The organism is Microbacterium alkaliflavum (assembly GCF_044325405.1).
Taxonomy (GTDB): Bacteria; Actinomycetota; Actinomycetes; order Actinomycetales; family Microbacteriaceae; genus Microbacterium; species Microbacterium alkaliflavum.
Genome location: NZ_JBIQWL010000009.1, coordinates 1 through 56,646 on the forward strand (window position 1 = coordinate 1; position 56,646 = coordinate 56,646).

The window sequence follows — 56,646 nt, forward strand, 5'->3', positions numbered from 1 at the left end:
CGCGACGGCCGCCCGTGCGGCTGCGGGCAGAACGGATGCCTCGAGCAGTATGCGTCCGGCCGCGCTCTGCAGCGCGAGGCCGACGACATCGCGGACACGCCCGGCCTCGGCGACGCCCTCGCCCAGGTGCGCGCCGAGAAGGGCAGCATCTCCGGTCCTGCCGTGTCTCGTCTCGTGCTGGCGGGCGACCCGGGCGCGCTGGAGGCGCTGCGCCGTGTGGCGACCGCACTCGGCGAGGCCTGCGGCGGCTTCCAGGCCGTGCTCGACCCGTCGCTGTTCGTCATCGGCGGCGGTGTCGCCGAGCTCGGCGAGGTGCTGCTCGAGCCCGTGCGCCTCGCGTACGAGACCGCGCTGCCCGGCTACGGCGACCGGCCCGTCGCGGAGTTCGCGATCGCCCGCCTCGGAAACGACGCGGGCATCATCGGAGCCGCTGACCTCGCGGGCGGCGAGTAGGGCAGACTCGAAGTCGAGAGGGGCGGCGGCTTGTTCTACTGGCTCATGAAGTACATCGTGATCGGACCGATCACGAAGGCCATCTGGCGCCCGTGGATCGTCGGGCGCCGCAATGTGCCGGCCGACGGCGCCGCGATCCTCGCGAGCAACCACCTGTCGTTCGTCGACTCGATCTTCCTGCCCCTCATGATCGATCGGCCCGTCTCCTTCCTCGCCAAGAGCGATTACTTCACGGGCAAGGGCCTCAAGGGCTGGGCCACCGGCATGTTCTTCAAGATGACCGGACAGATCCCCATCGACCGCTCCGGCGGCAAGGCATCCGAGGCATCCCTCAACACGGGCCTTCAGGTGCTGGGTCGCGGCGATCTGCTCGGCATCTACCCCGAAGGCACGCGCAGCCCCGACGGACGGCTCTACCGCGGGCGCACGGGCCTCGCACGCATGGCCCTCGAGGCGCACGTGCCGGTCGTGCCCGTCGTGATGGTCGACACCGACACCATGCTGCCGATCGGCACGCACTGGCCGCGCATCGTGCGGGTCGGCATCGTCATCGGCGAGCCGCTCGACTTCTCGCGGTTCGAGGGCATGGAGGGCGATCGCTACATCCTGCGCTCCGTGACGGACGAGATCATGGTCGCCCTGCAGCGCCTCGGCGAGCAGGAGTACGACGACGTGTACGCGTCCACCGTCAAGGACCGGCTCAAGGGCCCGCGGGCGCCGCGTAGCACGAAGCCGGTCGTCGCGGCAGCGCCGATAGACTGACCGGATGCTTCAGCAGCTCGACGCCCTGGACCACTGGCGCACCCTGCCCATCAAGCAGCAGCCGCAGTGGACCGACCGTGACGCGGTGGAGGCCGTCTCGGCCGAGATCGCGACCCTCCCGCCGCTCGTCTTCGCCGGCGAGGTCGACATCCTCCGCGAGCGCCTCGGACGCGCCGCCTCGGGGCAGGCCTTCCTGCTCCAGGGCGGCGACTGCGCCGAGACGTTCGCGGGTGCGACGGCGGAGCAGATCCGCAACCGCATCAAGACGGTGCTGCAGATGGCGGTCGTGCTGACCTATGGCGCCTCGATGCCCATCGTGAAGATGGGCCGCATGGCGGGCCAGTTCGCCAAGCCGCGCTCGAGCGACACCGAGACGCGCGGCGACGTGACGCTGCCCGCGTACCGGGGCGACATCGTCAACGGCTACGACTTCACCGAGGGCTCGCGGCAGGCCGACCCGCAGCGTCTGCTCAAGGGCTACCACACGGCCGCGTCGACGATCAATCTGATCCGCGCATTCACGCAGGGTGGCTTCGCCGACCTGCGCGAAGTGCACAGCTGGAACAAGGGCTTCGCGCAGAACCCCGCCAACCAGCAGTACGAGCGCCTCGCGATCGAGATCGACCGCGCCATCAAGTTCATGGAGGCGGCGGGCGCCGACTTCGACGAGCTGCGCCGCGTCGAGTTCTACACGGGCCACGAGGGCCTGCTCATGGACTACGAGCGGCCGATGACGCGCATCGACTCGCGCACGGGCACGCCGTACAACACGTCGGCGCACTTCCTGTGGATCGGCGAGCGCACGCGCGACCTCGACGGCGCGCACGTCGACTACTTCTCGAAGATCCGCAACCCGATCGGTGTGAAGCTCGGCCCCGCGACGTCTCCGGACACGGCGCTCGAGCTCATCGACAAGCTCGACCCCGAGCGCGAGCCCGGCCGCCTGACGTTCATCACGCGCATGGGCGCGGGCAAGATCCGCGACGCCCTGCCGCCGCTGCTGCAGGCCGTCAAGGACTCCGGGGCTGTGCCCCTGTGGGTCACCGACCCCATGCACGGCAACGGCATCACCACGCCGACGGGCTACAAGACGCGTCGCTTCGACGACGTCGTCGACGAGGTGCGCGGCTTCTTCGAGGCGCACCGCGCCGTCGGCACGTTCCCCGGCGGCATCCATGTCGAGCTCACGGGCGACGACGTGACGGAGTGCCTGGGCGGCTCGGAGCAGATCGACGAGCAGACGCTCGCGACGCGCTACGAGAGCCTGTGCGACCCGCGCCTGAACCACATGCAGTCCCTCGAGCTGGCCTTCCTCGTGGCCGAGGAGCTCGAGAAGCTCTGACCCGCCGCGCCGCACGACCGGCCGCGGGTTCGTCGAAACAGGGGATCTCCGTCGAGACCGAGGGCATCGCGCCCAGGTTCGGCAGGGATCCCCTGTTTCGGTGAGGGATGCCGCGGCCCGGCGCGGCGCGGGTCAGTCGGTCGCGCTGAGATCGAGCGAGACGGCCGAGCCCTTCACGCGCTGCGCGTTCGCCTCCGGGTCCTGCGCCACGACGCGGGCGATGACCGCGAACGGCTCCCACAGCGGGTTGTACTTCGCGGCGAAGCCGGCCTTGCTCAGGGCGTCCTTCGCCTCGGCGAGCGTCTTGCCGACGACGTTCGGCACGGGGAAGAGGGGAGGGCCGGACGACACCACGAGCGTGACGGCCTGACCCGGCTGCCAGCTTCCGCCGCCGTCCTTGTCGGCGATGCGGATGACCGAGCCGTCCTTGACCTTGTCGCTCGCCTCCTCGGTCTGCCCCGCGATCTGCAGTCCGACGGCGTTGAGGGCGGCGGTCGCGTCGCCGACGGACTTGCCGCCGACGTCGGGCACGGGCCCGACCGACACCGACAGCACGGCGGAGTCGCCCTCGTGCACGGTGCAGCCGCCGCCGCAGTCGAACGCCGCCTCGCCCGAGCGAGGAGTCACGGACGCGCCGATCGTCGTGTTGTCGGGCTGGTCGGTGAAGAACTTCTGGTCGTCGCCGACGGCGACCCGCGCGCCCTCGAGCGCCGCGCGGGCCTGCTCGGACGGCAGCCCGTTCAGCGCCGAGATGGCGTGGTCCTGGGGTCCCTTCGACACGAGCACCGCGACGGCCGACGCCTTGTCGACACGGGATCCCGCCCCGGGATCGGAGCCGACGGTCGTGCCGGCGGGGATGTCGAAGTCGAACACGTCCTGCTGCGTCGCGGACAGTCCCTGCTTCGTGAGCGTGGTCTGCGCCTGCTCGAACGTCATGTTCGCGACGTCGGGGACCATCACCTGCGATCCCGGCCCCGAGCCGAAGTACCAGCCGATGCCGGCCGCGATCAGCGCGAGCACCATGACGAGCGCGAGCAGCCAGCCGCCTCGGCGCGTGCGGCGCTTCGTCGCGGCACGCAGCTGTGCGGCGTTGTCGACGTCGTCGATCGCGGCCATCGGGCCCGTGATGGCGGCCGGCAGCACCTTGGTGAGCTCGGTCTGCGCGCCGCCCTCGTCGCGGATGACGCTCGTCGGCGCCGTGCGGGCGACCTGAGGCTGGATGCCGAGCTCGCGCTCGATCTCGCGCAGGCGGTCGAGCATCTCGCGGGCGTCGGCGGGACGCTCGTCGGGCGAGCGCTCGGTCGCCCACAGCACGAGCTCGTCGAGCTGTTCGGGCACGCCCGGATTCTTGACGCTCGGACGCGGCACGGAGTCGGTCGCGTGCTGGAAGGCGATCTGCATCGGCTGCTCGCCCTGGTACGGCTGCTCGCCGGCGAGCATCTCGTAGAGCATGATGCCGAGCGAGTAGATGTCGCTGCGCGCGTCGGCGGTGCCGCGCGTGACGAGCTCGGGGGCGAGGTACGCGATCGTTCCGAGCAGCTGCGAGCCCGTCGCGGTGTTGGCGGTCGTGGCGCGGGCGAGGCCGAAGTCGCCGATCTTGATGCGGCCGTCCTCGGCGAGCAGCACGTTCTCGGGCTTCACGTCGCGGTGCACGATGCCGGCTCGATGTGCGGCGGCCAGGCCCGAGAGCACGGCATCCATCACCGTGATGGTCTGCGCGAGCGTCAGCCGCTTCTGCTCGCGCAGCAGCTCGCGCAGCGTGATTCCCGGCAGGTACTCCATGACGAGGTATGCCATGTCGCCGTCCTGGCCCTGGTCGAAGACGTTCACGACGTGCGGGTCGGCGAGACGTGCGGCGGCTCGCGCCTCCTGGATGAACCGGCTCTGGAAGACGGTGTCGTCGCTCAGGTGGCTGTGCATCACCTTGAGCGCGATGCGGCGCTCGAGGCGCAGATCGGTCGCCACGTACACGGTCGCCATGCCGCCGCGCGCGATGCGCGCGCGCACCCGGTATCGGCCGTCGACCAGACGTCCGATCAGCGGGTCGGCCTGCTGACTCGTGCTCACGCTGGAATTCTACGGAGGGCTCGCTGTGAGCCCGGGGAGCGGCTCACCCGCCGCGGACGCCCGGGCGCGGCGTCATCCGTAGATCGCGAGCCACGTGCCGGCCGCGGTCTCCCACTGCGCGTACCGGTCGGGGTACGCCGAGATCTGCACCGCCTGCGCCGCCTGCGTGAACGTGAGGTCCCGCCAGCCCCGGATGTCGAGGAGCCCGCGCGTGACCGGGCCGTCGGCGCCGTCCACGCCCAGGTAGAACGCCCGCGTCGCGTACTCGGCATCCATCACTTGCGCCTCGGTGCCCCAGCCCGCACTGGGCCGCTGCTGGAACAGGCCGAGCGAGTCGCGATCGCCCCAGTCGAGGTTGCGCAGCCAGGACTCCTGCATCGCGGCGCCCAGCGCGATCGCGATGCCGCGGTCGGGCACGCCGAGCTCGCGCCCGATCCGGATGATGAGCTGCGCGTTGCCGATCTGCTCCGCGTCGAGCGTCGGCACGGGCGCCGCGGCCGGAGCCGTCGCCGCCGCGGGGACGATCGCGGCGACCGTGAGCTTCTGGCCGGGGTAGATGATGGACGACCAGCCGAGCCCGTTGAGCGCGAACAGCGTCTGCACCGTGAGGCCGTTGCGCTGGGCGATCGAGGTGAGCGTGTCGCCCTTGCGCACCTCGTAGGTTCCGGATGAGGCGACCGGGGCGGCCGGAGCAGGGGGAGCAGGGGGAGTGGATGCCGCGCCCCCGCTCGCTCCGGGGATGACGACCTTCTGGCCGGGGTAGATGATCGACGACCAGCCGAGCCCGTTGGCGGAGAACAGCGCCTGCACGGTCAGCCCGTTTCGCGCGGCGATCGAGCTGAGGGTGTCGCCGTTCTGCACGGTGTACGTGCCCGATCCCGCGGCCGGCGCCGCGGGGGCCGCCGCAGCAGGCACCGTGCCCGTGAGCCGGAGCACCTGCCCCGGCTTGATGATCGAGCTCGATGTGAGGCCGTTGACCGCGAGCACGTCGGCGGTGCGCAATCCGTACCGCATCGCGATGCCGAAGACGGTGTCACCCTGCTGCACCGTGCAGGTGTCGGGCACCGCGACGGTCGCAGGACGTGGGGCGGCGGTGACGGCGCGCAGCATCCCGATCCCGACGCGCGATGCCGGCGTGAGCCGCGTCTCGCGACTCGGCTCGGCGGCGTTCGCCGCGGCGGGAGCTGCGAGCAGGAGAGCGATGGATCCGGCTACCGCCGGGACTGCGACGGCTTTCGCGGTCGAAACAGGGATGCCGAGATGTCGCACGAGTTTCCCCCCTCTGTGACCCCCACACCGTGTCACGGAAGTGAAACAGTGTCAACAGTTGGGAATTCTGTGATCTGTGTTGCTCGTGTGACAGAAGTCGCCGATGCGAGGCCGCGTCAGGATGAGGACGCGCGACCGCGGCGGGGAATGAGATAGTGAATTCGTGACCGCTGACAGCGCGCCGCGCTTCGAGACCGACTGGCTGACCCTTCCCGACCTCGTGGAGGTGCTCGGCGAACCCCTGGGTCGCGTCCGACGCCTGTTCGACGAGCAGCAGCTCATCGGCTCCCGCCGGGACGGCGCCCTCAAGGTGCCCGCTGCCTTCATCGTCGACGGCCGCCCGCTCGCATCGCTGCGCGGCACGGTGTTCGTGCTGCACGACGCCGGCTTCAGCGACGACGAGGCGATCGAGTGGCTGCTGACCGAGGAGGACTCGATCGGCACGGCGCCCATCGAGGCGCTCCTCGCCGGGCGCAAGAGCGAAGTGCGCCGCGTCGCCCAGGCCCTCGGCTGACCCGACCCGCCGGCCGAAAGGTCAGGTCGTGCGCACCGTCGCGGCCCGCGCGAGGTCGCGCAGCTCGCCGACGGCCGCGTCGCCGAGGCGGGCGCCGGACAGCGCCTCCTCGGCCTCGCGCGAATAGTCGGCGATGAGCGCCTCGACGCGCTCGAGCGCGCCCGTGGAGACGATCGTGCGCTGCAGCGACGCGATCTGCGCGTCATCGAGCGACGGATCGCCCACGAGCCGGTCTACGGTCTGGCGCTCGGAGAGGTCGAGACGCTCCCGCGCGTACGCGATGAGCACCGTGCGCTTCCCCTCGCGGAGGTCGTCGCCCGAGGGCTTGCCCGTCTGCGCCTCGTCGCCGAACACGCCCAGCACATCGTCGCGGAGTTGGAAGGCCATGCCGAGCGGATGCCCGAACGCGGCCAGCGCCGAAAGCTGCGCGGCATCCGCTCCCGCCAGGGCCGCGCCGATCACGAGCGGCTGCTGGATGCTGTAACGCGCCGACTTGAAAGAGGCCACCCGCAGGGCGCGGGCAGCATGCCGCTCGTCGGGCTCGGTGAGGAACGCCGACTCCTCGGCGATGTCGAGGAACTGCCCGATCGTGACGTCGCGGCGCATCGTCGCGTACTCGCCGCGCGCAGCGGAGGCATGCGCGGGGGATGCCGCGGCGAGGCCTTCTTCGAGCAGGTCGTCGCTCCACGCGACGAGCAGGTCGCCGAGGAGGATCGCCCCCGATCGACCGAAGGCGCCCGCGTCGCCGACCCAGCCCGCCGCCCCGTGCGCGGTCTCGAGCGCGCGGTGCGCCGAGGGGCGGCCACGACGGGTGTCGGAGTTGTCGATGACGTCGTCGTGCACGAGCGCCGCGACGTGGAAGACCTCGAGCGCGGCGGCCGCCGAGATGACGTCGTCGGAGAGCTCGGCGAGGCGTCCCTCCGCCTCTGCGACGGCCCGGAATCCGGCGACGCAGAACCGACCGCGCAGGCGCTTCCCGCCGCTCAGCGCGGTGGCTGCGGCGTCGACCAGGAGGGCCGCTTCGGGGCCCAGATCGACCGTCGTGCGCCGCACATCCAAGAGGAACGTGTCGAGTCGCTGAGAAATCGCCGCGACCGGGTCCGAAGGGGGTGACACGGGCCTAGCCTAGTGATCGACGGCACGCGTACAATCGACGCGACTAGGACAGCAAGGGGGATGCATGCCTCTCTCCGAACAGGAGCAGCGTCTGCTCGACGAGATGGAACGCCATCTCATGCGCAACGACGCAGACGTCGTGAGCGCGCCTCGAGACGGTCGCACGCTCAGCTACCGCAACATCGTCTATGGCACTGTCCTCGTCCTTCTCGGCCTCGGCGGTCTCATCATCGGCGTCTCGACCGATCTCATCGTCGTCGGCGTCCTCGGCTTCGTCGTCATGCTCGGCGGCGTCGTGCTCGCCGTCACCCCGACGCGCGGCCCGGGACGCGTCACCGCTGCCGATCCCGACAAGGCCGCCAAGCCCAAATCATCCACCTCGTTCATGGACCGCATGAACGATCGCTGGGACAGGCGGCACGAGGAGCGCTGACCGCTCGCTGACCCCAGCCTTCTGAGCACCGACCTTCGGGTCGGTGCTTTTTTTTGCGCCTGCACACGGGAGCTCGAAGCGCCCGACGACTCCCAGGGAGCCCACAGCTTCGTTCGTGGTGCGCACGGGTGACAAAGTGGAGGGCAGTGGAGTAACGTGGGGCGCACAACCCGTCGGGGGCCGGACGAAGGGGGTGACGCGCCAATGCTTTTGGGCACGCACACTCCGAAGCTGGATGAGAAGGGGCGCGTGATCCTTCCCTCGAAGTTCCGCGACGAGTTGGGCGGCGGCGTCGTCGTCACACGCGGACAGGAGCGCTGCCTGTACGTGTTCAGCACCGAGGAGTTCGAGCGCGTCTACGAGCGCATCCGTGAGGCCCCCCTCACGAACAAGCAGGCTCGCGACTTCCAGCGCATGTTCCTGTCGGGCGCGAGCGCCGAGACGCCCGACGGGCAGAACCGCGTGACGATCCCGCCGCACCTGCGCACGTACGCGGGTCTCGAGCGCGACCTCGTCGTGACGGGCGTGGGCGCGCACGCCGAGATCTGGAACGCGGACGCGTGGAACGCGTACGCGGAGAGCAACGAAGACGGCTACTCGGAGATGGAGCAGGAGGTGATCCCGGGATTGTTCTGAGCCCTCGACCGTGACTCCCAGCCGCTCACACCCTGGCGCACTTCCCCGGTGCCAGGTCGGAGCGGATGGGGATCAGGGCCGAGGGACCACACCCCGCACAGCCCCGCCATCATCATGAACCTTCGCGACATCCACACTCCTGTCCTCCTCGAGCGCTGCGTCGAGCTGCTGGCGCCCGCCCTCCAGCGCGACGGCGCCGTGCTCGTCGACGCGACGCTCGGCATGGGCGGCCACTCCGAGGCCTTCCTCGAGCGGTTCCCCGGCATCCGCCTCATCGGGCTCGACCGCGACCAGGACGCCCTGCGCATCGCGTGGGAGCGGCTCGCGCCGTTCGGAGACCGCGTGACGCTCGTCCACACCGTGTACGACGGCATCGCCGACGCCGTCTCCTCCACTGGCCTCCACTCGGCCGACGGCATCCTGTTCGACCTCGGCGTCTCGTCGCTGCAGCTCGACGAGGCCGATCGCGGCTTCGCCTACGCGCAGGACGCGCCGCTCGACATGCGCATGGACCAGTCGATCGGCACGACGGCCGCCGACGTGCTCGCAACCTACAGCGAGGGCCAGCTGCGCCGGATCTTCGAGCGCTATGGCGAGGAGAAGCTCTCCGGCCGATACGCGCGGGCGATCATCGAAGCGCGCGGGCAGGCGCCCATCCTGCGTTCAGGCCGGCTCGTGGAGATCCTCCAGGCGGCGACTCCGCACGCGGTCAAGGGCGCCGGCCACCCGGCCAAGCGGGTGTTCCAGGCGCTGCGCATCGAGGTCAACAGCGAGCTGTCGGTGCTCGAGCGCGCCATCCCGGCCGCCCTCGGCATCCTGCCCGTCGGCGGTCGCATCGTCGTGATGTCGTACCAGTCGCTGGAGGACCGGCTCGTCAAGCGCGAGCTCGCGGACGCCTCCGCCTCGACCGCGCCGGCAGGCCTGCCGGTCGAGCTGCCCGAGCACGCACCGCGATTCCGGCTGCTCGTCAAGGGCGCCGAGCTCGCCTCGCCGGAAGAGATCGCGCGCAACCCCCGCGCGACCCCCGTGCGGCTGCGCGCCGCCGAGCGGATCAGGGAGGCGGCATGAGCCTCGCAGCACAGAGCACTCTCGCGCCGGCACGGCGGGAGGGGCCTGCGCGGAGGCTGCGGGCGCTCGATGTCCCGGCGCGCCGCCGCCGGCCGAAACTCCTCTACGCGATCGTCGCCGTCGCGGGCGCCGTCGCGATCGGGGCGGCGCAGATGTCGCTGTCGATCCTCACGACGCAGACCTCCTATCAGCTCGCTCAGCTCAGCTCGCAGCAGCGCGAGCTCAATTGGAAGAAGCAGATCCTCTACGACGACGTCGCGGGCCTCAGCTCGCCGCAGTACCTCGCGGCCAACGCGTCGGCGCTCGGCATGGTGATCAACGAGTCGCCGAGCTACCTGCGACTGAGCGACGGCGCGATCCTCGGCACGAGCCAGGTCGCGCTCGGCGCATCGTCGGTCGACGCGCTGGGCCGGGCGGCGGTCGGCAACGCGCTCATCACGGACACGCCGCTCGTGACGGATCCGGATGCCACGATCCAGGGAGCGCCGCAAGAGGCACCGGATGCCACGACCCCGGCCGACGGCGACGGCGTCGTCCCGCCGGCATCGAACACACCGCCACCCCTCACCGACGGACTGCCGACACCGAGCACACACTGAGACCATGACCACGAGAAGCACACGCAGCCCGCGCCGCCGGACCGTGGTCGCACTCGCCGTCGTGCTCGCGATCCTCGCGGGCTTCATCGTGCGGCTCGTCGACATCCAGGTGGTGAGCGCCCGCGAGCACATCGACGACTCGCTCGTCACGGCGCTCGGCGGCTCGCGGCCGCTGTACGGCACGCGCGGATCGATCGTCGACGAGTCGGGGCAGACCCTGGCCGGCAGCATCCTGCTCTACGACGCGCAGCTCGACCCGTCGAACGTCGGCGCCGTCGAGCGGACGAAGGCCGACGGCACGAAGGACGAGGTGCCCTGGACCGAGGTCGCCGCCGAGATCGGCGCGATCACGGGCCAGTCGGCCGAGGAGATCGAGAAGGTCGTCGACGACGCCCGCGCCGCGAACCCCGACTCGCAGTACGCGCCGCTCAAGCGCGGCCTCACGACCGAGCAGTACCGCAGCCTCGCCGCCCTCGGCATCCCGTTCCTTTACTTCGACCCGCACCCCGCCCGCACGTATCCGGACGGCGCCGTCGCGGGCAACCTGGTCGGCTACATGGGACTCGACGGCGAGGCGCTCGGCGGGCTCGAGCAGAGCGAGAACGACTGTCTCACGGCGACGAACGGCTCGATGTCGTACGAGAAGGGCAAGGACGGGGTCATCATCCCGGGCACCGAGCAGCAGAAGGCGGCCGTCAACGGCGGCACGCTGCAGCTCACGATCGACCGCGACCTGCAGTGGTACCTGCAGCAGCTCATCGCGGAGCAGGTGCAGGACATGGGCGCCCAGACAGGCACGATCACGGTCGTCGAGGCCAAGACGGGCAAGATCCGCGCCGCGGCGGAGTTCCCGTCGGTCGACCCCAACAACGTCGAGGCCTCCGACCCCGACGACCGGGGGAGCCGCATCTTCACCAACTGGTTCGAGCCGGGGTCGACCTTCAAGCCCCTGACGGCGGCGACCCTCATCGACACCGGCGCGGCGACTCCGTCGTCCACCGTCGTCGCCTCCGGCAAAGAGACGTTCCCCAACGGCGCGAGGGTCGGCGACTCGTTCCAGCACCCCGCGTACACCTATACGCTCGCGGGCGTGCTCATCGACTCGTCGAACGTCGGCATCTCGAAGTTCGCCGAGAAGGCGCCGGCGCAGACCCGCTACGACTACCTCAAGAAGTTCGGCATCTCGGGGGGCAGCGAGATCGCCTTCAACGGCCAGATCGCAGGCTCCCTGCGCACGCCCGACAAGTGGGACAACCAGAGCTTCTACAACATCGCGTTCGGGCAGGGCGTTGCGACGACGATCCCCGAGCTCATGGGCGCCTACCAGGCGATCGCGAACGACGGACTCAAGATCCCGCTGTCGCTCGTCGAGTCGTGCACGAAGGACGACGGCACGGTCGTGAAGACCCAGCAGGCGCAGGCGACGCAGGTCGTCAAGCCCTCGACCGCCGTCGCGGTGCAGCAGATGATGGAGAACGTGTCGCTGCAGAGCACGCTGGCGCCCCAGATCGCCGTCCCGGGCTACAACGTCGCGGACAAGACCGGCACGGGCGAGATCGAAGACGGCCACGGCGGGTACAAGAGCGGCGTGTACTTCACGACGATGATCGGATTCGCCCCCGCGGAGGACCCGCAGTACATCGTCGCGGTCACGCTCGACGAGCCCACTCGGATAAAGTCGTCGGGTGCCAACGCCTCCGCGTGGCAGAAGGCGATGACGCAGGTGCTGAAGACGTACCGCGTCATGCCCTCCACCGAGGCCCCGACGCTGCTTCCGAAATTCGGATGACCAGCGCCCCACCCGGCACTCACAACATGATCGACCTCACACTCACACAGCTTGCCCGCGCCGTCTTCGGCGAACTCCGGCTCGCCGCAGGCGACACCCCCGAGACCGTCGTCGGAGGTCTCGTCGACACCGACTCGCGCCTCATGGGTCCCGGCGGCGTCTTCGTCGCCAAGCCCGGCGAGACCACCGACGGACACCTGTTCGTCGACGCGGCCGTCGCGAACGGCGCCGCCGTCGCGATCGTGGAGCGTCCCGTGGACGCATCGGTGTCGCAGATCGTCGTGCCCGACGTCGTGGCGGCCCTCGCCGACCTGGCCAGGGAGGTCGTGGCACGCGTGCGCGCGGACGGCGACCTGCGCATCGTCGGAATCACCGGGTCCAACGGCAAGACGACGACCAAGAACCTCCTCGCCCGCATCCTCGAGGGCGAAGGCGAGACCGTCGCCCCGAAGGCATCGTTCAACAACGAGGTCGGGGCGCCCCTCACGATGCTGCGCGTCACCCCGACGACTCAGTTCCTCGTCAGCGAGTTCGGAGCGAGCGGACCGGGCGAGATCGCCCGCCTCGCGGGGCTCGTAGGCCCCGACGTCGGCGTCGTGCTCATGGTCGGCATGGCGCACGCGGGCGGCTTCGGCGGCATCGAGTCGACCCTCTTCGAGAAGTCGCAGCTCATCCGAGCCGTGCGACCGGGCGGGCTCGCGGTGCTCAACGCCGACGACGCGCGCGTGGCCACGATGGCCGCGATCGCCGCCGAGCAGGACGCCTCGGTGCGCTGGTTCGGCCGAGGTCCCCGCGCCGCCGACGTGCGCGCCGACGACGTCGAGGTGACGGCATCCGGAACACGCTCGATCATCACCGCCGACGGCGTGAGCGCTCCGCTCCACCTGCGCGTGCTGGGCGAGCACCATGTCATGAACGCCCTCGCCGCGATCGCCGCCGCGACGGCGCTCGGCGTGCCGCTGCAGGCCTGCATCGATCGACTGGAGCAGGTCGAGCTCGCCGAGCGGTGGCGCATGCAGCCCCTCGGCTCCGACCGTGTGCGCATCATCAACGACGCCTACAACGCGAGCCCCGACTCGATGTCGGCGGCGCTGCGCACGCTCGCGCAGATCGTGCAGCCGGGGGAGCGCACCGTCGCCGTCCTCGGCGCCATGAGCGAGCTCGGCGAGTACTCGGAGGAGGAGCACGACCGCGTCGGACTGCTCGCCGTCCGGCTCGGCATCCAGCGGATCGTCGTCGTGGGCCCCGAAGCCCGGCGGATGTTCCTCGAGGCGATCGCGCAGGGCTCGTGGGACGGCGAGGCCGTCTTCTTCGCGACGCAGGACGAGGCCTACGAGTACCTGCTCACCGAGCTCCGCGACGGCGACCGTGTGCTCGTGAAGTCGTCGAACTCCGCGGGTCTCCGGCACCTCGGCGATCGTCTGGGAGAATCGTTCTCGTGAGATCCCTCCTGACTGCAGCGGCGATCTCGCTGGCCTTCACGCTCTTCCTGACGCCCGTCTTCCTCCGGCTGTTCCGGCGGTGGGGCTGGGGCCAGATCATCCGCACGCCCGAGGACGGCAACATCCCACCGCACGAGGCGAAGCGCGGAACGCCCACGATGGGCGGCGTCATCTTCATCGCCGGCACGCTCATCGGCTACTTCATCGGCACGTACGCGGGCAACTTCCCGCCGACCATCTCGGGCCTGCTGGTCCTGTGGATGATGGTCGGGTTCGGCGTCGTCGGATTCATCGACGACTACATGAAGGTGCATCGCCAGCGGAGCCTCGGCCTGACGGGCTGGCGCAAGATCCTCGGCCAGGTCATCGTGATCGTGCCGTGGGCGATCGTGTCGCTGAGCTTCCCGACCGCGGCCGGCCAGACGCCCGCCTCGCCCTACGTCTCGTTCTTCCGCGACATCCCGGTGCTCTCCTTCATGGCCCTGGGCGTGATCGTCGGCTGGATCCTGTACATCATCTGGGTCACCTTCATCGGCGTCGCGTGGTCCAACAGCACGAACGTGACCGACGGCCTCGACGGTCTCGCGGCCGGCTCGGGCATCTTCACGGTCGCCGCCATGAGCCTCATCACGTTCTGGCAGTTCCAGCAGCGCTGCACCGCGGTCGACCTCGTGCCGAGCTTCCAGACCGCCTGCTACGGCACGCGCGATCCGCTCGACCTCACGATCGTCTCGGCGGCGTTCGTCGGCGCTCTCGTCGGGTTCCTGTGGTGGAACGCGCCCAAGGCGCAGATCTTCATGGGCGACGTCGGCTCGATGGCGATCGGCGGCGTCATCGCCGCGATGTCGATCCTCTCGCGCACCGAGATCCTCGCAGTCATCGTGGCGGGCGTCTTCATCATCGGCCCCGGCTCGGTCATCCTGCAGCGGTGGTACTTCAAGCTCACGAAGGGGAAGCGCCTCTTCCTCATGAGTCCCTTCCACCATCACCTCGAGATGCGCGGCTGGGCCGAGACGACGATCGTCGTGCGCATGTGGATCATCGCGGGGATGCTGGCGGTCACGGGCGTCGGAGCCTTCTACGTCGAGTGGCTCGCACGCACATGACCTCTCGCCTTGATTCCCTCACCAGCCGGCACACTGTGCTGATCGAAGGGACTGCTGCCGCATGACCTCTCGCCTTGATTCCCTGACCAGCTGGCGGGCGGATTGGCGGGGTCTCCGCGTCGCGGTGCTCGGCCTCTCGGTGACGGGCTTCTCCGTCGCCGACACGCTCGCCGAGCTCGGCGCCGACGTGCTCGTCGTGACCGAGAAGGCCGATGAGGAGTACGAGCGGCTTATCCCCGTCATCGGCGCCCGACTGTGGACGGGCTCGCTCGCGACGGTGCCCGCCGAGCTCGCCTCGTTCGACCCCGAGGTCGTCGTCGCGTCGCCCGGGTTCGCGCCGGAGCATCCCGTCATCGCGTGGGCGCGGGTGTCCGGTGTCGCCCTGTGGGGTGACGTCGAGCTCGCGTGGCGCGTGCGCGACAAGGTCGTGCGCGACGACGGGCGCCCGGCCGACTGGATCCTCATCACGGGCACGAACGGCAAGACGACCACGACGCGTCTGACCGCGACGATGCTCGTCGAGGGCGGCCTGCGCGCCGCGCCGGTCGGCAACATCGGTACGCCCGTGCTCGACGCCGTCCGCGATCCCGCCGGCTTCGACGCGCTCGTCGTCGAGCTCTCGAGCCACCAGCTCTGGTACCTCGGGCTGCAGTCCGGCCCCGACCCCGTCTCGCCGCACGCCGCGGTGTGCCTCAACCTCGCCGACGACCACCTCGAGTGGCACGGCTCGTCCGAGGCGTACCGCGAGGCGAAGGCGCATGTGTACGACAACACGCGGGTCGCGTGCGTCTACAACAAGGCCGACGAGGCGACCAGGCACATGGTGGAGGACGCCGACGTGGTCGAGGGCGCCCGCGCGATCGGGTTCGACCTCGGCGTGCCCGGTCCGAGCGACGTCGGCGTCGTCGAGGGCATCCTCGTCGACCGTGCCTTCCTCGAAGACCGCCGCACGAGCGCGCTCGAGCTCACGACGGTCGACGAGCTCGCAGGTCTCGGCCTCTCCGCGCCGCACGTGGTCGCGAACATCCTCGCCGCGAGCGCCCTGGCCCGCTCGCTCGACGTGCGTCCCGCCGCGATCCGACAGGCGCTGCGGGGCTTCCGTCTCGATCCGCACCGGATCGAGGTCGTCGCCGTCGCAGCCGGCGTCACGTGGGTCGACGACTCGAAGGCGACGAATCCGCACGCCGCAGCATCCTCCCTCGCGGCCTTCCCCGGCGCCGTGTGGGTCGTCGGGGGCCTCCTCAAGGGCGTCGACATCTCCGACCTCGTGGCCGTACGCGGCATCCGCTCGAAGGCCGCGATCGTCATCGGAGCGGAGCGGGATGCCGTCGTCGAGGCGTTCGCGCGACACGCGCCCGACGTCCCCGTGTTCGAGGTGGACGCCGATGAGACTGAAGAGGTCATGGCGCAGGTCGTCGAACTGGCGGCCGGGATCGCGCGCGACGGGGACGTGGTGCTCCTCGCTCCCGCCGCAGCATCCTTCGACCAGTTCTCGTCCTACGCCGACAGGGGCCGTCGGTACGCCGCGGCCGTGCGGGAGATGATCGCGAGGGGGGCCGATGGCGAGCACGACGACGCCGACCCGGCCGCCGGCGATACACCCTGACCCCGCACCCGCCAAGCGGGGCCTGTCCGCCCGTGTGAACCTCGGCAAGGTCTTCGCGCCCCTGCCGAGCGAGTTCCTCCTCATCACCTCGACGGCGCTCCTGCTGACGGGCTTCGGGCTCGTCATGATCCTGTCGGCGACGTCGGCGACCGCGACGGCCGCGGGACTGCCTCCCTACGAGGCGGTCCTCAAGCAGGGGATGTTCGCCCTGCTCGGCATCCCGCTCATGTTCATCGCGAGCCGCCTGCCGATCGAGTTCTGGAAGCGCGCCGCGTGGCCCGCCCTCATCCTCGCGATCCTGTTCCAGATGCTCGTGTTCACGCCCCTCGGCGTGACCGCGAACGGAAACCGCAACTGGATCGTCATCGCCGGCATCCAGGCCCAGCCGGCCGAGTTCCTCAAGCTCACGATCGCGCTGTGGATCGGCTACGTGCTCTTCCGCAAGCGCACGCTGCTCGGCTCGTGGGTGCACGTGTTCATCCCGCTCGTCCCCGTGACGGTGCTCGTGCTCGCGGCCGTCATGGCGGGCGACGACATGGGCACGGCGATGGTCATCGCACTGGCGGCCCTGGGCGCGCTCTTCTTCTCGGGCGTGAAGCTGCGGATCTTCATCCTGCCCGCGATCCTCGGTGCGATCGGGGCGGCCGTGTTCGCGGCGATCAGCCCCAACCGCGTCGCGCGCATCATGAGCTTCCTCGACCCCAATTGCCTCGCCGACTACTTCGACTCGTGCTACCAGCCGCTGCACGGCATCTGGGGCCTGGCCGGCGGCGGGATCTTCGGGCTCGGCCTGGGCAACTCGAAGGAGAAGTACTCGTGGCTGCCCGCGGCGGCCAACGACTACATCTTCGCGATCGTCGGCGAAGAGCTCGGCCTCATCGGCTGCATCGTCGTGCTGGGCCTGTTCGCCCTCTTCGCGGTCGGCGCGTTCCACGTCATCCGCAAGACCGACGACCCCTTCGTGCGCATCGTCTCCGGCGCCATCACGGTCTGGATCGTCGGCCAGGCGCTCATCAACATCGGCGTCGTGCTGCGCGTGTTCCCTGTGCTCGGCGTGCCGCTGCCGTTCATGTCGCAGGGCGGCACGTCGCTGCTGTCGGTGCTCCTCGCATGCGGCATCCTGCTCTCCTTCGCGCGGTCGCTGCCGACCCGCGGCCGCACGCGCCCGGTTCGGGCAGCCCGCGCGCCGCGTGCGAAGATTCCAGGGTGACTCAAGCCCCGACGAGACGCACGTACCTCCTCGCCGGAGGCGGGACCGCCGGCCACGTCAATCCGCTCCTCGCGGTCGCCGACGGCCTGCGCGAGCGCGACGCCGACGCCGACGTGCTCGTGCTCGGCACACGGGAGGGCCTCGAGGCGCGCCTCGTGCCGCTGCGCGGCTACGAGCTGCTGTTCGTCGACAAGGTGCCGTTCCCGCGTCGCCCGAACGGCGCCGCCGCGGCCTTCCCCCAGCGGTTCTCGCGCGCCGTGTCGCAGGTCCGCGAGCACATCCGCAGCCACGGCGTCGAGGTCGTCGTGGGCTTCGGCGGCTACGCGTCGGCGCCCGCGTACGTCGCGGCGCGCCGGGAGCGCGTGCCGTTCGTCGTGCATGAGGCGAACGCGCGTCCGGGGCTCGCGAACATCCTCGGCGCGCGGAGCGCCGCAGGGGTCGGCGTCGCCTTCGAGGGCACGCCGCTCAAGCGCAGCCGGGTGGTCGGGATGCCGCTGCGCCGCGAGATCGTGACGCTCGACCGTGCCGCACTCCGGTCCGAGGCCGCCGCGCACTTCGGGCTCGATCCCGAGCGGCCCACGCTCCTCGTCTTCGGCGGATCCCTCGGCGCCAAGCGCCTCAACGACGCGTTCGGCGAAGCGTGGCGCGACGTGCTCGGCGCAGGGTGGCAGCTGCTCCACGTGACGGGGTCGAACTCGGACCTGCCCGATCCCGGTGTCGCCGGCTGCGCCGTCGTGCGCTACGTCGACCGCATGGACCTGGCCTTCGCCCTCGCCGACCTCATCGTGTCGCGCTCGGGCGCGGCGACCGTGAGCGAGATCAGCGCGCTCGGCATCCCCGCCGTGTACGTGCCCTACGCCGTCGGCAACGGCGAGCAGGCGCTCAACGCCGGCTCCGCCGTGCGTGCGGGCGGCGCGGTCCTCATCGCGGACGCCGACTTCACCGCCGATCGCGTACGCGCCGAGGTGCTGCCGCTGCTGCGCGACGACGAGCGGCGCGCCCGCATGGCTTCGGCCGCGGCATCCGTCGGCACGCGCACCGGCACCGAGAACGTCATCGCGATGCTCGACGAGGCGCTCGCCCGCTGACGGCATCCATTTCGGACGATTCCACGAAGATCGGGCGTGTCTTGCCGGCGCGTCCGAATCCGGTGCAATGGTCCGACGGAGCGACCGGCGCGCGGGCGGCCTGCACCGACCCTCGGCGGGCCAACCTAGACTTGTCGGGTCATGATCAGACCCGACTTGAGCCTTCCGATTCCCGAGAACATCGACGCGGCGCACTTCATCGGCATCGGCGGTTCGGGGATGTCGGGCCTGGCCCGCATGTTCCTCGAGCGCGGGATCCGCGTGTCGGGCTCCGACCGCGCCGACAGCCAGGCGCTCCGCGAGCTCGCCGACCTCGGCGCGACGGTGTACGTCGGACATGACGCGGCGAACCTCGCCGACGACGTCGACACCGTCGTGCACACCGGCGCGATCTGGCCCGAGAACCCCGAGTTCGTGCTCGCGAAGGAGCGCGGGCTGCACGTCATCCACCGCTCGCAGGCGCTGTACTGGCTCATCGGCGGCCGGCGCCTGGTCTCCGTCGCGGGGGCCCACGGCAAGACGACCTCGACCGGCATGATCGTCACAGCGCTGCGCGACCTTGGTGTCGCCCCGACGTTCGTCAACGGCGGCGTCATCGCCCAGCTCGGCGTCTCGAGCGGCACGGGCGACGACGACCTCTTCGTCATCGAGGCCGACGAGTCCGACGGCACGTTCCTGCTCTACGACACCTCGATCGCGCTCATCACGAACGTCGATCCCGACCACCTCGACCACTGGGGGACGCGCGACGCCTTCTACGCCGCGTTCGCCCGGTTCGCGAACGAGGCGCGCGAAGCCGTCGTGATCTCGTCCGACGACGCCGGTGCGCGGCGCGTCGCCACGGAGCTCACGCACCCGAACATCGTCACGTTCGGCGAGGCGGCCGACGCGACGGTGCGCCTGACCGACATCGTGACGGACGGCCCCGTGTCGTTCCGCCTCACCCACGACGGTGACACCGTCGAGGCTCAGCTCCCGGTGCCCGGAGCGCACAACGCGATCAACGCCGCCGGCGCGGTCGCCGTGCTGCTCACGCTGGGCCACGAGCTCGAGCCGGCCGTCCGCGCCGTCGAGGGCTTCGCCGGCACGGTCCGGCGCTTCGAGCTGCACGGCGTGCAGCGCGGAGTGAGCGTCTTCGACGACTACGCCCACCACCCGACCGAGGTCGCCGCCGCGCTGAGCGCCGCGCGCACGGTCGTCGGCGACGGTCGCATCATCGCGATCCAGCAGCCGCACACGTACTCGCGCACGCAGGAGATGTATCGCGAGTTCGCCGAGGTGCTCGAGCGGTACGCCGACCACACGGTGATGCTCGACGTCTACGGCGCGCGCGAAGACCCCGTGCCGGGCGTCACGGGCGAACTCGTCAGCGGTGCGTTCGGCGACGCGAGCCACGTCGCCTACGTGCCGGACTGGCAGGCCGCCGCCGACTACACGGCAACCGTCGCGCGCGACGGCGACTACGTCATCACGCTGGGCTGCGGCGACGTCTACCGGATCATTCCGCAGGTGCTCGAGGCGCTCTCGCGCACGACGCCGGGGGAGTAGCCTCCATGCGCCGGCCGACCCCGATCCCACAGGCGCCGCGCCCCGCCGCCGAGAAGCCGGCTGCCAGGAAGAGGGATGCCGTCGAGTCGGCGCCCGTCGAGCAGGCACCCGCCGAGACGGCACCGACCCAGAAGCGCGGCGAGGCCTACGAGGCATCGCCGGGCGTCACGATCTCGCCGGCCGAGCGCGACGAGGTGCTGGCTCCCGTCATCCCGATGACGGCGCCCACCCCGCTCCCCGGAGCGGCACGCCCGGATGCCGCGCCGGCACCCCTGCCCGATATGACGCAGGGCGAGCGCGTGCCGACCGCCGAGGAGGATCAGCCTGTCCGGCTGCGCGACGTCTGGCGGGCGGCGCGAGCGCGCCGCAGGGCGCTGCGCGCCGAGGTGCGGCGCTTCACGGTGCGCCAGCGCCGTCGGCGGATGATCTGGATCGGGGCCGCGGCATCCGTCCTCCTCCTCGTGCTCACGACGCTCGCCGCCGCCTACAGCCCGCTGTTCGGCGTCGAGCGCATCACGGTCGTCGGCACGTCGCTCCTCGACGCAGGCGCCGTGGAGCAGGCGCTGTCGGAGCAGCTCGGCACGCCGCTGCCGCTCGTCGACGAGAGCGCCGTCAAGGCCGACCTCATCGCCTTCCCGCTCGTGCAGAGCTATTCCCTCGAGGCACGGCCGCCGCACGAGCTCGTCGTGCGGATCGTCGAGCGCCTGCCGATCGGCCTCATGAAGACGCGAGCCGGATACACCCTCGTCGACGCAGCGGGCGTCGCGCTCTCGACGACCGAGACACCCGCGGCGGGCACGCCGCTCCTGACGATCACCGGCGGAACGTCGTCGGATGCGTTCGAGGCCGTCGGGCAGGTCATGCGCACGCTGCCCGCCTCGATCCGCGATCAGGTGACGGCGGTGTCGGCGTCGACGCCCGACGACGTGACGCTGACCCTCGGCGACACGAACACGCAGGTGATCTGGGGGAGCGCCGACCAGTCCGCGCTCAAGGCTCTCGTGCTCGAGACGACCATGAAGTCCCGGCCGCCGGCCGACGTGAGCGTGTACGACGTCTCGTCTCCGGCAGCCATCGTCGTGCGCTGACACGAATCCGCGCCGCGATGTCGCGACACGCCCACGCGCGTGCGCGCCCCGTGGATGCACCCGCCTACCTTCGAACTCAGGAATTGCATACCGGGCAATTCTTTATACCTCAACTTGAGGTTGAAGGTTCGGGGAACACGGAGGCCGGCATGAGCCAGAACCAGAACTACCTCGCCGTGATCAAGGTCGTCGGCGTCGGCGGCGGCGGCGTCAACGCGGTCAACCGCATGATCGAACTCGGTCTGCGCGGCGTGGAGTTCATCGCGATCAACACCGACGCGCAGGCGCTGCTCATGAGCGACGCCGACGTCAAGCTCGACGTCGGGCGCGAGCTCACGCGCGGACTCGGCGCCGGCGCCGACCCGGAAGTGGGTCGTCGTGCGGCGGAGGACCACGCGGAGGAGATCGAAGAGGCCCTGCGCGGCGCCGACATGGTCTTCGTCACCGCTGGGGAGGGCGGCGGCACGGGCACCGGGGGCGCACCCGTCGTGGCCAAGATCGCGAAGTCGATCGGCGCTCTCACGATCGGTGTCGTGACCAAGCCCTTCTCGTTCGAGGGCCGTCGCCGGCAGAGTCAGGCCGAGGCCGGCGTCGCCAAGCTCAAGGAAGAGGTCGACACCCTCATCGTCGTGCCGAACGATCGACTCCTGGAGATCAGCGATCGCGGCATCTCGATGATCGAGGCCTTCGCGACGGCCGACCAGGTGCTGCTGGCCGGTGTCCAGGGCATCACGGACCTCATCACGACCCCCGGTCTCATCAACCTCGACTTCGCCGACGTCAAGTCGGTCATGCAGGGTGCAGGCTCGGCCCTCATGGGCATCGGCTCGGCACGTGGAGCCGACCGCGCCATCAAGGCGGCCGAGCTGGCAGTCGAATCGCCGCTGCTCGAGGCGTCGATCGAAGGCGCGCACGGCGTGCTCCTGTCGATCCAGGGCGGGTCGAACCTCGGCATCTTCGAGATCAACGATGCGGCCCAGCTCGTCAAGGAGGCCGCGCACCCCGAGGCCAACATCATCTTCGGAACCGTCATCGACGACACCCTCGGCGACGAGGTGCGCGTCACGGTGATCGCGGCGGGCTTCGACGGCGGCGAGCCGCAGGCGCGCATCGAGCCCATCGTGGCGGCCCGCGTCGCGCCCGCGACCCCTGCGCTGCCGAGCACTCCCGCCGACGAGGTCGCCAAGGACTTCGAGCGGGAGCCCGTGTCGGTGAGCGTGTCGGCCGACACGACCTACGACTCGGCGTTCGGCGACGACGACCTCGACATCCCCGATTTCCTGAAGTAGTCCTTCGGCGTCGCTCAGGAACCGGGGTGAACTCTGATATAGCCGACCGGCTCGCGGAGGTCGACGCCCGGATCGCGGACGCCGCACATACGGCGGGCCGCGATCCGAGCGCGCTGACGCGCATCGTCGTGACGAAGTTCCACCCCGCGTCGCTCGTCGACGAGCTGTACGGGCTGGGCGTACGCGACGTCGGCGAGAACCGGCAGCAGGAGCTCACCGAGAAGGAGCGCGAGCTCGGGCCCCGCGAGGGCCTGCGCTGGCACTTCATCGGGCAGGCGCAGACCAACAAGGCGCGCGCGATCCGGGCCGCGGCATCCGTCGTGCACTCGGTCGACCGGGCGCGCCTCGCCGACGCGCTCGACACGGCAGGCGAGGGGATGCCTCTCCTCGACGTGCTGCTGCAGGTCAACCTCACCCACGATCCGGGGCGCGGCGGCGTCGCGCCCGGCGATCTCGAACAGCTCGCCGAGCACACCGCAGCGCGCGCCACGCTGCGCGTGCGCGGGGTCATGGGCGTCGCCCCGCTCGACGAGCCCCCTGCGCCCGCGTTCGCGCGGCTCGCGGAGTGCAGCGCCCGCGTACGCACCGTCATCCCCGATGCCGACTGGATCTCGGCGGGCATGACGGGAGATTTCCCCGAGGCGATCGCGGCGGGTGCGACACACCTGCGGATCGGCTCCGCAATCACTGGACCCAGGCCGGAGCGCCGTTAGCCTCGAATGGACGAGGACACGGCGAGCACACACGGAGGATGCGATGTCGAACCCGCTCAAGAAGACGATGGTCTACCTCGGACTCGCCGATGAGGAAGAGGTCTACGAGGAGCCCGCGCCTCAGCCGACTAATCGAAAGGCGGTCCAGCCGGTGGAGAAGCCCGCTGCCCCCATCACTCCTCTGCATCGACCCGCCGTCGTGCGTCAGCCGGCGCCGTCCGCGATCAGCGAGATCCTCACGGTGCATCCCAAGCAGTACCGCGACGCGCAGGTCATCGCCGAGAACTTCCGTGACGGCATCCCCGTCATCATCAACCTCTCGCAGATGAGCGACGCCGACGCGCGGCGCCTGATCGACTTCGCCAGCGGGCTCTCGCTCGGCCTGTACGGCCGCATCGAGCGGGTCACGAGCAAGGTGTTCCTGCTCTCGCCCGAGAGCGTCAACGTTTCCGGCGACGGGGCGGTCGCGCAGGCCGATCCCGAGTCGGTCCCTTTCGCTCCGTAGACTCGAGTCGTGGATGTCATCCGCGTCATCGCCGCAGTCCTCAACACCCTGCTGCTGATCTACGTCCTCATCCTGCTCATCCGGCTCGTCCTCGACTGGATCCCCTTCTTCAACCGCGAGTGGCGCCCGAAGGGGGCGGGACTCGTCGTGGCCGAGGTCGTGTACACCGTGACCGATCCGCCGCTCAAGCTCTTCCGGCGCTTCATCCCTCCGCTGCGCGTCGGTCAGGTCGCACTCGACTTCGGCTTCGCCCTCACGATGCTCCTGTGCTTCGTGCTGCTTTCGATCACCCGTTCGATCGCGGGCTGACTCAGCGCGTCGGAACACCCGCAATCCGCGTCGTACGGCGACACGCGTCCTGCACCCTCCCAAGTGCGGCGACTATGCTTTGCTGGGACGGTCCGCCCGCCCCGGGGCGGAACCGCTCCGCAACGCCGGCGACCTGAGCGCTCGAAAGAGGAATCACAATGGCTTTGACCCCCGATGACGTCGTCACCAAGCAATTCCAGCACGTCCGGTTCAAGGAGGGCTTCGACCCGGACGAGGTGGACGACTTCCTCGATGAGATCGTCGTCGAGTGGCGCAAGACCATCGCCGAGAACGAAGAGCTGAAGGCCAAGCTCGCGGCCTACGAGTCCGGCTCGGCGCCCGCCGCCGCGGCCCCCGCTCCGGCTCCGGCACCGACACCCGCGCCCGCGCCGGCTCCCGTCTCCGAGGGCGCGCCGCCCGCCGCCGCCAGCGCCGGCATCATCGAGCTCGCCCAGCGCCTCCACGACGAGCACGTCGCCGAGGGCCAGGCCAAGCGCGACCAGCTCATCTCGGACGCGCAGGCGCAGGCCGCCGCGATCGTCTCCGAGGCCGAGACCAAGGGCCGCGAAGAGCTCGCCCGCCTCGACCGCGAGCGTGCGACGCTCGAGGGCCGCATCACCGAGCTTCGTCAGTTCGAGCGCGACTATCGCCAGCAGCTGCGTTCGTACATCGAGAGCCACCTGCGCGACCTCGAGACGACGGCGAACTCGTCGGGACCGACCCCGGTCTCGGCCGTCGGCCTCTAGGACCGGTCTTTGACAGGCCGAGCCCCCCTTCGACAGGCGGCGGCCGGCATCATCATCGCGATTCTCGCGGGGGTGGTGCTGGCCGCCGACCAGTTCACGAAGTACCTCGCGATCGAGAACCTGCCCCCTGAGGAGCCGGTTCACGTCATCGGCGACTTCCTGATCTTCTATCTCATCCGCAACTCCGGCGCGGCGTTCTCGATGGGCGAGGGCATCACGTGGGTGTTCACGATCGCACTCGCCGTGGTCGCCGTCGTCATCGTCTGGCTCGCCGCGACGCGCGTGCGCTCACGCCTGTGGGCCGTCGCTCTCGGGCTGCTTCTCGGCGGCGTGCTGGGCAACCTCACCGACCGGCTCTTCCGCGAACCGGGCTTCGCCGTCGGACACGTCGTCGACTTCATCAACACGCCGTGGCTCATGCCCGCGATCTACAACGTCGCCGACATCTTCATCGTGTCGATGATGATCGGGATCGCGCTTCTCGTGCTGGCCGGTCCCCACCTCGACGGCACGCGGCACCGCAAGGAATCCGCCGAGGAGGCCGACGGCACCGCGCGCGACGAGGTCGCCGGTCGGCAGGACGGCGACGGAACGGATGCCACGGCCGAGGCATCCGGATCCCAGGACTGACGTGGATTCGCGGAGTCTGCCCGTACCCGACGGGCTCGACGGCGTGAGGGTCGACGCCGCACTGGCGAAGATGCTCGGCTTCTCGCGCACGTTCGCGGCAGAGGTCGCCGAGGCAGGTGGCGTGCGGCTCGACGGCCGCGCTCTGGCGAAGTCCGACAAGCTCCGCGGCGGCGCGTGGCTCGAGGTCGAGTGGGAGGCGCGCCGCGAGCCCGAGGTCGTGCCCGTCGAGGTGCCCGATCTCGGCATCGTCTACGACGACGACGACATCGTCGTGGTCGACAAGCCGGCAGGCGTCGCGGCGCATCCGTCGCTGGGCTGGGACGGTCCCACCGTGCTCGGCGCCCTGGCGGCGGGCGGCTTCCGCATCGCGACGACCGGCGCCGCGGAGCGCCAGGGCGTCGTGCACCGGCTCGACGTCGGCACGAGCGGGCTCATGGTCGTCGCCAAGACGGAGCGTGCCTACACGGCGCTCAAGCGGGCATTCAAGGAGCGCGAGGTCGAGAAGATCTATCACGCCGTCGTGCAGGGCCACCCCGATCCGCTGGCCGGGACGATCGACGCGCCGATCGGACGGCATCCCACCCACTCGTGGAAGTTCGCCGTGACCCCGGCGGGCAAGGACTCCGTGACGCACTACGAGACGCTCGAGGCGTTCCCCGGTGCGTCACTCCTGGAGATCCACCTCGAGACGGGCCGCACGCACCAGATCCGCGTGCACATGGCCGCGCACCGGCATCCGTGCGTGGGAGACCCCCTCTACGGCGCCGATCCGACGCTGTCGGCCCGACTGGGACTCACCCGCCAGTGGCTGCACGCGCACGAGCTCTCGTTCGCGCACCCGCTCACGGGGGACTGGGTGACGTTCCGGTCGGACTACCCGGCGGATCTGGCGCACGCGCTCGGCGTCCTGCGCGGCGACTGACCGCTGTCGGGGGCCCGTGGCAGGCTTCCGGCATGTCCATCGACGTACGGCCCGCGACGGAATTCGACGACGTCGCGACGCTCGTGGGGCCGAAGAAGCCGACGTCGAACGTCTGCTGGTGCCTGAGCTACCGAATCCCCTCGAAGGAGAACCTCGCGCTGCACGGCCCCGAGCGCGGGCAGAAGGTGCGCGATCTCATGGCGGAGGGTCCGCCCGGAGTGCTCGCCTACGAGGGTGCGGAGGTCGTCGGGTGGGCGGCCGTGCACCGGCGCGCCGACACGTCGTTCGCGACGAACAGCAGAATCCCGCATGTCGACGACCTCGACGTGTGGTCGGTGTGGTGCATCCGGGTGCGGCCCGGCCACCGCGGCCAAGGGATCTCGCACGCCCTCCTGGCAGGCGCCGTCGAGTATGCCCGCGCGGAGGGTGCGCCGGCGATCGAGGGCTACCCCGTCGACAACGAGGGCGCGAAGGTCGACCTGACGATGGCGTACGTCGGCACGAGGAGGCTGTTCGAAAAGGCCGGCTTCCGGAAGGCCGCCCAGACGGAATCGGTGGCGGGCGGCTTTCCCCGCGTGCTGATGCGCCTCGATCTCGCGTGACACGGAGTTAGGCTGAGCCGACCGCATCCCGCGGTGCGTTGACTTGGGGGTCGACGTGGAGGAGTCGTCGCTCGGACGTCGGGCGCTGCTCATCGCTGCCGTCGCAGCGGGGGCCGCGCTCCTCTCGGCGTGCGCGCCGGTCGAGCCGACGACGTCGGGACCGTCCGGTCCGCCGCAGTCGGAGCATCCCTCGCCCTCCGGTCACGACCGTACGCCGGCGCCGTCGCACGCCTCGACGGCGACAGCCGAGCCGAGGCGGGCCTCCGCCGCTCCTGCCGAGCCCGCAACGCCGACTCCCGCATCCACGCCGACTGCGACTCCGACGCCGACCTCGACGGAGAACGCCCAGCCCGATCGCGCGGCGGTCGCGGCCCGCTTCGCCGGCGCCGTTCCCACGCAGTGGGGGACGGATGTCGCGGGCGTCCGCTCCACGCTGCTCGCGCCGACCGGTCCGTCCGGCGCCCCGCGCGTCGCCCTCACCTTCGACGCGTGCGGCGGTGGAGGCGGCTCGGGCTTCGACGCAGAGCTCATCGCGGGGCTGCGCGCGGCCGCGATCCCGGCGACGCTCTTCCTCAACAGCCGGTGGATCCAGGCGAATCCGCAGCTCGCGGCCGACCTCGCGGCCGATCCGCTCTTCGTGCTCGGCAACCACGGCACGGCGCACGTGCCGCTGTCGGTCGCGGGCCGTGGGGCCTACGGCATCCCCGGCACCCGGTCGCCGCAGGAGGCCGTCGACGAGGTGTGGGGCAACCACGAGGTGCTCACGGGCCTGACCGGCGCGCCCCCGCGCTTCTTCCGGGCCGGCACGGCGCACTACGACGAGATCGCGGCGCAGATCGTGCACGACCTCGGGGAGACGCCGATCGGCTTCTCCGTCAACGGCGACGGCGGCGCGACGTTCGGTCCGGGCACGGTGCGACAGGAGTTCGGCCGCGCGCAGGCCGGGGGCATCGTGCTCGCCCACATGAACCATCCCGAGGGCGGCACGAGCCCGGGAGCGCTGGATGCCGTGGCCGACCTGCTCGCGAGGGGCTTCGAGTTCGTGCACGTCGACGGCTGAGCCGGCCGCCGACGATGGCGCTCCCGGTCAGCGGCCCCCGAGGAAGTGCGCTTCGCCCGTCACCGCGAGCGCCTGCTCGATGCGCCGCAGCATGTCGGGACGCACCTCGTCGAGTCCGTCGAGCGGGTACCAGCCGACCTCGGTCAGCTCGCCGTCGGCAGGGAAGGGGTCGCCCGAGATCCAATCGCACCGGAACGTCACGTCGAGATAGTCGGCCTGGTCGCCGTTCTCGTAGGTGACGCGGTCGACCTGATGGATGCCGGCGAGCCGGGTCGCGCGGATGACGACGTCCGCCTCCTCGAGGGCCTCCCGCACAGCGGCGTCGGCGGGCTCCTCGCCCGGATCGACGATGCCCGTGATGGGTGTCAGCCGGCCGTTGTCGCTGCGGCGGCCGAGCAGCACCTGGCCCTCGCGGATGACGACGGCGGTGACGCCGACGAACGAGAGGGGCCTGGTGCCGACGAGGCGGCGCAGCTCGAGGACGAATTCGGGGGTCGCCATGACCCCACGCTACAGGCGGAGCACACCACCTCCTGCGGTGGAGCCGTCGCTGCGTCACACTGAATACGTGAACCACTGAGCCCGAATCAGGCAATACCTAATGTGAGCACAGACAGCGAGATCATCCTCCGCTCCGTGGAGGAGCCGGCGGTGTTCGCCGAGCTCTTCGAGCAGCATGCCAGGATGGTCGGCCGCTTCGCGGCCCGCCGGGTCGGCGTCGTTGCGGCGGAGGATATCCTGAGCGAGACGTTCCTGGTCGCCTTCCGTCGGCGCAAAGACTTCGACGCGGCCTGGCAGTCGGCCACGCCGTGGCTGCTCGGGATCGCCTCTCGCGTACTCAAGAAGCATCGGGCGGTCGAGGCCGCGCATTGGCGCTCCCTGGTCATGCTCGCGGGACGAGAGATCGGGGAGGGCGACGGAGCGCTCGAGGAGGCCGCCGATCGCGCCGACGCCGAAGCATCCCTGCGGTCTCTGGCGCCCAGCATCGCGAAGCTCCCGGCGAGGGACCGCGACACGCTCCTGCTCTATGCCTGGGGCGATCTCACCTACACCGAGGTGGCGCACGCGCTGGGGGTTCCGACCGGCACGGTGCGATCGAGGTTGAACAGAGTGCGCCGCCGGCTGGCGGCGGGAGCACCGGCCGCAGCTGCGGCGGATCTCGAGGGAGGAGCGGTCGATGGACCTGTTGGATCGCGTGCGTGACTGGGGCTCGGAGATCGAGCTTCCCGAGGAACGCCTCGCCGCGGCACGGCAGAGGCTCGCAGCCGCCGTTTCCGCCGAGCCGGCCCGACGGCGACGGTGGAAGTGGACGATCGGGGTCGGCGGCGGGATGGGCGGGCTGGCCATCGCAGCTGCCGCGACCGTCACGACGATCGTGATCGCGGGAGCCCCCGATCCCATCCCGACGACGCACATCGCCGCGACACCCACCCCCGATGTCACACCGACACCGACTCCTGATGTCAGCGTCGCACCGCCTCCTCAGCCGACCGCCCCGACTGTCCCGGCCTCCCCGACCGTCCCGACGGCGACGGATGTGCTCGAGCGGGCGGCAGTGCTCGCCGTCACGTCGGTGACTCCCCTCACTCAGGGCCAGTATCTCCGCGTGCGCAACCAGACCGAGCAGCTCGTGCTCTTCGCGCAGGGCGTCAACGAGAACTCTCCGTACGACGTCTCACGGCAGGCGGCGACAGCGGCCTGGATCTCGAGGAGCGGATACAGCACCTACATCCCCGCCGAGCGCTCCGGGGAATGGGTTCGCGAGTTCGAGACGGATCCCCGAATCGCCGTTGTGTACGGTGCTGAGGGGCAGTTCCGAGCTGACGAGTGGCGCGGGCTGTTCAGCCTCCAGCCGATGATCGAGCACTTCCAGGGCGGACTCGACTTCGTGGGCGATGGCGGGGCGACCGGGCCGATCTACGCCTCGGACGAGTACTTCGCCCAGCTGCCGCGCAACCCGGCCGCGCTGTTCGAATGGCACCGGAACCGGCTCGCAGCGGGAAACGTGGTGGACCCCGACGCGCAGGCGGTGCAGGTGCTGATCCAGGATCTCGAGCTCAATGCGGCCCCCGCGGATCTCCGCCAGGCGATGTTCCGGGCGCTCGCGATCATCGAGGGCACGACGATCGAATCCGTCGACGGCTCGGTCACGACACTGGGGTTCACCTTCCCCGTGTCACAGGGAGTGCGCTCCTCCACGCTCTCGATCGACACCGACACGGGGCTCGTCGTGGCGAGCACGAGCACGTTCCGCGAGCTCGGCGGCTCGATCGTCCCCGACTCCGTGCCGGACTTCCGCGTGACCACGACCGTCTCCGTGGTCGACTCGGCTCCGTGACCTCCCCGCCCCTCAGGCCGACAGTCGGGCGGCACTCGCGGGCGAGCATCCGCCGGGTTGTCGGCACCTCTTCGTAGACTCGATGCGTGGCATCCGATTCCTTCGTCCATCTGCACGTGCACAGCGAATACTCGATGCTCGACGGGGCCGCGAAGATCGGCGCGATGACCCAGGCGGCGGCCGAGTACGGCATGCCGGCCATCGCGGTGACCGATCACGGCAACACCTTCGCCGCGTTCGAGTTCTACAACGCGGCCAGGAATGCGGGCGTCAAGCCGATCATCGGGCTCGAGGCGTACGTCACGCCCGGCACGCACCGCAGCGACAAGTCGCGCGTCGCGTGGGGCTCGCCCGAGCAGAAGAGCGACGACGTCTCGGGCTCCGGCGCCTACACCCACATGACGATGTGGAGCCGCACCACGGAGGGGATGCACAATCTCTTCCGGCTCAGCTCGCTGTCGAGCATGGAGGGCTATTACTTCAAGCCCCGCATGGACCGGGAGCTGCTCGAGACCTACGGCAAGGGCCTCATCGCGACGACGGGCTGCCCGTCGGGCGAGGTGCAGACCCGTCTCCGCCTCGGCCAGTACGACGCGGCACGCGCGGCGGCGGCCGAGTTCCAGGACATCTTCGGCAAGGAGAACTACTTCGCCGAGATCATGGACCACGGGCTGTCGATCGAGCGCCGGGTCATGACCGACCTCATCCGCCTCTCGAAAGACCTCGACATCCCGCTGGTCGCGACGAACGACTCCCACTACACGCACCAGCACGAGGCCGACGCCCACGCCGCCCTGCTGTGCGTGCAGTCCGGTTCGACCCTCGACGACCCGAACCGCTTCAAGTTCGACGGCGACGGCTACTACATCAAGACCGCGCAGGAGATGCGGCAGATCTTCCGCGACCACCCCGAGGCCTGCGACAACACGCTCCTCATCGCCGAGCGCTGCGAGATCGAGTTCAACACGAGCGCGAACTACATGCCGCGCTTCCCCGTCCCCGACGGCGAGACCGAAGACAGCTGGCTGATCAAAGAGGTCGAGACGGGGCTCCACTACCGCTACCCCGCCGGCATCCCCGACAAGGTCCGCAAGCAGGCCGAGTACGAGACCGGCATCATCCTGCAGATGGGGTTCCCCGGCTACTTCCTCGTCGTCGCCGACTTCATCAACTGGGCGAAGGACAACGGCATCCGCGTCGGGCCGGGCCGCGGCTCGGGCGCCGGTTCGATGGTCGCCTACGCGATGCGCATCACCGACCTCGATCCCCTCGAGCACGGGCTCATCTTCGAGCGCTTCCTCAACCCCGACCGCGTCTCGATGCCCGACTTCGACGTCGACTTCGACGACCGCCGCCGCGGCGAGGTGATCGACTACGTGACGGAGAAGTACGGCTCCGAGCGCGTGGCCCAGATCGTCACGTACGGCACGATCAAGTCGAAGCAGGCCCTGAAAGACGCCGGGCGCGTGCTCGGCTTCCCGTTCAGCATGGGCGAGCGGCTCACGAAGGCGATGCCGCCCGCCGTCATGGGCAAGGACATGCCGTTGAGCGGCATGTACGACTCGCAGCATCCCCGGTTCAAAGAGGCGAGCGAGTTCCGCGCGCTGATCGACACCGATCCCGAGGCCAAGACGGTCTTCGATCGCGCACTGGGGCTCGAGGGGCTGAAGCGCCAGTGGGGCGTGCACGCGGCGGGCGTCATCATGTCGTCCGAGCCGCTGCTCGACATCATCCCGATCATGCGCCGCGAGCAGGACGGCCAGATCGTCACGCAGTTCGACTACCCGTCGTGCGAGACGCTCGGCCTCATCAAGATGGACTTCCTGGGGCTGCGCAACCTCACGATCATCTCCGACGCCCTCGACAACATCCGCATGAACCGCGGCGAGGAGCTCGACCTCGAGCACCTCGCTCTCGACGACCGCGAGGCCTACGAACTGCTCACGAGGGGCGACACGCTCGGCGTGTTCCAGCTCGACGGCGGGCCGATGCGCTCGCTCCTGCGCCTGATGAAGCCCGACAACTTCGAAGACGTCTCGGCCGTCATCGCGCTGTACCGCCCGGGCCCGATGGGTGCCAACTCGCACATCAACTACGCGCTGCGCAAGAACGGCCAGCAGGAGGTCACGCCGATCCATCCCGAGCTCGAGGAGTCGCTGAAAGACATCCTCGACATCAGCTACGGCCTGATCATCTATCAGGAGCAGGTCATGGCGATCGCGCAGAAGGTCGCGGGCTTCTCGCTCGGTCAAGCGGACATCCTCCGCCGTGCGATGGGCAAGAAGAAGAAGTCCGAGCTCGACAAGCAGTACGAGGGCTTCTCCGGCGGCATGAAGGAGCGCGGGTTCGGCGACGGCGCCGTGAAGGCGCTGTGGGACATCCTGCTGCCCTTCTCCGACTACGCGTTCAACAAGGCGCACTCGGCCGCGTACGGCCTCGTGTCGTACTGGACGGCCTACCTGAAGGCCCATTACCCGGCCGAGTACATGGCAGCGCTGCTGACGAGCGTCGGCGACTCCAAGGACAAGATGGCGGTCTACCTCAACGAGTGCCGCCGCATGGGAATCAGGGTGCTGCCGCCCGACGTGGGGGAGTCGATCCGGTACTTCGCCGCCGTCGGGGAGGACATCCGCTTCGGCCTCGGCGCCGTCCGCAACGTGGGCGCCAACGTCGTCGACGGAATCGTCGCTGCCCGCAAGGAGGCCTCGTACGTCGGCTTCCACGACTTCCTGACGAAGGTGCCGGCCCACGTCGCGAACAAGCGCACGATCGAGTCGCTCATCAAGGCGGGCGCGTTCGACTCGCTCGGCTCGACGCGCCGCGCTCTCATGGAGATCCACGAGGACGCGACCGAGCAGGCGGTGCTCGACAAGCGCCGCGAGGCCAACGGCGAGGTCGGATTCGACTTCGACAGCCTGTGGGGCGACGACGAGCCGCAGCAGACACAGAAGGTGCCCGAGCGTCCGGAGTGGACGAAGAAGGACAAGCTCGCGTTCGAGCGCGAGATGCTCGGCCTCTACGTGTCCGACCACCCGCTGGCGGGCCTGGAGATCCCGCTCGCGAAGCACGCGTCGCTCAGCATCCACGACCTCCTCTCCTCCGAGACGATCGAAGACGGCGAGCAGGTCACGGTCGCCGGCCTCGTCACGAGTGTGCAGCACCGCGTCGCGAAATCGAGCGGCAACCCGTACGGCATGATCACGGTCGAGGACTTCAACGGCGAGGTGACCGTCATGTTCATGGGCAAGACGTACACCGAGTTCGCGTCGATGCTGCAGGCCGACTCGATCCTCGTCGTGCGCGGACGCGTGTCGCGGCGCGACGACGGGCTCAATCTGCACGCGCAGTCGGCGTTCGCCCCCGATCTGGGAGCGGTGGATGCCTCGGGCCCCCTCATCCTCGTCGTGCCCGAGCATCGGGCCACGGAGAGCCTCGTGAACGAGCTCGCCGCCGTGCTGGGCCGCCACAGCGGCGACACCGAGGTGACGCTGCGACTGCACAAGGGGTCGATCGCTAAGGTGTTCGAGGTTCCCATGCCCGTGCAGGTGACGGCCGACCTCTACGGCGAGCTCAAGGGCCTCCTCGGTCCGCAGTGCCTGGGCTGAGCGACCCGGCAGAAGTGACGGCCCGATGAATCGGCGCAGCGCCGCTGCGTCCTCATCGTGGTCTCACGGGTGATGAGTAGGATCGGGACGTTGCGCCGTGGCTCGGCGCAGGGAGAGGGAACATCGTGGCCGACGAGCAACTGGACGACAAACGAGCCTTCGACGGAGCAGGCGACGCCGGCGCCATCGAGGCCGAAGCGGCAGAGCCCGGCGCGGTTGAGCCCGGCGTGGCAGCGCCCGGCATGGCAGAGGCCGCCGAGAGCTCCGAGGTGCCTCCGCAGTACGGCGTGGGTCCGTTCTCGGTGCGCGAGGTGGCGCTGGGCGGCGTGTGGCTCGTCGCGTTCGTCGTGTCGTTCTTCTCCCTCAACCCCGTCCGCTTCGACTCCGTGTGGACGTCGGGTCTCGGCTGGATCCTCACGATCGGCGTGCCGACCATCGCCGTCTTCCTCATCGCTCTGCGCCGGCTCTCGCCCGACGGCATCCGCCGCGTCGGGTCGCTCGGCGTCGACCAGTTCGCATCGGTCGCCTTCTCGGTGTCCACCGTGGTCTGGATCACCTACATCTGGGAAACCGTCGCCTTCGCCATCGACAACGGCATCTGGGCCCGCTCGTGGGTCATGTGGGTCGAGGCCGTGCTCATGCTGGCGGGCGTCATCCTCACGGTGTTCGCGCCGTTGATCCCCGCGCTGTGCGAAGACTTCCGCTATCGTCCCGAGGTTCCCGCGCACCGCAACGCGAGCCCGACGCGCCCCGTCGCGCCGCGCCCCGCGCCTGCGCCGCGCCCCGAGCCGTCTCCCGCGGAGGCCGCAGAGGCCGCAGCCGTCGCCGCCCCGGTCGCCACGGCCGATCAGCCCGCCCAGGAGCCTTACGGCTCGCCCTACGCCGCGCAGCCCACAGACAGCTCATGGGCCGAGCCGGCCGCGTACACGGCCCCGTACCAGACGGCGCACACCGAGCCCACGGTTGAGCAGCATGCGCCCGTGCGGCATCAGGCGTTCTGGGCGCTCGTGCCCGAGGAGCGCGACGTCACCGATGAGCAGGGCCGCCCGCTGTGGCGCATCGGTCCCGGTGCGTGGGCGCTCGTCATCGAGGATCGCGGCGACGTCTTCGTCATGCGCCACGAGGACGGCCGCATCGGCTACCTCCACGACACGACGGGCGTCACGCGCGGCTGAGCCGGCAGGAGCGGCATCGCGCGGCGCGATAGCCTGAACGGATGCTCCGCACGATCGACCTCCGCGGCCGCGCCCTCACCTCAGCCGAACTGCTTGCGACCGTCCCCCGTGCGACGGCCGCCCGCGAAGAGGCGCTGACGACCGCCGCGGCGATCGTCCACGACGTCTCCGAGCAGGGCGAGGCGGCGCTGCGCGCGCAGGCGGCCCGCTTCGACGGCGTCGAGGGACACGACATCCGCGTGCCCGCGGCGCACCTCGACGAGGCCCTCCAGACGCTCGACCCCGCCGTGCGAACGGCGCTCGAGCACGCGATCGAGCGCGTTCGCACGGCCTCGGCGGCGCAGATCCCGGCGCCGTCGGTGACCGAGCTCGCTCCCGGCGCCCGCGTCGTGCAGCGCTGGCAGCCCGTCCGCCGCGTGGGCGTGTACGTCCCCGGCGGCAAGGCCGTCTACCCCTCGAGCGTCGTCATGAACGTCGTGCCCGCACAGGTCGCCGGCGTGACCGAGGTCGCACTCGCGTCGCCGCCGCAGCGCGAGAACGGCGGTCGCGTGCACCCCGTGATCCTCGCCGCCGCGAAGCTCCTCGGCGTCGAAGAGGTCTACGCGATGGGCGGGGCCGGCGCCATCGGTGCCTTCGCGCACGGCGTCGCGTCGCTCGGCCTCGAGCCCGTCGACGTCGTCACCGGCCCCGGGAACAACTTCGTCGCCGCCGCCAAGCGCGCCGTCGCGGGCCTCGTGGGAACCGACGCGGAGGCGGGCGCCACCGAGATCCTCATCGTCGCCGACGACACCGCCGACCCCGGGCTCGTCGCGGCCGACCTCATCAGCCAGGCAGAGCACGACGAGCAGGCTGCCGCCGTGCTCGTGACAGACTCGGCTGCCCTCGCCTATGCCGTCGCGGCACAGACCGCGGGGCGCGCGGCCCGCACGCTGCACGCCGAGCGCGTCGCGGCGGCACTCCGCGGCCCGCAGTCCGCCATCGTGCTCGTCGACGACCTCGCCGTCGCGACCGCGTTCAGCAACGCCTACGCCCCCGAGCACCTCGAACTCCACCTGGCCGACCCCAAGGCCGACGAGTTCGTGCACGCGGGGGCGGTCTTCGTGGGCGCGGACTCGCCCGTGAGCCTCGGCGACTACCTCGCCGGCAGCAACCACGTGCTGCCCACCGGGGGACAGGCGCGCTACTCGGCCGGCCTGTCGGCCGCGACGTTCCTGCGGCCGCAGCAGCTCATCGAGTACGACCGCGCGGCGCTGGAGGCCGTGCGCGACGACATCGTCGCGCTGGCGAACGCCGAGCACCTCCCGGCCCACGGCGAGGCCGTCGAGGCGCGGTTCGAGCCGTCCGACGAGCACAGCGGCCGCGCCGGCGACTGAGTCGCGTAGTCTGTCGGTGCCATGCACTGCCCCTTCTGCCGTCATCCGGATTCGCGCGTCATCGACTCGCGCACGAGCGACGACGGGCTCAGCATCCGTCGCCGTCGTCAGTGTCCGGAGTGCGGCGGGCGCTTCTCGACGATCGAGACCGCGAGCCTGAACGTCATCAAGCGCTCGGGGGTCATCGAACCGTTCAGCCGCGAGAAGGTCATGTCCGGTGTGCGCAAGGCATGCCAGGGCCGGCCGGTGACGGAGGGCGACCTCGCCGTGCTCGCCCAGACGGTGGAGGAGGCCGTCCGGCAGACGGGCGCCTCGCAGGTCGACACGAACGAGATCGGCCTCGCGATCCTCGGCCCGCTGCGCACGCTCGACGAGGTCGCCTACCTGCGCTTCGCGAGCGTGTACCAGGCGTTCGACTCGCTGGAGGACTTCGAGAGCGCGATCGCCCAGCTGCGTTCCGACCACGCACCGGCCCGGGGCTCCGCCGAGTCCTGAGCCTGCCCGGCGGGTCGGTAGCCTGGAGAGGATGTATCCCCTCCTGTTCCGGACCGTCCTGTCGCGCATGGACCCCGAGTCGGCGCACCACGCCGCGATGCTCGTGATCCGCGTCCTCGGCGTCCCGCCGTTCTCCTGGGCCGCCCGAGCCGTCACCAAGCCCGATCCGGCGCTGCGGACGCGCGCCCTCGGCCTCGACTTCGACTCGCCCTTCGGCGTCGCGGCGGGTTTCGACAAGGACGTGCGCGGGGCGGCGGGACTCGGCGCGCTCGGATTCGGGCACGTGGAGGTCGGCACGCTCACCGCCATCCCGCAGGAGGGCAACCCCAGGCCGCGCCTGTTCCGGCTCATTCCCGACCGCGCCGTCGTCAACCGCATGGGGTTCAACAACCGGGGCGCCGAGGCTGCGGCAGCACGCCTGCGCCGTCTGCGCCGGCGTCGCCGGCGGCCCGTGCTCGGCGTCAACATCGGCAAGAGCCGCGTCGTCGACGTCGCGAACGCCACCGCCGACTACGTCACGAGCGCGCGTCTGCTCGCGCCGCTGGCCGACTACCTCGTCGTCAACGTCTCGTCGCCCAACACGCCCGGCTTGCGCGGTCTGCAGGCCGTCGAGACCCTGCGTCCTCTCCTGCAGGCGGTTCGGGATGCCGCCGGTGCGACGCCGCTGCTGGTCAAGATCGCGCCCGATCTCCCCGACGACGAGATCGAGGCGATCGCGACCCTGGCCGTCGACACGCACCTCGCGGGCATCATCGCGACGAACACCACGATCTCGCGCGAAGGACTCGCCACCGATCCGGCCGTCGTCGCCGCGGCGGGGGACGGCGGGCTCTCCGGGGCCCCGCTGAAGGCGCGCGCGCTCGAGGTGCTGCGGATCCTGCGACGCGCCGTGCCCGAGAACTTCTGCGTCGTGAGTGTGGGCGGCGTGGAGACGGCCGCCGACGTGCAGGAGCGACGGGATGCCGGCGCCGACCTCGTGCAGGGCTACACGGCATTCCTCTATCGCGGCCCGCTGTGGGCGCGTCAGATCAACCGCGGGCTCGCGCCGCGCGGCTGACGCAGAAGCCCCGCCGGTCGGCGGGGCTTCTCGGGCTTACTTCGGGTGCTCGCCGCGCTTGACCTGCGGCTTGGGCAGACGCAGGAACTTCATCTGGATCGAGCGCATGGCGGCGTACCAGCCGAGGCCCTTCTCGACCTTGTCTCCCCACTTCGCCTTCGCGGCGCGCTTGACGCGGATCGACGTCCACACCATGTCGCCGATGACGAGGAAGATGAACAGCCACAGGCCCATGAACGAGTAGTACTGCAGGGCCGTGATCGGCACGAACGTCATGATGATGACGAGCACCATGGCGGGCATGACGGCCTCGCCGAGGTGCCAGCCGGCGTCGACGTAGTCGCGCACCCAGCGGCGCTGCGGACCCTTGTCGCGTGCCGTCAGGTAGCGGTCGTCGCCCGCGGCCATTCCGGCGCGGGCCTTGTCGCGCTGCTGCGCGAGGTCGGCCTTGGCGCGAGCCTTGGCCTCCTTGGTGTCGGGGACGAGCGGACGCTTGCGGGCGGCCTCCTGCTCGGCCCGCGAGGGGGTCGGGCGACCCTTGCTCGATCCGGAGGAAGGCGCCTCCGACGGCGCGTCGTTGGGGGCGGAGGGTGTCTGTGCCACGGGAGTTCCTCGGGAGGCGGTGTCAAGGGGTGCCCTTAAGATTACCCGCATGACCTCTGACCTCACCCGTGCAGAGGCTGTGCGCGACGCCGCGCTCGCCGGCGTCCCCGCAGCCCTCGCCGATCTCGGCAACCTCGTGCGCATCCCCTCTGTCGCGTTCCCCGGGTTCGACCCCGCACCCGTGCGGCGCAGCGCCGAGGCGGTCAAGGCGCTCGTCGAGGCGACCGGCCTGTTCGAGACGGTCGCGATCGCCGATGCGGCGATCCCCGAGACGGGCGGACGGGGGATGCCGGCGGTGCTCGCGTCGCGCCCCGCGCGCAACGGACGGCCGACGATCCTCCTCTACGCGCACCACGACGTGCAGCCGGTCGGTGACGAGAGCCTGTGGGAGTCGCCGCCCTTCGAGCCCACCGTGCGCGGCGGTCGGCTCTACGGCCGCGGCGCCGCCGACGACAAGGCGGGCATCATGGCCCACGTCGGCGCGCTCCGCGCCCTCAAGGAGGCGCTCGGCGACGACTTCGACCTCGGGGTCGCACTGTTCTTCGAGGGGGAGGAGGAGGCCGGCTCGCTCTCCTTCGCGCAGTTCCTCTCGGACCACGCCGACGCCCTGCGCGCCGACGTCATCGTCGTCGCCGACTCCGGCAACTGGGATTCCCGGACCCCTGCCCTCACCGTCTCGCTGCGTGGGAATGCCAAGTTCCGGCTCCGGGTGCGCACGCTCGAGCACGCCTCCCACTCCGGCATGTTCGGGGGAGCCGTGCCTGACGCCATGATGGCGACCGTCCAGCTCCTCGCGACGCTGTGGGACGACGACGGCGCGGCGGCCGTCGAGGGGCTCACGGAGCGCGACACGCCGACGCCCGACTACACCGAGGAGACGCTCCGCGACGAGGCGGGCCTGCCCTCCGGCGTCAGCCCGATCGGACGCGGCACGATCCTGAGCCGCATCTGGAACAAGCCGTCGATCACGGTGACCGGCATCGACGCCCCGAGCGTCGTCAACGCCTCGAACACGCTGTCGCCCGAGATCACGGTCGTGATCAGCGCGCGCGTCGCACCCGGCCAGGAGGCGAAGAGCGCCTACCAGGCGATCGAGGCGCATCTGCGCGCGCACGCTCCCTTCGGCGCGGAGCTCGAGTTCACGGGACACGAGTTCGGCAACCCGTTCCTCGTGGACACGAGCGGCTGGGCCGTCACCGACGCGCGCGCGGCGCTCGGCGACGCGTACGGCGTCGATCCCGTCGACATGGGCGTGGGCGGCTCGATCCCGTTCATCGCCGACCTCGTGCGGGAGTTCGAAGGCGCCCAGATCCTCGTGACGGGCGTGGAGGATCCGCACGCCCGTGCCCACAGCCCCAACGAGTCGCTGCACCTCGACACGTTCCGCAACGCCCTCGTCGCCGAGGCGCTCCTGCTCGAGAAGCTGGACGCCCGCACGCTCTGACGACGGCGGCGTACGGCATCCTTCGAGCCTCGGCCCCGCCGGGCGTCGTAGAATCGAGTCAACCGCTGCGATCGCGCCACCGGCGCGGCCACGACCTGCGCGAGGAGAGTCATGACCGACACCGCACTGTCGACCGACCAGACCACGGCCGCCCACGGCGTGCTGCTCACCGACGCGGCCGCCGCGAAAGTGAAGAGCCTGCTCGAGCAGGAGGGTCGCGACGACCTGCGTCTGCGCGTCGCCGTCCAGCCGGGCGGATGCAGCGGCCTGATCTATCAGCTGTACTTCGACGAGCGCTTCCTGGACGGCGACAAGGCCGTGGACTTCGACGGCGTCGAGGTCATCGTCGACGACATGAGCGTCCCGTACCTCGACGGTGCCTCGATCGACTTCAAGGACACGATCTCGGAGCAGGGCTTCACGATCGACAACCCCAACGCGGCGGGCAGCTGCGCCTGCGGCGACAGCTTCCACTGACCCTTCCGCACTGTTTCGAAACGCCCCTTCCGCCGATGCGGAACGGGGCGTTTCGGCGTGCCCGGATGGCTCGTCGAAATGCCGCTCGAGGCGGGCGCGCGCTGGGCGCTTGGCCTGAATCCGGTGAGAGGTTGCCCTAGACTGGCGACAGTCCTGTTCGCGACCCGGAAAGGTGCACCGTGCCCCCGAAACGTCGTCTCCGCTGGGCCCTCCTTCCCCTTGGGATCGCAGCGGCAGCCGTTCTGGCGGGGTGCACCCCCACTGAGCTCCACGGATTCCTCCCGGGCTTCACGGAAGACGGCCAGCCCGCCACGAACCACACCGACATGGTCGCGGGCCTCTGGGTCAACTCGTGGATCGTCCTGCTCGTCGTCGGCATCGTCACGTGGGGCCTCATGGGCTGGGCGGCGATCGTCTACCGCCGCCGTCGCGGCCAGAGCGGCCTGCCCGTGCAGCTGCGCTACAACATGCCGATCGAGATCTTCTACACGATCGTGCCGCTGATCCTCGTGGTCGGGTTCTTCGCCTTCACGGCGCGCGACCAGGCGACGCTCGAGACGCAGACCGAGAACCCCGACGTGTCGATCGTCGCGATCGGCAAGCAGTGGGCGTGGGACTTCCAGTACAACGGCGAGAAGGCCGACGGCGCGGACGCCGTCTGGTCGATGGGCGTGCAGGCCGAGCCCGACGCGCAGGGCAACGTCGACCAGGCGAAGCTGCCGACGCTGTACCTGCCGGTCGACAAGTCGGTCAAGATCACGCTCCAGTCGCGTGACGTCATCCACTCCTTCTGGATCGTCGACTTCCTCTACAAGAAGGACATGTACATCGGGCGTGACAACTACTGGTCGTTCACCCCGACCCGTGAGGGCACCTACGAGGGCAAGTGCGCAGAACTCTGCGGCGAGTACCACTCGGCGATGCTCTTCAACGTGAAGGTCGTCAGCGAGGGGGAGTACGAGCAGTACCTCGCCTCACTGCGCGACAAGGGCCAGACCGGCAGCATCACCGACGAATACGACCGTCTGACGAACCTGCCCGGCACCGGTGAGACCACCACTGACGAGGAAAAGAACGACTGATCATGGCAACGACGCTTCCGCTTCAGGAGACGGGTCAGAGCCGTCCCACCACGATGCCGCCTCGTCAGGCAGCCCTGCTCAGCGCCACGCGCGTGGAGCAGAAGGGCAACATCATCGTCAAGTGGATCACCTCCACCGACCACAAGACGATCGGCTACATGTACCTGATCGCCTCGGTGATCTTCTTCCTGCTCGGCGGTGTGATGGCGCTCATCATCCGCGCCGAGCTGTTCGAGCCCGGCATGCAGATCGTGCCCACGAAAGAGCAGTACAACCAGCTCTTCACGATGCACGGCACGATCATGCTGCTCATGTTCGCGACGCCCCTGTTCGCGGGCTTCGCGAACGCGATCCTGCCACTGCAGATCGGCGCGCCCGACGTCGCCTTCCCGCGTCTGAACGCGTTCGCGTTCTGGCTGTTCCTGTTCGGCTCGACGATCGCCGTCGCCGGCTTCCTCACCCCGCAGGGTGCGGCCGCCTTCGGATGGTTCGCCTATCAGCCGCTCGCGAGCGCCAGCTTCTCGCCGGGTGTCGGCGGCAACCTCTGGATGCTCGGCCTCGGCATGAGCGGTTTCGGGACGATCCTCGGCGCCGTGAACTTCATCACGACGGTCATCACGATGCGTGCGCCGGGCATGACGATGTGGCGCATGCCGATCTTCTCGTGGAACACCCTCATCACGAGCATCCTCATCCTGATGGCGTTCCCCGTGCTCGCCGCCGCGATCCTCGCCGCCGCCGCCGACCGTGTGCTCGGCGCCCACATCTACGACCCCGCCAACGGCGGCGTCCTGCTGTGGCAGCACCTCTTCTGGTTCTTCGGCCACCCCGAGGTGTACATCATCGCGCTGCCGTTCTTCGGCATCATCTCCGAGGTCCTGCCGGTCTTCAGCCGCAAGCCGATCTTCGGGTACAAGACCCTCGTGTACGCGACGATCGCGATCGCGGCCCTCTCGGTCGCGGTGTGGGCCCACCACATGTACGTGACGGGCGCCGTGCTCCTGCCGTTCTTCGCCCTCATGACGATGCTCATCGCGGTGCCGACGGGTGTGAAGATCTTCAACTGGATCGGCACGATGTGGCGAGGGTCGGTGACCTTCGAGACACCGATGGTCTTCGCGCTCGGCTTCCTCGTGTCGTTCGTGTTCGGCGGCCTGACCGGAGTCATCCTGGCGTCGCCCCCGCTCGACTTCCACCTCTCCGACTCGTACTTCGTCGTCGCGCACTTCCACTACGTCGTCTTCGGCACCGTCGTGTTCGCGATGTTCTCGGGCTTCTACTTCTGGTGGCCCAAGTGGACCGGCCGCATGCTCAACGAGCGCCTCGGCTACGTGCACTTCTGGATGCTGTTCATCGGCTTCCACATGACCTTCCTCATCCAGCACTGGCTGGGTGTCGACGGCATGGCCCGCCGCTACGCCGACTACTCGGAGGCCGACGGCTGGACGTGGGAGAACCAGGTCTCGACCATCGGCGCGGTCATCCTGGGCGCCTCGATGATCCCGTTCCTGTTCAACGTCTGGATCACCGCGCGCAAGGCGCCCAGGGTCACGGTCAACGACCCGTGGGGCTACGGCGCATCGCTCGAGTGGGCGACCAGCTGCCCGCCGCCGCGTCACAACTTCACGTCGATCCCGCGCATCCGCAGCGAGCGTCCCGCGTTCGATCTGAACCACCCCGAGGCGGGCATCCCCGTCGGCGTGGGTGCGGGCAAGGACGCTCCCGACGCCCCGGTCGTCGACGCCGAGACGGAAGAGGTCAAGTAAAGTGCGCACGAACACCGGACTCTGGTGGCTGCTGTCCGCCTTCTTCCTGCTGATGGCGGTCGTCTACAGCATCTGGAACGTCGTCGCGCACACCGACATCCCCGAGTGGTACCACCGCATCGAATGGGTCGGCTCCGTCGCCCTGCTCTTCACGGCCTTCATGTCGGCGCTCATCGCGTTCTACATGAGCCGCGTGCACCGCGCCCAGCGCGGTGAGCTGCCGGAAGACATGCTGACGGCCGACATCGACGACGGCGACCCCGAGCTCGGCGAGTTCAGCCCGTGGTCGTGGTGGCCCATCGTGCTCGCGGCTGCGGCGGCCTTCGGCATCCTCGGCCTCGCGGTCGGTGTATGGCTGTTCCCGATCGGTCTCGCCATCTTCGTCGTCGCGATCGTCGGCTGGGTGTACGAGTACTACCGCGGTCACTTCGCGCGCTGAGCGGCCATGATCTGACCCTCCCGGGTCTGCGCGCGGCCGCCGTCACCGACGTCGGCCCGCACCGGGCTGTCAACCAGGACGCCGCCTTCACGGCGTCCTGGGGCGCTGCCGTGGCCGACGGTGTCGGAGGAGGCCCGGCGGGAGAGGTCGCGTCAGCAGCGCTCCTGCGGCGTCTCGTGGCCGAGGCCGACGGTGCGCTCGACCTCGACGAGCTCGCGATCTCGCTCCGCATCGCCAACTGGGAGCTCCGCGCCCGCGCCGAGCGTGATCCGGCGCTCGAGGGCATGGCGACGACGTTCACGGGACTGCTCGTGACGCCGGCGGGCGGACTCGTCCTCGCCCACACGGGCGACTCCCGTGCCTATCTGCTGCGCAGGAGCGCGATGTCGCGTGAGACGAGGGACGACTCGTTCGTGCAGCTGCTCGTCGACAGCGGCGTCGTCAGAGCGGCGGATGCGGCATCCCATCCCCATCGCAACGTCATCACCGCGTCGCTCCACGGCGCGGACGACGACCTCGTCGTGCTGGCCGAGCGTGAGGCGCGCCCCGGCGACCGCTGGCTGCTGTGCAGCGACGGCGTGACCGACTACCTGCCTGACCACGCGATCGCGACGCTGCTCGACGACGGGGATCCGCTCACGGCGGCCCAGGCGATCGTCGACTATGCCCTGTCGGCGGGATCGCGCGACAACGTGACGGCGGTCGTGTGCGACGTCGTGACCGACGCCGTGCGGCACTCGTCGGCGCACTTCCACGGAGCCGCCGCGGAGGTCGATCTCACGCCGCTCGACGAGGACGATCTCGACGACGACCTCGAGTCGGCGTGAGGCCGATCAGGAGCTGACGGGCGTGCGCACGACCATCACCTGCGCGTCGAACGTGCGGGGGAGCGGGCCCTCGTCGTTCTCGACGGGCTGTCCTTCGCGCACCCAGTACTCGTACCCGCCGATCATCTCGCGCACGGCGTAGCCGAGCTTGGCGAACTCGAGCGCGCCCTTCGCTCCGGCGTTGCAGCCGGGGCTCCAGCAGTAGACCACGACCGGCACGTCGCGCGAGAGCTCTCGGGGCGCCCGCTCGGCGATCTCGCGATACGGCATGTGGAGGGCGCCCACGACGCGTCCCTGAGCCCACGCCTCGTCGCCCCGGACATCGACGAGCACGAACTCCTCACCGGCCTTCTGTGCGGCGTAGACGTCCGAGGAGTCGGTCTCCAGGCGGAGCTTGGCGGAGAAGTAGTCGATGGCTTCGGTCATGTCACCAGGCTAGGCGAGCGCGATGCGGCATCCGGTCGTCGGAGACGCCATCGATGAGCGGATTCCTGCCGGAAGGGCGTCGGCGGCGCCAGGGTGGCGTCCCGCCGGAAAAGTCCGATGCCCCGGCCGGGTCCCCATCGGGGACGCCGTGCCGGGGCATCGAGTCTGCGTGAGCGGGGTCGCTACTGACCCTTCTCCTTCTCACGGTTGCGCGGGGGCTTGCCCTCCTGCTCGGGAACGATCACGTTCGAGGGGCGCACCGGCACCTCTCCGTGGCGACCGTCGTCGATCGGGGTGTGCGGGGCGTCGGGGACGCCTGCGCGCTCGTGGGCTCCCTGGATCTCGGCGTCTTCCTCGACCGAGATGTGCTCCAGCTCGTGGTGCTGGTGCGCGTACGCGGCTTCGAGCTCGGACTGCGTGAGCGGAGTGAGGCGGTCCTCGAAGAACCAGCGCGAGAGCGACGCGCGGAAGTTCTCGTGCCACGGGATGCGGCCGCGCGAGTTGGGGCGCACGACGAGCGGCCCATAGCCCTCGGACTCGACGAGCTTCCAGCGGTCGTACTCGTCGACGGGCTGGTGCACCTCGATGTACTCGCCACCGGGGAGGCGGACGATGCGGCCCGACTCGTAGCCGTGGAGGAGGATCTCGCGGTCCTTCTTCTGGAGCGCGATGCACATGCGCTTCGTGACGAAGTAGGCGATGATCGGGCCGACGATCAGCAGCGCCTGCAGCGTGTGGATGACGCCTTCCATCGTGAGCTTGAAGTGCGTCGCGATGATGTCGGACGACGCCGCCGCCCACATGACCGCGTAGAACACCACGCCGGCCGCACCGATGGCCGTGCGCGTCGCGGCGTTGCGCGGGCGCTGGGCGATGTGGTGCTCGCGCTTGTCACCCGTGACCCACGCCTCGATGAAGGGGTAGATCACGACGAGCACGATGAAGATGCCGATGACGACGAGCGGAACGATGATGTTGAACGACCACGTGTGGTCGAGGAACACGATCTCCCAGCCCGGCGGGATGAGACGCAGCATGCCGTCGGCGAAGCCGATGTACCAGTCGGGCTGCGTACCCGCGGACACGGGGGACGGGTCGTACGGACCGTAGTTCCAGATCGGGTTGATCGTGAACAGCGACGCGATCAGCACGATGACGCCGAAGGTGAGGAAGAAGAAGCCGCCCATCTTCGACATGTAGATCGGCATCATCGGGTAGCCCACGACGTTGCTGTTCGAACGGGCGGGGCCCGAGAACTGCGTGTGCTTGTTGATGACCATCAGCATGAGGTGCACGACGAGCAGGCCGACGAGGATCGCGGGCAGCAGCAGGATGTGCAGCGTGTACAGGCGGCCCACGATCTGGTTGCCCGGGAACTCGCCGCCGAACAGGAGGAACGAGGTCCACGTGCCGATGAGCGGGATGCCCTTGATCAGACCGTCGATGATGCGAAGGCCGTTGCCCGAGAGCAGGTCGTCGGGCAGCGAGTAGCCCGTGAAGCCCTCGCCCATCGCGAGGATGAACAGGATGAAGCCGATGACCCAGTTGAGCTCGCGGGGCTTGCGGAACGCACCGGTGAAGAAGACGCGGAGCATGTGCACGCCGATGCCGGCCACGAACGTCAGCGCCGCCCAGTGGTGGATCTGACGGACGAGGAGGCCGCCGCGGATGTCGAACGAGATCCGCAGCGTCGAGTCGAGCGCGGCCGACATCTCGACGCCGCGCATCGGGAGGTAGGCGCCGGTGTAGTGCGTCGGCACCATCGAGGCTTGGAAGAAGAACGTGAGGAACGTGCCCGAGAGGAGCACGACGACGAAGCTCCACAGCGCGATCTCGCCGAGCATGAACGACCAGTGGTCGGGGAAGATCTTGCGGCCGAGCTCCTTGACGAAGCCGGAGAGGCTCGTTCGCTCGTCGATGTAGCTCGCAGCCCCGTTGAGGAACCGCCCGCCGAGCGGCTTCTCACGGATCTCGGGCTCCTCGTGGACGGCTGTCGACAGCGTCACGTCCTCGTTGGGGTGAGTCGAGGTACTCAATGGCGCTCCCAGAAGCTCGGGCCGACGGGTTCGGTGAAGTCGCTCTGCGCGACGAGGTAGCCCTCGTCGTCGACGGTGATCGGCAGCTGAGGCAGCGGACGTGCGGCCGGGCCGAAGATCACCGCGGCGCCGCGCGACACGTCGAACTGCGACTGGTGGCAGGGGCAGAGCAGGTGGTGGGTCTGCTGCTCGTACAGCGCGACGGGGCAGCCGACGTGCGTGCAGACCTTGGAGTAGGCGACGATGCCGTCGTAGGTCCACTCCATCTTGTTCTCGCCCGGCACGAGCTGGTCGGGCAGGAGGCGCATGAGCAGGACGATGGCCTTGGCCTTCTCCTCGAGGTAGCCCTCGGAGTGGTCGAGGTCGGCGAGCGCCTCGGGGATGACGTGGAACGCCGAGCCCAGCGTGACCTCGGACGCACGGATCGGCACGCCCTCGGGGTCGCGCGCCAGGCGCATGCCCTTCTTCCACATCGTGTGGCTGAGCGCTTCGACGGGGTCGACGTCCTGGGGCGCGAGGCCGCGGAACAGCGTGAGGCCCGGGAGCACGGATGCCACGAGCGCGGCGATGAGCGAGTTGCGGACCATCGCCCGACGGCCGAAGCCCGACTCCTCGTTCGCGTCCTCGAAGGCGTGGAGCGCCGCCATGCGCGTCGTGTCGCGGCCGCGAGTGGCGTGACGGGGCTCGATGAACTCCTTGTCGGACATGATCGCCTTGGACCAGTGGATCGCGCCGATGCCGATCGCAAGGAGGGCGAGGGCGATGCCGAGGCCGACGAAGAGGTTGTTCTGGCGGACGCTGAGCAGCGAGCCGTCCTCGATGGGGAACAGCATGTACGCCGCGATCGCCCAGATGCTGGCGGCGACCGAAAGGTAGAAGAGCGTGTAGACCGTGCGGACGGCGCGCTTCATGGCGGCCGGGTCCTCGTCGGTCACACGGTGCCGGTGCGGCGGAAGCCCAGGGTTCTGCACCGGGTCGCGGACCTCGACCGCGAGCCCGGACGAGGGCTGCCAAGTAGCCCTCTCGTGCTCGAGCGGGTCGTCCTCGTGTGCCATGCTGCTCCTCTTTGCGTGCTTTCGTCAGTGAAACGTCAGTTGGACTTCGCGGTGATCCACACGGTGATCGCGATCAGCGTGCCGATTCCGAAGATCCAGATGAACAGGCCCTCGGAGACCGGGCCAAGCGACCCCAGCGTGAATCCGCCGACGGACACCTCCTGCTGCTGGAAGAGGAGCGACGAGATGATGTCGCGCTTGTCCTCCGTGGACAGGTTCATGTCGCTGAAGACCGGCATGTTCTGCGGGCCGGTGACCATCGCGGCGTACATGTGCAGCGCGCTCGTGGTGGTCAGGGCGGGGGCGTACTTGCCCTCGGTGAGCGCACCGCCGGCACCGGCGACGTTGTGGCACATGGCGCAGTTGATGCGGAACAGCTCCGCGCCGCGCGCCACGTCGCCCTGACCGTCGATGATCTTGTCTTCGGGGTACGTGGGGCCGGGCGAGGTCTCCTGCACGAAGGACGCGATCGCGCGGACCTGGTCCTCCGTGAACTGGACGGGCTTCTGCGGGGCCTGCGGCGCCTGCGCCTGCAGCGGCATGCGACCGGTCGAGACCTGGAACTCGACGGCGAGTTCGCCGACGCCGTACAGCGACGGGCCCGACTCGGTGCCCTGCAGGTCGAGGCCGTGGCAGGTGGCGCAGTTCGCCTGGAACAGCTTCTTGCCGTCCTCGGCCGTCAGTGCGCTCTTGACCTGCGTGTCGGTGGTGGAGGCCATCGCGGCAGAGGCGCCTGCGTAGGCGCCTCCGGTCAGAAGAAGACCGATGCCGATGAGGGCTGCTGCGGCCCACGGGCTGCGACGTCCGTTGGAGCGGCGCTTGTTCTCTCGTGCCATGTCGGGATACAGCTCCGCTTCTATTTCAGGAAGTAGATGACGAGGAACAGCGCGATCCAGACGACATCCACGAAGTGCCAGTAGTACGAGACGACGATCGAGGTCGTCATCTCCTTGCGACCGAAGTTCTTGACGGCGTAGGCGCGCCCGATCACGAGGAGGAAGGCGATGAGACCACCCGTCACGTGAAGGGCGTGGAAGCCGGTCGTGAGGTAGAACGCCGACGCGTACGAGTTGGAGTCGATCGGCAGGCCCTCGGCGACGAGCTGGGAGTACTCCCACACCTGACCGGACACGAAGACCGCGCCCATGATGAAGGTGAGGTAGAACCACTCGACCATGCCCCACTTGCGGAAGGCCCAGAAGCCGCCCGTTCGATAGGACTGGAAGCGCTCGGCTGCGAACACGCCCATCTGGCAGGTCACGGAGGACAGCACCAGGATGATGGTGTTCACCGTCGCATAGGGGATGTTGAGCTTCGCGGTCTCCGCTGCCCAGAGTTCGGGGGAAGTGCTGCGCAGAGTGAAGTAGATCGCGAACAGGCCCGCGAAGAACATCACCTCGCTGCCCAGCCACACGATGGTTCCGACGGCGACCGGATCCGGCCGCTTGACGGACCGCATGGCCTGAGAGTAGGTCGCTGGCGTGGTCGTCGTCACGTTCCCCATTATGGCTGAACTCGGCGCGTGATTTTCGCACCGGGAGGCATCGATTTGGCCTCGACTGAACTTAGGCGTACCTAAGAGAACGCCGACAATCAGGTGAGAGGCCGGATGCCGCGCGGGCGCCCTCGCCGCGCGGTCGCCCCGGCGCCGCCCCGGCTAGGCTCTTGGCTTATGGCGGAGCTCTACTCATGGCCCGAGATCCTCACGGCGCTGCTCGACGATCGCGATCTGAGCGTGTCGGAGTCCACATGGGCGATGCGCAAGATCATGGCGGGTGAAGCGACTCCGTCGCAGCTCGCGGGCTTCCTCGTGGCCCTCTCCGCCAAGGGTGAGACGGTCGACGAGATCGTCGGCTTCCGCGATGCGATCCTCGAGGCGGCCCTGCCCCTCCCCGTGAAGGCGGATGTGCTCGACATCGTGGGCACGGGCGGCGACCGGTTCGGCACCGTCAACATCTCGACGATGTCCGCGGTCGTGGCCGCGGCATCCGGTGTCCCCGTCGTCAAGCACGGCAACAAGGCCGCCAGCTCCAAGTCCGGCTCGAGCGACGTGCTCGCCGCGCTCGGCATCGATCTGACCCTCTCACCGGACGCGGTCGCGCAGACCCTCGACCGAGCCGGCATCACCTTCGCGTTCGCATCCGCCTTCCACCCCGGGTTCCGCCACGCCGGGCCGACGCGCGCCGAGCTCGGCGTGCCGACGGTCTTCAACTTCCTGGGGCCGCTGTGCAACCCGGCTCGTGCGGAGGCGAACGCCGTCGGCGTCGCGCACCTCGACCGCGTGCCGCTCATCACGGGCGTGTTCCAGACCCGCGGCGCGACGGCGCTCGTCTTCCGCGGCGACGACGGGCTCGACGAGCTCACCACGACGGGCCACTCGCGTCTGTGGGAGGTCAGCCGCGGCGACGTGCACGAGCACGACCTCGATCCGCGCGATCTCGGCATCCCGCTCGCCGACATCGGCGATCTGCTGGGCGGCGACCCCGCGCACAACGCGAGCATCGTGCGGCGCGTGCTCGACGGCGAGAAGGGCGCGGTGCGCGACATCGTGCTGCTCAACACCGCTGCGGGGCTCGTGTCGTACCGGCTCTTCCGCGACGCCGCGCAGGTGCAGCGCCCCATCCTCGAGCGCCTCGCCGAGGCGCGCGACGAAGCGGCCGCCGCGATCGACGACGGGCGGGCCGCGGCGAAGCTCGACGAGTGGGTCGAGGTGACGCGCTCGCTCGCGTCCTGAGCCGAACCGTCATGACGCGCGGGTGAACCGTGCGCGTGGTGTCTTTCGCGCGTCCGCGGCCGCCGCTAGCGTGTGGACCGTTAGCACCCCGCTCTTGCCGAGGAGGATGTCATGACAGATGCAGTCACGACCGCGGACACGATCGAGCCACCGGCCAAGAAAGTCGGCCTGGTGAAGGCGGTGGGCATCATCGGCATCATCGGCGGCGCCCTCCTGATCATCGTCGCGATCATCGCCTGGGTGGCGGTCACGACCCAGCTGGCCGACGAGAAGATCACCGTCTCCGACGACGCCGTCGCCTTCCAGGGGCAGCCCGTCGCGGGGCCGTTCACCGCGTACGTGCAGGCCGACGTGATCGAGAAGCACGCCCTCGAGGCGACCGGCGGCAAGACGTACGCCGAGCTCGGCAAGGACGACCCCGCGCGGACGACGGCCATGCAGGCGTCGTTCCTGCGGACCTCGCTGTTCACCTCGGTCGTTTCGTACGGCGTCGCACTCTTCGCCGCCGGCATGGGCGTCCTGTCGATCCTGTTCGGCTGGGCGATCCATCGGCTCGCGAGCGTGCCCGTCGTCGTGAAGCGCTCGGCCCTCGCCGGCGCCGAGTGACGCGGGCGGCGGCCGCCCCGCGCGACCGGGCATGAATCCGCACGAGGCCCTCGAGGAGATCGCGACGCTGCTCGAACGCGAGCGCGCGTCGAGGTACAAGTCGAAGGCCTTCCGTGCGGCGGCCGACGCGATCGCCGGGCTCTCCCACGAGGAGCTGCGGGATGCCGCATCCCTCCGTCGTCGGAAGGGCATCGGCGACTCGACGTTCGCCGTCATCGAGGAGGCGCTCGCCGGCGGCGTGCCGTCGTACCTCTCAGACCTGCGCGAACGGGCGGGCGGGGAGCGGGCCTCGGCGCTGCGCAAGCTGCTGCGCGGCGACCTGCACAGCCACAGCGAGTGGTCGGACGGGCTGACCTCGATCGAGCTCATGGCCGCCGCGGGCCGAGCTCTCGGTCACGAGTACCAGGCACTCACCGACCACTCGCCGCGGCTGCGCGTCGCGAACGGGCTGTCCCCGGAGCGCCTCCGGGCGCAGCGCGAGCTCGTCGCGGCCGAGAGCGGCGACGGCTTCACTCTGCTGTGGGGGATCGAGGTCGACATCCTCGAGGACGGTGGGCTCGACCAGGAGCCCGAGCTGCTCGACGAGCTCGACATCGTCGTGGCATCCGCTCATTCCAAACTGCGCATGGAGCGGCGGCCCATGACGCGGCGACTGGTCGCGGCCGTGTCGGATCCGCGGGTCGATGTGCTGGGGCACGTGACGGGACGGCTCGTGGAGGGGTCGCGCGGCACGCGTCCCCCGTCGACGTTCGACGCGAAGCCCGTCTTCGAGGCGTGTGCGGCGCACGGCGTCGCCGTGGAGATCAACTCGCGACCCGAGCGGCAGGACCCGCCCGACGAGCTCATGACTCTCGCGCTCGAGCTCGGCTGCCTCTTCTCGATCGACTCCGACGCGCACGCGCCGGGCCAGCTGTCGCTCATCGACTACGGCGCCGAGCGCGCCGAGCGACTCGGGGTGCCGGCCGAGCGCATCGTCACCACATGGTCGCTCGCGCGGCTGCGGGAATGGACCGCGACCCGCCGCGTCGGGTGACCAGACGGCTCACGGGCCGATCAGGTCGGTGATGTCGAACGGCAGCTCCTTGATGATGCCGGGATCGATGTCGATCTTGAGGCAGCCCGGGGGCAGATTGCCTGCCGTGATCGCGACGGCGGAGCCGACCGGCACGACCTGTCCCGGGTTCGGGTTCTGATCCGTGACCCGCGCGGTGCACGTCGCGGCGGTGCCGGCGCGGGTGACCAGCGCCTGGAGGCCGACGGCCGCGAGGGCGTCCTGCGCGGCGCTGAGCGGCTGGTCGTCCAGATCGGGCACGGTCGCCGTCTGGGGCGGAGCGGGCGGGACGACGTCGCTGAGGCTGGATGCGGCGGAGGCTCGCGGAAGGCTGTCGAGCTTGTCCGCCGGGGTGTCGGAGAACTTCTGCTGGTCGACGTTGAATGCGACCTCCACGACCCGCAACCGGAGCCCTTCCTGCTCCGATCCCACGACGAACGTCTGCCCGACCGCGGTCGCCGAATCGCTTCCGTTCGCGACGGTGATGTCCTGGCAGCCTGCGGGGTTGTCGGGATCCGCGTCGGCGGGGCACTCCTGCCAGACGCGCACGCGCACGACGTCCGCGGGATCCCACGTCGCGTCGACGGCGGTCAGCGTCTGGCCGATCTCGGCCGTGCCGTCGATCTGCGGAGCCGTCTTGAGCACGGGATCCTTGGGCGCCGTGAGGAAGAGGATGAGCGCGATGCCGCCGCCGATGAGCACGAGTGCCCCGACGACGACGGCGACGATCCACCAGGGGAAGCGGCGCTTCTTCGGCGCGGGGACGGAGAAGACCGCGTTCGGTCCCGAGGCGACGCGGTCGGGAGAGTCCTCGACGGCGACGTCGAGCCGGATGCCGTGCTCACCCGCGGGCGCCTTCTCGGGCACCGCGATCTTCACATTCGCACTGAGCGTGGCGGCGACCGCCATCGGGCGGTCGATGGGTCCGTCCAGCGTGAACCAGGAGGCATCCGCTCCGTCCACGGGCTGCACGAGCAGCCGTGCCGTGACCGGACGGCCCGTCGTGTTGGCGACGACGAACGACGTGACGCCTTGCCGCGTGGCATCCAGCGAGACGACGGAAGGACCGGACACGGAGAAGGGCGCGGCCGAAGGCGATACCGGTACCGCGGGGCCGAACTCGGAGCCCCCCTCCTCGTCCATGCCACAGAGTGTACGAGCCTGAGTCGTCCGCGGAAAGGTGCATGCGTGCGGGGTGCATGCCCGAAGGGGAACGGATGCCGGGCGGCTGGGGGTGCGCCAGCGTATCGTGATCTCGGGGGTCCGCGAAGCGGCGGTTCCGGGGCACGAAAGGCGGCTTCATCGATGGCGACCGACCACAGGGACGAGCTCGTCCGGCGCAACGACGACGAGTACGCGCAGCTCAAGACGCTCGTGGCGGGCATCCGCGACGGCGGCCGGATCGACGAGGTCTTCGCGGGGGAGGCGCGCGACCGCAACGTGCGCGACGTGCTCGCGCATCTGCTCGCGTGGCACCTGCTCCTGGAAGGCTGGTACGAGGAGGGAATGATCGGCGGCTCGCCCGCAATCCCCGCCGACGGCTACACGTGGCGGCAGCTGGACGCGTTGAACGTCGTGCTGCGCGACCAGTGGCAGGAGGCCGCGATCGAAGACGTCGAGCGCCGTCTCGACGCCTCGCACGCAGGACTCCAGCGGCTGCTCGTCGCGCATTCCGACGAGGAGCTCTTCGACGCGTCGGTGTATCCCTGGACCCGAGGCCTCAAGCTGGGTGAGTTCTGCCTCGAGTGCGGCGGCAACCACTACCTCTGGGCGCGCGACACCATCACGGCGGGATTGCCGGATTCGGGGCATCCCTAGACTCGAACGGTGACCGCGCATCCCGGATCGTCCTCGGCGCGCGGCATCCCCTGGCTCGTCGTCTCGGGCGTGCTCGTCGCCGCCCTGAGCCTGCGCGGGCCCATCGTCGCCCCGACGCCGGTCATGCGCGACATCGAGCAGGATCTCGACATCGGAGCTGCCGCGGCGGGCCTGCTCACGACCGTGCCCGTGCTCATGTTCGCGCTGCTGACGCCGCTCGCGGCGCTCGTCATCCGCCGTGCAGGGGCCGAGCTCGCACTCCTTCTCTCGCTGAGCGGAGTGCTGCTCGGAACTTTCGTACGGGCGCTGCCCGGATTCGGATGGATGCTCGCGGGCATGCTCGTGATCGGAGCATCCATCACGATCGGCAACGTCGTCGTGCCCGTCGTCATCCGCCGCGACGTGCCGCCCGCTCGCGTCGGCTTCGTCACCGCCGCGTACGCCGCGACGCTCAACGCGGGCTCGCTCATCACATCGCTGCTGACGGCGCCGCTCGCGGCGGTCATCGGGTGGGAGGCGGCGCTGCTCGTCTGGTCGTCGATCACGATCGTCGGCATCGTGCTGTGGGGCGCGCAGCTGCGCCGCACGCGGGCGGGCGGGGATCGGTACTCGGGCGAGGCTGCGCACCGCGGGGCGTCGGTCGACTTCGACCCTGCGACCGTGACGGGGCCGCTGCCCGTCGTCACCGGCAGATCGCAGCGGTCGATCTTCGCGCGCCCCGTGACGTGGCTGCTGGTCGGCGCGTTCGCGGGGCAGACGACGATCTACTACGCGCTGTCGACGTGGCTCCCCACGATCGCCGCCGACGAGCTGGGCACGGATGCGTCGGCGTCGGGCGCGCTCGCGTCGCTGTACCAGGGCGTCGGGATCTTCGGCGCACTGCTGATCCCTGTGCTGACGCGCTTCACGCCGCGGGTCGTGCCCGCCCTCGTCATCTGCGGATCCTGGCTCGTGCTGACCTTCGGGCTGCTGCTGGCACCCCAGCTGCTGTGGCTGTGGGTGTCGATCGGCGCGATCGGCCACTCCGGCGGCTTCGTCGTGATCTTCACGGCGCTCGTCGCGGTCGCCCGCAACGATGCCGAGGCCGCCGGCATGTCCGCGCTCGTGCAGGGCGGCGGCTACGCCGTCGGCGCGCTCGGGCCGCCGTTCCTCGGGGCGCTGCACGAGGCGACCGGCGGGTGGACGCTCGGGCTCATGATCATCGCGGGTCTGTCGGTCGTCTACTGCGTCGTGCTGCTCGCCGCGATCGCGGCGTCGCGGCGGGCGGGGGCCTGAGGACGGGCTCGGGCCCGCTCTGCCCTCGGTGTCCATAGCCCGTGCTCTCGCCGAGAGCACCCGCTGCGCACTGCGCGAAACACGGGCGCTGGGCGACAGCACGGGCTATGGATGCGGGGTGCGCGGATCAGAGGTCGGCGTTCGCGCGGATCACTTCGAGCCGCGCGCGGTACTCGACCTCGTCGATGTCGCCGTTGGCGAAGCGCTCGGCGAGCGTCGCCTCGGCCTGGCGCGCGGGGTTGCGACGACCGTACGGGCCGTACCCGTTCTCGGCGGCGGCGCGGCGCCACCGGCGGCCGAAGATCGCGAACAGGAGCACGAACAAGAGGATCCAGAACAGCGGGATGAGCAGGAACCACCATCCGAAGGCCCACGGGCCGACGAAGTGGGTGGCCACTGCGAGGGTGGCAAGCGAAGCGGACATGGGAGACCTCTCGGTTCGGGATGCCGGCGGACGTCAGCGATCGGACGTACCGAGTCAAGCCGCGCCGGCTCTTCCGCGAATCCGCCTGCCGGAGTGAATCGGTCTGCTCCGTGGGGAGTAGCGCGATCCGCGAGACTTCGCGTATGTCATGCCGCAACGGCCTCGCCGTGGCATACGTGAAGTCCCGCGGGTCCGGCGCGCTCTCAGCCCGCGTTCCAGCCGGGCCGCACGAGCCCGTTCTCGTACGCGAGCACGACGAGCTGCACCCGATCGCGGGCGTGGAGCTTCTGCATGATGCGGGAGACGTGCGTCTTCGCCGTGAGCGGCGAGATGTAGAGGCGCTCGGCGATCTCCTCGTTGGTGAGGCCCTGTCCCACGAGCCGGAGCACCTCGGACTCCCGCTCGGTCAGGTCGGCGAGCACGGCCGGGTCTGCGGCATCCCGCAGTCCGTCAGCCGCACGCTCGAGGAGGCGCCGGGTGACTCCCGGCGAGAGCAGCGCGTCGCCCGCCGCGACCACACGGACGGCGCGGATGAGGTCGACGGGCTCGGTGTCCTTGACGAGGAAGCCGCTCGCGCCGGCGCGGATCGCGCGCGCGACATACTCGTCGAGCTCGAACGTCGTGACAA

Annotated in this window: 56 protein-coding genes (1 of these 56 only partly in view); 43 read left to right on the forward strand and 13 right to left on the reverse strand. The window is 70.0% G+C overall.

Translation table 11 applies throughout. The annotated features are described in order from the left end of the window. The 3 genes from ACH3VR_RS18315 to ACH3VR_RS18325 all read left to right on the forward strand — a co-directional run. The coding region (locus ACH3VR_RS18315; RefSeq protein ID WP_397557760.1) for an ROK family protein at nt 1–453 on the forward strand (453 nt) is incomplete at its 5' end. A gap of 30 nt (nt 454–483) precedes the next feature. Then, nucleotides 484–1,215, forward strand: a complete 732-nt coding sequence (locus tag ACH3VR_RS18320; protein ID WP_397557761.1) for a lysophospholipid acyltransferase family protein — start codon at nt 484–486, stop codon at nt 1,213–1,215. A 4-nt stretch (nt 1,216–1,219) separates the two neighbouring features. After that, nucleotides 1,220–2,557 carry a class II 3-deoxy-7-phosphoheptulonate synthase gene (locus ACH3VR_RS18325; protein WP_397557762.1) on the forward strand — a complete coding sequence of 446 codons (1,338 nt, stop codon included), beginning with the start codon at nt 1,220–1,222 and terminating at the stop codon, nt 2,555–2,557. Between the two features lie 132 nt (nt 2,558–2,689). Here the strand turns inward: ACH3VR_RS18325 and pknB are convergent, their stop codons facing one another. Together pknB and ACH3VR_RS18335 are read right to left on the reverse strand one after the other, a co-directional pair. Next, the gene (gene pknB, locus ACH3VR_RS18330) at nt 2,690–4,624 is read right to left on the reverse strand and encodes a Stk1 family PASTA domain-containing Ser/Thr kinase (protein WP_397557763.1); all 1,935 of its coding nucleotides are present in this window, start codon (nt 4,622–4,624) and stop codon (nt 2,690–2,692) included. A gap of 72 nt (nt 4,625–4,696) precedes the next feature. Continuing rightward, nucleotides 4,697–5,893, reverse strand: a complete 1,197-nt coding sequence (locus tag ACH3VR_RS18335; protein WP_397557764.1) for a LysM peptidoglycan-binding domain-containing protein — start codon at nt 5,891–5,893, stop codon at nt 4,697–4,699. A 163-nt stretch (nt 5,894–6,056) separates the two neighbouring features. Between ACH3VR_RS18335 and ACH3VR_RS18340 the strand changes: the two genes are divergently transcribed. Then, complete coding sequence (locus ACH3VR_RS18340; RefSeq protein ID WP_397557765.1) at nt 6,057–6,407, forward strand: Rv2175c family DNA-binding protein; 351 nt, start codon at nt 6,057–6,059, stop codon at nt 6,405–6,407. A 21-nt stretch (nt 6,408–6,428) separates the two neighbouring features. Here ACH3VR_RS18340 and ACH3VR_RS18345 read toward each other — a convergent pair whose 3' ends face one another. Further along, nucleotides 6,429–7,523, reverse strand: coding sequence for a polyprenyl synthetase family protein (locus ACH3VR_RS18345; RefSeq protein ID WP_397557766.1), 1,095 nt, complete (start codon nt 7,521–7,523; stop codon nt 6,429–6,431). A gap of 64 nt (nt 7,524–7,587) precedes the next feature. On the opposite strand from ACH3VR_RS18345, the gene ACH3VR_RS18350 reads away from it, so the two are divergent. The 21 genes from ACH3VR_RS18350 to ACH3VR_RS18450 all read left to right on the forward strand — a co-directional run bounded on the left by ACH3VR_RS18350 (nt 7,588) and on the right by ACH3VR_RS18450 (nt 27,912). Beyond that, a complete protein-coding gene (locus ACH3VR_RS18350; protein ID WP_397557767.1) occupies nt 7,588–7,956 on the forward strand; it encodes a DUF3040 domain-containing protein in 369 nt (122 codons plus the stop codon). A gap of 204 nt (nt 7,957–8,160) precedes the next feature. After that, complete coding sequence (gene mraZ, locus ACH3VR_RS18355; RefSeq protein WP_397557768.1) at nt 8,161–8,592, forward strand: division/cell wall cluster transcriptional repressor MraZ; 432 nt, start codon at nt 8,161–8,163, stop codon at nt 8,590–8,592. A gap of 114 nt (nt 8,593–8,706) precedes the next feature. Continuing rightward, on the forward strand, nt 8,707–9,660 hold the full coding sequence (gene rsmH / locus ACH3VR_RS18360; protein WP_397557769.1) for a 16S rRNA (cytosine(1402)-N(4))-methyltransferase RsmH: 954 nt from the start codon (nt 8,707–8,709) through the stop codon (nt 9,658–9,660). Then, on the forward strand, nt 9,657–10,259 hold the full coding sequence (locus ACH3VR_RS18365; protein WP_397557770.1) for a hypothetical protein: 603 nt from the start codon (nt 9,657–9,659) through the stop codon (nt 10,257–10,259). Before rsmH ends, ACH3VR_RS18365 begins: the two co-directional genes overlap by 4 nt. A 4-nt stretch (nt 10,260–10,263) precedes the next feature. Continuing rightward, nucleotides 10,264–12,048: a peptidoglycan D,D-transpeptidase FtsI family protein gene (locus ACH3VR_RS18370; RefSeq protein WP_397557771.1), complete on the forward strand. Its 1,785-nt coding sequence runs from the start codon at nt 10,264–10,266 to the stop codon at nt 12,046–12,048. A gap of 26 nt (nt 12,049–12,074) precedes the next feature. After that, on the forward strand, nt 12,075–13,490 hold the full coding sequence (locus ACH3VR_RS18375) for a UDP-N-acetylmuramoyl-tripeptide--D-alanyl-D-alanine ligase (RefSeq protein ID WP_397557907.1): 1,416 nt from the start codon (nt 12,075–12,077) through the stop codon (nt 13,488–13,490). Next, on the forward strand, nt 13,487–14,596 hold the full coding sequence (mraY, locus tag ACH3VR_RS18380) for a phospho-N-acetylmuramoyl-pentapeptide-transferase (RefSeq protein ID WP_397557772.1): 1,110 nt from the start codon (nt 13,487–13,489) through the stop codon (nt 14,594–14,596). The genes ACH3VR_RS18375 and mraY overlap by 4 nt, the downstream gene beginning before the upstream one ends. A gap of 61 nt (nt 14,597–14,657) precedes the next feature. Beyond that, nucleotides 14,658–16,202 (forward strand): UDP-N-acetylmuramoyl-L-alanine--D-glutamate ligase, encoded by a 1,545-nt coding sequence (murD, locus tag ACH3VR_RS18385; protein WP_397557773.1) that lies wholly within the window; start codon nt 14,658–14,660, stop codon nt 16,200–16,202. After that, nucleotides 16,156–17,412, forward strand: a complete 1,257-nt coding sequence (gene ftsW, locus ACH3VR_RS18390; protein ID WP_397557774.1) for a putative lipid II flippase FtsW — start codon at nt 16,156–16,158, stop codon at nt 17,410–17,412. Before murD ends, ftsW begins: the two co-directional genes overlap by 47 nt. Further along, nucleotides 17,409–18,500, forward strand: a complete 1,092-nt coding sequence (locus tag ACH3VR_RS18395) for a UDP-N-acetylglucosamine--N-acetylmuramyl-(pentapeptide) pyrophosphoryl-undecaprenol N-acetylglucosamine transferase (RefSeq protein ID WP_397557775.1) — start codon at nt 17,409–17,411, stop codon at nt 18,498–18,500. Before ftsW ends, ACH3VR_RS18395 begins: the two co-directional genes overlap by 4 nt. Before the next feature lie 141 nt (nt 18,501–18,641). Then, nucleotides 18,642–20,048: a UDP-N-acetylmuramate--L-alanine ligase gene (gene murC, locus ACH3VR_RS18400; RefSeq protein WP_397557776.1), complete on the forward strand. Its 1,407-nt coding sequence runs from the start codon at nt 18,642–18,644 to the stop codon at nt 20,046–20,048. Between the two features lie 5 nt (nt 20,049–20,053). Then, the gene (locus ACH3VR_RS18405; protein ID WP_397557777.1) at nt 20,054–21,136 is read left to right on the forward strand and encodes an FtsQ-type POTRA domain-containing protein; all 1,083 of its coding nucleotides are present in this window, start codon (nt 20,054–20,056) and stop codon (nt 21,134–21,136) included. 149 nt (nt 21,137–21,285) lie between these two features. Next, the gene (ftsZ, locus tag ACH3VR_RS18410; protein WP_397557778.1) at nt 21,286–22,425 is read left to right on the forward strand and encodes a cell division protein FtsZ; all 1,140 of its coding nucleotides are present in this window, start codon (nt 21,286–21,288) and stop codon (nt 22,423–22,425) included. 26 nt (nt 22,426–22,451) lie between these two features. Next, a complete protein-coding gene (locus ACH3VR_RS18415; protein WP_397557779.1) occupies nt 22,452–23,138 on the forward strand; it encodes a YggS family pyridoxal phosphate-dependent enzyme in 687 nt (228 codons plus the stop codon). A gap of 43 nt (nt 23,139–23,181) precedes the next feature. After that, nucleotides 23,182–23,643 (forward strand): cell division protein SepF, encoded by a 462-nt coding sequence (locus ACH3VR_RS18420; RefSeq protein ID WP_397557780.1) that lies wholly within the window; start codon nt 23,182–23,184, stop codon nt 23,641–23,643. A gap of 9 nt (nt 23,644–23,652) precedes the next feature. Next, nucleotides 23,653–23,952 carry a YggT family protein gene (locus tag ACH3VR_RS18425; protein ID WP_397557781.1) on the forward strand — a complete coding sequence of 100 codons (300 nt, stop codon included), beginning with the start codon at nt 23,653–23,655 and terminating at the stop codon, nt 23,950–23,952. Nucleotides 23,953–24,110: 158 nt separating this feature from the next. Continuing rightward, a complete protein-coding gene (locus ACH3VR_RS18430) occupies nt 24,111–24,698 on the forward strand; it encodes a DivIVA domain-containing protein (RefSeq protein ID WP_397557782.1) in 588 nt (195 codons plus the stop codon). Between the two features lie 9 nt (nt 24,699–24,707). Next, nucleotides 24,708–25,328, forward strand: a complete 621-nt coding sequence (gene lspA / locus ACH3VR_RS18435) for a signal peptidase II (protein ID WP_397557783.1) — start codon at nt 24,708–24,710, stop codon at nt 25,326–25,328. A 1-nt stretch (nt 25,329) separates the two neighbouring features. Continuing rightward, entirely contained in the window at nt 25,330–26,250 is a 921-nt protein-coding gene (locus ACH3VR_RS18440) for an RluA family pseudouridine synthase (RefSeq protein WP_397557784.1), read from the forward strand. A gap of 32 nt (nt 26,251–26,282) precedes the next feature. Then, nucleotides 26,283–26,852, forward strand: coding sequence for a GNAT family N-acetyltransferase (locus tag ACH3VR_RS18445; RefSeq protein ID WP_397557785.1), 570 nt, complete (start codon nt 26,283–26,285; stop codon nt 26,850–26,852). Between the two features lie 43 nt (nt 26,853–26,895). After that, nucleotides 26,896–27,912 carry a polysaccharide deacetylase family protein gene (locus ACH3VR_RS18450; RefSeq protein ID WP_397557786.1) on the forward strand — a complete coding sequence of 339 codons (1,017 nt, stop codon included), beginning with the start codon at nt 26,896–26,898 and terminating at the stop codon, nt 27,910–27,912. Nucleotides 27,913–27,939: 27 nt separating this feature from the next. Here the strand turns inward: ACH3VR_RS18450 and ACH3VR_RS18455 are convergent, their stop codons facing one another. Next, the gene (locus tag ACH3VR_RS18455) at nt 27,940–28,413 is read right to left on the reverse strand and encodes an NUDIX hydrolase (protein WP_397557787.1); all 474 of its coding nucleotides are present in this window, start codon (nt 28,411–28,413) and stop codon (nt 27,940–27,942) included. Nucleotides 28,414–28,515: 102 nt separating this feature from the next. Between ACH3VR_RS18455 and ACH3VR_RS18460 the strand changes: the two genes are divergently transcribed. From ACH3VR_RS18460 to ACH3VR_RS18490, 7 genes are all read left to right on the forward strand, one after another. Then, nucleotides 28,516–29,115, forward strand: coding sequence for an RNA polymerase sigma factor (locus tag ACH3VR_RS18460; RefSeq protein WP_397557788.1), 600 nt, complete (start codon nt 28,516–28,518; stop codon nt 29,113–29,115). Beyond that, nucleotides 29,090–30,250 (forward strand): hypothetical protein, encoded by a 1,161-nt coding sequence (locus tag ACH3VR_RS18465; RefSeq protein ID WP_397557789.1) that lies wholly within the window; start codon nt 29,090–29,092, stop codon nt 30,248–30,250. Before ACH3VR_RS18460 ends, ACH3VR_RS18465 begins: the two co-directional genes overlap by 26 nt. Nucleotides 30,251–30,384: 134 nt before the next feature. Further along, nucleotides 30,385–33,855 (forward strand): DNA polymerase III subunit alpha, encoded by a 3,471-nt coding sequence (gene dnaE / locus ACH3VR_RS18470; protein ID WP_397557908.1) that lies wholly within the window; start codon nt 30,385–30,387, stop codon nt 33,853–33,855. A 125-nt stretch (nt 33,856–33,980) separates the two neighbouring features. Further along, nucleotides 33,981–35,030, forward strand: a complete 1,050-nt coding sequence (locus ACH3VR_RS18475; RefSeq protein WP_397557790.1) for a hypothetical protein — start codon at nt 33,981–33,983, stop codon at nt 35,028–35,030. A gap of 41 nt (nt 35,031–35,071) precedes the next feature. After that, nucleotides 35,072–36,403: a histidinol dehydrogenase gene (gene hisD, locus ACH3VR_RS18480; RefSeq protein ID WP_397557791.1), complete on the forward strand. Its 1,332-nt coding sequence runs from the start codon at nt 35,072–35,074 to the stop codon at nt 36,401–36,403. 21 nt (nt 36,404–36,424) lie between these two features. Further along, nucleotides 36,425–36,898, forward strand: coding sequence for a transcriptional regulator NrdR (gene nrdR, locus ACH3VR_RS18485; RefSeq protein ID WP_397557792.1), 474 nt, complete (start codon nt 36,425–36,427; stop codon nt 36,896–36,898). Nucleotides 36,899–36,929: 31 nt separating this feature from the next. Next, nucleotides 36,930–37,955 carry a quinone-dependent dihydroorotate dehydrogenase gene (locus tag ACH3VR_RS18490; RefSeq protein WP_397557793.1) on the forward strand — a complete coding sequence of 342 codons (1,026 nt, stop codon included), beginning with the start codon at nt 36,930–36,932 and terminating at the stop codon, nt 37,953–37,955. A 36-nt stretch (nt 37,956–37,991) separates the two neighbouring features. Here the strand turns inward: ACH3VR_RS18490 and ACH3VR_RS18495 are convergent, their stop codons facing one another. Next, nucleotides 37,992–38,558, reverse strand: coding sequence for a DUF3043 domain-containing protein (locus tag ACH3VR_RS18495; protein WP_397557794.1), 567 nt, complete (start codon nt 38,556–38,558; stop codon nt 37,992–37,994). 49 nt (nt 38,559–38,607) lie between these two features. Between ACH3VR_RS18495 and ACH3VR_RS18500 the strand changes: the two genes are divergently transcribed. The 6 genes from ACH3VR_RS18500 (at nt 38,608) to ACH3VR_RS18525 (ending at nt 44,593) form a co-directional block, all read left to right on the forward strand. Continuing rightward, a complete protein-coding gene (locus ACH3VR_RS18500) occupies nt 38,608–40,002 on the forward strand; it encodes a dipeptidase (RefSeq protein ID WP_397557795.1) in 1,395 nt (464 codons plus the stop codon). Nucleotides 40,003–40,113: 111 nt separating this feature from the next. Continuing rightward, nucleotides 40,114–40,479 (forward strand): iron-sulfur cluster insertion protein ErpA, encoded by a 366-nt coding sequence (gene erpA, locus ACH3VR_RS18505; RefSeq protein ID WP_397557796.1) that lies wholly within the window; start codon nt 40,114–40,116, stop codon nt 40,477–40,479. 179 nt (nt 40,480–40,658) lie between these two features. Then, entirely contained in the window at nt 40,659–41,561 is a 903-nt protein-coding gene (ctaC, locus tag ACH3VR_RS18510; protein ID WP_397557797.1) for an aa3-type cytochrome oxidase subunit II, read from the forward strand. A gap of 2 nt (nt 41,562–41,563) precedes the next feature. After that, nucleotides 41,564–43,327, forward strand: coding sequence for an aa3-type cytochrome oxidase subunit I (gene ctaD / locus ACH3VR_RS18515; RefSeq protein WP_397557798.1), 1,764 nt, complete (start codon nt 41,564–41,566; stop codon nt 43,325–43,327). 1 nt (nt 43,328) lies between these two features. Continuing rightward, nucleotides 43,329–43,766, forward strand: a complete 438-nt coding sequence (locus tag ACH3VR_RS18520; protein ID WP_397557799.1) for a cytochrome c oxidase subunit 4 — start codon at nt 43,329–43,331, stop codon at nt 43,764–43,766. Nucleotides 43,767–43,792: 26 nt separating this feature from the next. Then, a complete protein-coding gene (locus tag ACH3VR_RS18525) occupies nt 43,793–44,593 on the forward strand; it encodes a PP2C family protein-serine/threonine phosphatase (protein WP_397557909.1) in 801 nt (266 codons plus the stop codon). Nucleotides 44,594–44,599: 6 nt separating this feature from the next. Here the strand turns inward: ACH3VR_RS18525 and ACH3VR_RS18530 are convergent, their stop codons facing one another. From ACH3VR_RS18530 to ctaE, 5 genes are all read right to left on the reverse strand, one after another. Further along, a complete protein-coding gene (locus ACH3VR_RS18530; protein ID WP_397557800.1) occupies nt 44,600–45,019 on the reverse strand; it encodes a rhodanese-like domain-containing protein in 420 nt (139 codons plus the stop codon). A gap of 182 nt (nt 45,020–45,201) precedes the next feature. Further along, on the reverse strand, nt 45,202–47,019 hold the full coding sequence (qcrB, locus tag ACH3VR_RS18535; protein WP_397557910.1) for a cytochrome bc1 complex cytochrome b subunit: 1,818 nt from the start codon (nt 47,017–47,019) through the stop codon (nt 45,202–45,204). 32 nt (nt 47,020–47,051) lie between these two features. Next, complete coding sequence (gene qcrA / locus ACH3VR_RS18540; protein WP_397557801.1) at nt 47,052–48,110, reverse strand: cytochrome bc1 complex Rieske iron-sulfur subunit; 1,059 nt, start codon at nt 48,108–48,110, stop codon at nt 47,052–47,054. A gap of 35 nt (nt 48,111–48,145) precedes the next feature. Next, nucleotides 48,146–48,946 (reverse strand): cytochrome bc1 complex diheme cytochrome c subunit, encoded by an 801-nt coding sequence (qcrC, locus tag ACH3VR_RS18545; protein ID WP_397557802.1) that lies wholly within the window; start codon nt 48,944–48,946, stop codon nt 48,146–48,148. Between the two features lie 20 nt (nt 48,947–48,966). Beyond that, nucleotides 48,967–49,614, reverse strand: coding sequence for an aa3-type cytochrome oxidase subunit III (gene ctaE, locus ACH3VR_RS18550; protein WP_397557803.1), 648 nt, complete (start codon nt 49,612–49,614; stop codon nt 48,967–48,969). A 168-nt stretch (nt 49,615–49,782) separates the two neighbouring features. On the opposite strand from ctaE, the gene trpD reads away from it, so the two are divergent. From trpD to ACH3VR_RS18565, 3 genes are all read left to right on the forward strand, one after another. Continuing rightward, nucleotides 49,783–50,844, forward strand: a complete 1,062-nt coding sequence (gene trpD, locus ACH3VR_RS18555) for an anthranilate phosphoribosyltransferase (RefSeq protein ID WP_397557804.1) — start codon at nt 49,783–49,785, stop codon at nt 50,842–50,844. 111 nt (nt 50,845–50,955) lie between these two features. Beyond that, nucleotides 50,956–51,450 carry an aromatic ring-opening dioxygenase LigA gene (locus ACH3VR_RS18560; RefSeq protein WP_397557805.1) on the forward strand — a complete coding sequence of 165 codons (495 nt, stop codon included), beginning with the start codon at nt 50,956–50,958 and terminating at the stop codon, nt 51,448–51,450. 31 nt (nt 51,451–51,481) lie between these two features. Then, complete coding sequence (locus ACH3VR_RS18565; protein WP_397557806.1) at nt 51,482–52,483, forward strand: PHP domain-containing protein; 1,002 nt, start codon at nt 51,482–51,484, stop codon at nt 52,481–52,483. A 9-nt stretch (nt 52,484–52,492) separates the two neighbouring features. On the opposite strand, the gene ACH3VR_RS18570 is transcribed toward ACH3VR_RS18565, so the two are convergent. Then, nucleotides 52,493–53,644 carry a PASTA domain-containing protein gene (locus tag ACH3VR_RS18570; RefSeq protein WP_397557807.1) on the reverse strand — a complete coding sequence of 384 codons (1,152 nt, stop codon included), beginning with the start codon at nt 53,642–53,644 and terminating at the stop codon, nt 52,493–52,495. Between the two features lie 162 nt (nt 53,645–53,806). Here ACH3VR_RS18570 and ACH3VR_RS18575 point away from each other — a divergent pair, with 162 nt between their 5' ends. Both ACH3VR_RS18575 and ACH3VR_RS18580 read left to right on the forward strand, forming a co-directional pair. Further along, nucleotides 53,807–54,319, forward strand: coding sequence for a ClbS/DfsB family four-helix bundle protein (locus ACH3VR_RS18575; RefSeq protein ID WP_397557808.1), 513 nt, complete (start codon nt 53,807–53,809; stop codon nt 54,317–54,319). Nucleotides 54,320–54,328: 9 nt separating this feature from the next. After that, nucleotides 54,329–55,594: an MFS transporter gene (locus tag ACH3VR_RS18580; protein WP_397557809.1), complete on the forward strand. Its 1,266-nt coding sequence runs from the start codon at nt 54,329–54,331 to the stop codon at nt 55,592–55,594. Nucleotides 55,595–55,721: 127 nt separating this feature from the next. Here the strand turns inward: ACH3VR_RS18580 and ACH3VR_RS18585 are convergent, their stop codons facing one another. Beyond that, nucleotides 55,722–56,018, reverse strand: a complete 297-nt coding sequence (locus ACH3VR_RS18585) for an SHOCT domain-containing protein (RefSeq protein WP_397557810.1) — start codon at nt 56,016–56,018, stop codon at nt 55,722–55,724. Nucleotides 56,019–56,221: 203 nt separating this feature from the next. Further along, nucleotides 56,222–56,646, reverse strand: partial view of a response regulator gene (locus ACH3VR_RS18590; RefSeq protein ID WP_397557811.1) — the 3' portion only. It continues 244 nt past the right edge of the window; only the last 425 of its 669 coding nucleotides appear in the window; the start codon falls outside the window, past its right edge; its stop codon occupies nt 56,222–56,224.

Excerpts from the sequence above, each read along its gene's own strand:
- nrdR (WP_397557792.1), top strand. The coding sequence starts at position 36,425 with ATGCACTGCCCCTTCTGCCGTCATCCGGATTCGCGCGTCATCGACTCG.
- dnaE (WP_397557908.1), top strand. The coding sequence starts at position 30,385 with ATGCTCGACGGGGCCGCGAAGATCGGCGCGATGACCCAGGCGGCGGCC.
- ACH3VR_RS18465 (WP_397557789.1), top strand. The coding sequence starts at position 29,090 with ATGGACCTGTTGGATCGCGTGCGTGACTGGGGCTCGGAGATCGAGCTT.
- ACH3VR_RS18490 (WP_397557793.1), top strand. The coding sequence starts at position 36,930 with ATGTATCCCCTCCTGTTCCGGACCGTCCTGTCGCGCATGGACCCCGAG.
- ACH3VR_RS18365 (WP_397557770.1), top strand. The coding sequence starts at position 9,657 with ATGAGCCTCGCAGCACAGAGCACTCTCGCGCCGGCACGGCGGGAGGGG.
- ACH3VR_RS18445 (WP_397557785.1), top strand. The coding sequence starts at position 26,283 with ATGTCCATCGACGTACGGCCCGCGACGGAATTCGACGACGTCGCGACG.
- ftsW (WP_397557774.1), top strand. The coding sequence starts at position 16,156 with ATGGCGAGCACGACGACGCCGACCCGGCCGCCGGCGATACACCCTGAC.
- ACH3VR_RS18570 (WP_397557807.1), bottom strand. The coding sequence starts at position 53,644 with ATGGACGAGGAGGGGGGCTCCGAGTTCGGCCCCGCGGTACCGGTATCG.
- ACH3VR_RS18530 (WP_397557800.1), bottom strand. The coding sequence starts at position 45,019 with ATGACCGAAGCCATCGACTACTTCTCCGCCAAGCTCCGCCTGGAGACC.
- ACH3VR_RS18405 (WP_397557777.1), top strand. The coding sequence starts at position 20,054 with ATGCGCCGGCCGACCCCGATCCCACAGGCGCCGCGCCCCGCCGCCGAG.
- mraZ (WP_397557768.1), top strand. The coding sequence starts at position 8,161 with ATGCTTTTGGGCACGCACACTCCGAAGCTGGATGAGAAGGGGCGCGTG.
- qcrA (WP_397557801.1), bottom strand. The coding sequence starts at position 48,110 with ATGGCACACGAGGACGACCCGCTCGAGCACGAGAGGGCTACTTGGCAG.
- ACH3VR_RS18560 (WP_397557805.1), top strand. The coding sequence starts at position 50,956 with ATGACAGATGCAGTCACGACCGCGGACACGATCGAGCCACCGGCCAAG.
- murD (WP_397557773.1), top strand. The coding sequence starts at position 14,658 with ATGACCTCTCGCCTTGATTCCCTGACCAGCTGGCGGGCGGATTGGCGG.
- ACH3VR_RS18455 (WP_397557787.1), bottom strand. The coding sequence starts at position 28,413 with ATGGCGACCCCCGAATTCGTCCTCGAGCTGCGCCGCCTCGTCGGCACC.
- ACH3VR_RS18500 (WP_397557795.1), top strand. The coding sequence starts at position 38,608 with ATGACCTCTGACCTCACCCGTGCAGAGGCTGTGCGCGACGCCGCGCTC.
- hisD (WP_397557791.1), top strand. The coding sequence starts at position 35,072 with ATGCTCCGCACGATCGACCTCCGCGGCCGCGCCCTCACCTCAGCCGAA.
- ACH3VR_RS18575 (WP_397557808.1), top strand. The coding sequence starts at position 53,807 with ATGGCGACCGACCACAGGGACGAGCTCGTCCGGCGCAACGACGACGAG.
- ACH3VR_RS18430 (WP_397557782.1), top strand. The coding sequence starts at position 24,111 with ATGGCTTTGACCCCCGATGACGTCGTCACCAAGCAATTCCAGCACGTC.
- ctaE (WP_397557803.1), bottom strand. The coding sequence starts at position 49,614 with ATGGGGAACGTGACGACGACCACGCCAGCGACCTACTCTCAGGCCATG.
- murC (WP_397557776.1), top strand. The coding sequence starts at position 18,642 with ATGATCAGACCCGACTTGAGCCTTCCGATTCCCGAGAACATCGACGCG.
- ACH3VR_RS18565 (WP_397557806.1), top strand. The coding sequence starts at position 51,482 with ATGAATCCGCACGAGGCCCTCGAGGAGATCGCGACGCTGCTCGAACGC.
- ftsZ (WP_397557778.1), top strand. The coding sequence starts at position 21,286 with ATGAGCCAGAACCAGAACTACCTCGCCGTGATCAAGGTCGTCGGCGTC.
- erpA (WP_397557796.1), top strand. The coding sequence starts at position 40,114 with ATGACCGACACCGCACTGTCGACCGACCAGACCACGGCCGCCCACGGC.
- qcrC (WP_397557802.1), bottom strand. The coding sequence starts at position 48,946 with ATGGCACGAGAGAACAAGCGCCGCTCCAACGGACGTCGCAGCCCGTGG.
- ACH3VR_RS18375 (WP_397557907.1), top strand. The coding sequence starts at position 12,075 with ATGATCGACCTCACACTCACACAGCTTGCCCGCGCCGTCTTCGGCGAA.
- ACH3VR_RS18370 (WP_397557771.1), top strand. The coding sequence starts at position 10,264 with ATGACCACGAGAAGCACACGCAGCCCGCGCCGCCGGACCGTGGTCGCA.
- ACH3VR_RS18420 (WP_397557780.1), top strand. The coding sequence starts at position 23,182 with ATGTCGAACCCGCTCAAGAAGACGATGGTCTACCTCGGACTCGCCGAT.
- ctaD (WP_397557798.1), top strand. The coding sequence starts at position 41,564 with ATGGCAACGACGCTTCCGCTTCAGGAGACGGGTCAGAGCCGTCCCACC.
- ACH3VR_RS18325 (WP_397557762.1), top strand. The coding sequence starts at position 1,220 with ATGCTTCAGCAGCTCGACGCCCTGGACCACTGGCGCACCCTGCCCATC.
- rsmH (WP_397557769.1), top strand. The coding sequence starts at position 8,707 with ATGAACCTTCGCGACATCCACACTCCTGTCCTCCTCGAGCGCTGCGTC.
- trpD (WP_397557804.1), top strand. The coding sequence starts at position 49,783 with ATGGCGGAGCTCTACTCATGGCCCGAGATCCTCACGGCGCTGCTCGAC.
- ACH3VR_RS18350 (WP_397557767.1), top strand. The coding sequence starts at position 7,588 with ATGCCTCTCTCCGAACAGGAGCAGCGTCTGCTCGACGAGATGGAACGC.
- ACH3VR_RS18585 (WP_397557810.1), bottom strand. The coding sequence starts at position 56,018 with ATGTCCGCTTCGCTTGCCACCCTCGCAGTGGCCACCCACTTCGTCGGC.